The sequence below is a fragment of the Paraclostridium sp. MRS3W1 genome, assembly GCF_032465715.1.
In the GTDB taxonomy this organism is placed as follows: Bacteria; Bacillota; Clostridia; order Peptostreptococcales; family Peptostreptococcaceae; genus Paraclostridium; species Paraclostridium dentum.
Window position 1 is genome coordinate 1 of the sequence record NZ_JAWDJM010000153.1, and the last position, 53,621, is coordinate 53,621.

At 30.1% G+C, this 53,621-nt stretch carries 46 protein-coding genes, 1 other RNA gene, 2 pseudogenes and 1 other annotated feature; of the genes and pseudogenes, 5 read left to right on the forward strand and 44 right to left on the reverse strand.

The genetic code is table 11. The features are described from left to right. Positions 1 to 115 precede the first annotated feature (115 nt). From RWY47_RS12345 to smpB, 3 genes are all read right to left on the reverse strand, one after another. Positions 116 to 1,801, reverse strand: a complete 1,686-nt coding sequence (locus RWY47_RS12345; RefSeq protein WP_224170512.1) for an ORC-CDC6 family AAA ATPase — start codon at positions 1,799 to 1,801, stop codon at positions 116 to 118. A gap of 86 nt (positions 1,802 to 1,887) precedes the next feature. Beyond that, positions 1,888 to 2,239, reverse strand: a transfer-messenger RNA (tmRNA) gene (ssrA, locus tag RWY47_RS12350). A gap of 127 nt (positions 2,240 to 2,366) precedes the next feature. Beyond that, positions 2,367 to 2,822: an SsrA-binding protein SmpB gene (gene smpB, locus RWY47_RS12355; protein ID WP_021430171.1), complete on the reverse strand. Its 456-nt coding sequence runs from the start codon at positions 2,820 to 2,822 to the stop codon at positions 2,367 to 2,369. A 266-nt stretch (positions 2,823 to 3,088) separates the two neighbouring features. On the opposite strand from smpB, the gene RWY47_RS12360 reads away from it, so the two are divergent. Then, positions 3,089 to 3,415, forward strand: a complete 327-nt coding sequence (locus tag RWY47_RS12360; RefSeq protein ID WP_021430155.1) for a hypothetical protein — start codon at positions 3,089 to 3,091, stop codon at positions 3,413 to 3,415. A 515-nt stretch (positions 3,416 to 3,930) separates the two neighbouring features. Here RWY47_RS12360 and rnr read toward each other — a convergent pair. From rnr to RWY47_RS12505, 29 genes and pseudogenes are all read right to left on the reverse strand, one after another. Then, entirely contained in the window at positions 3,931 to 6,069 is a 2,139-nt protein-coding gene (rnr, locus tag RWY47_RS12365) for a ribonuclease R (RefSeq protein ID WP_224170511.1), read from the reverse strand. A gap of 210 nt (positions 6,070 to 6,279) precedes the next feature. Further along, positions 6,280 to 6,501 (reverse strand): preprotein translocase subunit SecG, encoded by a 222-nt coding sequence (secG, locus tag RWY47_RS12370; RefSeq protein ID WP_021430216.1) that lies wholly within the window; start codon positions 6,499 to 6,501, stop codon positions 6,280 to 6,282. 431 nt (positions 6,502 to 6,932) lie between these two features. Beyond that, positions 6,933 to 8,075, reverse strand: a complete 1,143-nt coding sequence (locus RWY47_RS12375) for a glycerate kinase family protein (protein WP_224170510.1) — start codon at positions 8,073 to 8,075, stop codon at positions 6,933 to 6,935. A 189-nt stretch (positions 8,076 to 8,264) separates the two neighbouring features. Then, complete coding sequence (locus RWY47_RS12380; RefSeq protein WP_224170509.1) at positions 8,265 to 9,365, reverse strand: CdaR family transcriptional regulator; 1,101 nt, start codon at positions 9,363 to 9,365, stop codon at positions 8,265 to 8,267. 398 nt (positions 9,366 to 9,763) lie between these two features. Continuing rightward, positions 9,764 to 11,056 carry a phosphopyruvate hydratase gene (eno, locus tag RWY47_RS12385; protein WP_021434089.1) on the reverse strand — a complete coding sequence of 431 codons (1,293 nt, stop codon included), beginning with the start codon at positions 11,054 to 11,056 and terminating at the stop codon, positions 9,764 to 9,766. 109 nt (positions 11,057 to 11,165) lie between these two features. Further along, on the reverse strand, positions 11,166 to 12,695 hold the full coding sequence (gpmI, locus tag RWY47_RS12390; RefSeq protein WP_224170508.1) for a 2,3-bisphosphoglycerate-independent phosphoglycerate mutase: 1,530 nt from the start codon (positions 12,693 to 12,695) through the stop codon (positions 11,166 to 11,168). 15 nt (positions 12,696 to 12,710) lie between these two features. Further along, a complete protein-coding gene (gene tpiA / locus RWY47_RS12395; RefSeq protein ID WP_021430225.1) occupies positions 12,711 to 13,457 on the reverse strand; it encodes a triose-phosphate isomerase in 747 nt (248 codons plus the stop codon). A gap of 112 nt (positions 13,458 to 13,569) precedes the next feature. After that, positions 13,570 to 14,769 carry a phosphoglycerate kinase gene (locus RWY47_RS12400; protein ID WP_224170507.1) on the reverse strand — a complete coding sequence of 400 codons (1,200 nt, stop codon included), beginning with the start codon at positions 14,767 to 14,769 and terminating at the stop codon, positions 13,570 to 13,572. A gap of 239 nt (positions 14,770 to 15,008) precedes the next feature. Beyond that, positions 15,009 to 16,016: a type I glyceraldehyde-3-phosphate dehydrogenase gene (gene gap, locus RWY47_RS12405; protein ID WP_021430348.1), complete on the reverse strand. Its 1,008-nt coding sequence runs from the start codon at positions 16,014 to 16,016 to the stop codon at positions 15,009 to 15,011. A 58-nt stretch (positions 16,017 to 16,074) separates the two neighbouring features. After that, complete coding sequence (locus RWY47_RS12410; protein WP_021430257.1) at positions 16,075 to 17,097, reverse strand: sugar-binding transcriptional regulator; 1,023 nt, start codon at positions 17,095 to 17,097, stop codon at positions 16,075 to 16,077. 144 nt (positions 17,098 to 17,241) lie between these two features. Beyond that, positions 17,242 to 18,588, reverse strand: a complete 1,347-nt coding sequence (rpoN, locus tag RWY47_RS12415; RefSeq protein ID WP_021430223.1) for an RNA polymerase factor sigma-54 — start codon at positions 18,586 to 18,588, stop codon at positions 17,242 to 17,244. Positions 18,589 to 18,696: 108 nt separating this feature from the next. After that, a complete protein-coding gene (hslO, locus tag RWY47_RS12420) occupies positions 18,697 to 19,578 on the reverse strand; it encodes an Hsp33 family molecular chaperone HslO (RefSeq protein WP_021430186.1) in 882 nt (293 codons plus the stop codon). A gap of 34 nt (positions 19,579 to 19,612) precedes the next feature. Further along, positions 19,613 to 20,359 carry a class I SAM-dependent DNA methyltransferase gene (locus tag RWY47_RS12425; RefSeq protein ID WP_021430329.1) on the reverse strand — a complete coding sequence of 249 codons (747 nt, stop codon included), beginning with the start codon at positions 20,357 to 20,359 and terminating at the stop codon, positions 19,613 to 19,615. Beyond that, positions 20,346 to 20,600: a small, acid-soluble spore protein, alpha/beta type gene (locus RWY47_RS12430; protein WP_021430255.1), complete on the reverse strand. Its 255-nt coding sequence runs from the start codon at positions 20,598 to 20,600 to the stop codon at positions 20,346 to 20,348. Before RWY47_RS12430 ends, RWY47_RS12425 begins: the two co-directional genes overlap by 14 nt. Positions 20,601 to 20,672: 72 nt before the next feature. After that, a complete protein-coding gene (locus RWY47_RS12435; protein ID WP_224170506.1) occupies positions 20,673 to 21,791 on the reverse strand; it encodes an N-acetyldiaminopimelate deacetylase in 1,119 nt (372 codons plus the stop codon). A 165-nt stretch (positions 21,792 to 21,956) separates the two neighbouring features. Then, on the reverse strand, positions 21,957 to 22,496 hold the full coding sequence (hpt, locus tag RWY47_RS12440; RefSeq protein WP_021430311.1) for a hypoxanthine phosphoribosyltransferase: 540 nt from the start codon (positions 22,494 to 22,496) through the stop codon (positions 21,957 to 21,959). 76 nt (positions 22,497 to 22,572) lie between these two features. After that, the gene (locus RWY47_RS12445) at positions 22,573 to 23,874 is read right to left on the reverse strand and encodes an L-cysteine desulfidase family protein (RefSeq protein ID WP_021430152.1); all 1,302 of its coding nucleotides are present in this window, start codon (positions 23,872 to 23,874) and stop codon (positions 22,573 to 22,575) included. 174 nt (positions 23,875 to 24,048) lie between these two features. Next, on the reverse strand, positions 24,049 to 25,824 hold the full coding sequence (locus RWY47_RS12450; protein WP_021430278.1) for a sigma-54 interaction domain-containing protein: 1,776 nt from the start codon (positions 25,822 to 25,824) through the stop codon (positions 24,049 to 24,051). A 187-nt stretch (positions 25,825 to 26,011) separates the two neighbouring features. After that, positions 26,012 to 26,575 carry a class I SAM-dependent methyltransferase gene (locus RWY47_RS12455; RefSeq protein WP_021430285.1) on the reverse strand — a complete coding sequence of 188 codons (564 nt, stop codon included), beginning with the start codon at positions 26,573 to 26,575 and terminating at the stop codon, positions 26,012 to 26,014. Between the two features lie 139 nt (positions 26,576 to 26,714). Next, positions 26,715 to 27,350, reverse strand: a complete 636-nt coding sequence (locus tag RWY47_RS12460) for a single-stranded DNA-binding protein (RefSeq protein ID WP_021430247.1) — start codon at positions 27,348 to 27,350, stop codon at positions 26,715 to 26,717. A 181-nt stretch (positions 27,351 to 27,531) separates the two neighbouring features. Next, entirely contained in the window at positions 27,532 to 28,404 is an 873-nt protein-coding gene (locus RWY47_RS12465; RefSeq protein ID WP_021430298.1) for a sulfite exporter TauE/SafE family protein, read from the reverse strand. 113 nt (positions 28,405 to 28,517) lie between these two features. Further along, on the reverse strand, positions 28,518 to 29,525 hold the full coding sequence (locus tag RWY47_RS12470; protein ID WP_021430157.1) for a proline racemase: 1,008 nt from the start codon (positions 29,523 to 29,525) through the stop codon (positions 28,518 to 28,520). A 22-nt stretch (positions 29,526 to 29,547) separates the two neighbouring features. Further along, positions 29,548 to 30,792 (reverse strand): annotated as a pseudogene (gene prdD, locus RWY47_RS12475) (proline reductase cluster protein PrdD). Positions 30,793 to 30,850: 58 nt separating this feature from the next. Further along, positions 30,851 to 31,576: a D-proline reductase (dithiol) protein PrdB gene (prdB, locus tag RWY47_RS12480; RefSeq protein ID WP_077175920.1), complete on the reverse strand. Its 726-nt coding sequence runs from the start codon at positions 31,574 to 31,576 to the stop codon at positions 30,851 to 30,853. Positions 31,577 to 31,592: 16 nt separating this feature from the next. Next, a complete protein-coding gene (locus RWY47_RS12485; protein ID WP_021430161.1) occupies positions 31,593 to 31,862 on the reverse strand; it encodes a CBO2463/CBO2479 domain-containing protein in 270 nt (89 codons plus the stop codon). A gap of 37 nt (positions 31,863 to 31,899) precedes the next feature. Beyond that, the gene (gene prdA / locus RWY47_RS12490) at positions 31,900 to 33,783 is read right to left on the reverse strand and encodes a D-proline reductase (dithiol) proprotein PrdA (RefSeq protein ID WP_035117114.1); all 1,884 of its coding nucleotides are present in this window, start codon (positions 33,781 to 33,783) and stop codon (positions 31,900 to 31,902) included. A gap of 19 nt (positions 33,784 to 33,802) precedes the next feature. After that, positions 33,803 to 35,089 (reverse strand): proline reductase-associated electron transfer protein PrdC, encoded by a 1,287-nt coding sequence (gene prdC / locus RWY47_RS12495; protein ID WP_173391677.1) that lies wholly within the window; start codon positions 35,087 to 35,089, stop codon positions 33,803 to 33,805. Between the two features lie 334 nt (positions 35,090 to 35,423). Next, the gene (gene prdR / locus RWY47_RS12500; RefSeq protein ID WP_150841556.1) at positions 35,424 to 37,193 is read right to left on the reverse strand and encodes a sigma-54 dependent transcriptional regulator PrdR; all 1,770 of its coding nucleotides are present in this window, start codon (positions 37,191 to 37,193) and stop codon (positions 35,424 to 35,426) included. 137 nt (positions 37,194 to 37,330) lie between these two features. Continuing rightward, the gene (locus RWY47_RS12505; protein ID WP_025162346.1) at positions 37,331 to 38,095 is read right to left on the reverse strand and encodes a polysaccharide deacetylase family protein; all 765 of its coding nucleotides are present in this window, start codon (positions 38,093 to 38,095) and stop codon (positions 37,331 to 37,333) included. A gap of 123 nt (positions 38,096 to 38,218) precedes the next feature. Here RWY47_RS12505 and RWY47_RS12510 point away from each other — a divergent pair, with 123 nt between their 5' ends. The 3 genes from RWY47_RS12510 (at position 38,219) to RWY47_RS12520 (ending at position 39,411) form a co-directional block, all read left to right on the forward strand. Continuing rightward, positions 38,219 to 38,383: a hypothetical protein gene (locus RWY47_RS12510; protein WP_224170505.1), complete on the forward strand. Its 165-nt coding sequence runs from the start codon at positions 38,219 to 38,221 to the stop codon at positions 38,381 to 38,383. 115 nt (positions 38,384 to 38,498) lie between these two features. Continuing rightward, positions 38,499 to 38,696 carry an alpha/beta-type small acid-soluble spore protein gene (locus RWY47_RS12515; RefSeq protein WP_021430292.1) on the forward strand — a complete coding sequence of 66 codons (198 nt, stop codon included), beginning with the start codon at positions 38,499 to 38,501 and terminating at the stop codon, positions 38,694 to 38,696. Positions 38,697 to 38,874: 178 nt separating this feature from the next. Then, complete coding sequence (locus RWY47_RS12520) at positions 38,875 to 39,411, forward strand: DUF4364 family protein (protein ID WP_021430274.1); 537 nt, start codon at positions 38,875 to 38,877, stop codon at positions 39,409 to 39,411. A 1-nt stretch (position 39,412) separates the two neighbouring features. Here RWY47_RS12520 and RWY47_RS12525 read toward each other — a convergent pair whose 3' ends face one another. After that, on the reverse strand, positions 39,413 to 40,279 hold the full coding sequence (locus tag RWY47_RS12525; RefSeq protein WP_224170504.1) for a YncE family protein: 867 nt from the start codon (positions 40,277 to 40,279) through the stop codon (positions 39,413 to 39,415). 165 nt (positions 40,280 to 40,444) lie between these two features. On the opposite strand from RWY47_RS12525, the gene RWY47_RS12530 reads away from it, so the two are divergent. Next, positions 40,445 to 40,696 carry a TIGR03905 family TSCPD domain-containing protein gene (locus RWY47_RS12530; protein ID WP_021430220.1) on the forward strand — a complete coding sequence of 84 codons (252 nt, stop codon included), beginning with the start codon at positions 40,445 to 40,447 and terminating at the stop codon, positions 40,694 to 40,696. A gap of 51 nt (positions 40,697 to 40,747) precedes the next feature. On the opposite strand, the gene RWY47_RS12535 is transcribed toward RWY47_RS12530, so the two are convergent. From RWY47_RS12535 to RWY47_RS12585, 11 genes and pseudogenes are all read right to left on the reverse strand, one after another. Continuing rightward, positions 40,748 to 42,043 carry a bifunctional folylpolyglutamate synthase/dihydrofolate synthase gene (locus tag RWY47_RS12535; RefSeq protein WP_224170503.1) on the reverse strand — a complete coding sequence of 432 codons (1,296 nt, stop codon included), beginning with the start codon at positions 42,041 to 42,043 and terminating at the stop codon, positions 40,748 to 40,750. A 308-nt stretch (positions 42,044 to 42,351) separates the two neighbouring features. Next, entirely contained in the window at positions 42,352 to 42,975 is a 624-nt protein-coding gene (locus tag RWY47_RS12540; RefSeq protein WP_021430242.1) for a PH domain-containing protein, read from the reverse strand. Positions 42,976 to 43,297: 322 nt separating this feature from the next. After that, on the reverse strand, positions 43,298 to 45,961 hold the full coding sequence (locus RWY47_RS12545; protein ID WP_168932382.1) for a valine--tRNA ligase: 2,664 nt from the start codon (positions 45,959 to 45,961) through the stop codon (positions 43,298 to 43,300). A 54-nt stretch (positions 45,962 to 46,015) separates the two neighbouring features. Continuing rightward, positions 46,016 to 46,246: a binding site (T-box leader), on the reverse strand. 67 nt (positions 46,247 to 46,313) lie between these two features. Continuing rightward, positions 46,314 to 47,126, reverse strand: a complete 813-nt coding sequence (locus RWY47_RS12550) for a polysaccharide deacetylase family protein (protein WP_142730862.1) — start codon at positions 47,124 to 47,126, stop codon at positions 46,314 to 46,316. A gap of 168 nt (positions 47,127 to 47,294) precedes the next feature. After that, positions 47,295 to 47,948, reverse strand: coding sequence for a phosphate signaling complex protein PhoU (gene phoU, locus RWY47_RS12555; RefSeq protein ID WP_025162341.1), 654 nt, complete (start codon positions 47,946 to 47,948; stop codon positions 47,295 to 47,297). Between the two features lie 37 nt (positions 47,949 to 47,985). Then, positions 47,986 to 48,741: a phosphate ABC transporter ATP-binding protein PstB gene (gene pstB / locus RWY47_RS12560; RefSeq protein WP_021430165.1), complete on the reverse strand. Its 756-nt coding sequence runs from the start codon at positions 48,739 to 48,741 to the stop codon at positions 47,986 to 47,988. Position 48,742: 1 nt separating this feature from the next. After that, complete coding sequence (gene pstA, locus RWY47_RS12565; RefSeq protein WP_224170502.1) at positions 48,743 to 49,567, reverse strand: phosphate ABC transporter permease PstA; 825 nt, start codon at positions 49,565 to 49,567, stop codon at positions 48,743 to 48,745. A gap of 1 nt (position 49,568) precedes the next feature. Further along, positions 49,569 to 50,474 (reverse strand): phosphate ABC transporter permease subunit PstC, encoded by a 906-nt coding sequence (gene pstC / locus RWY47_RS12570; RefSeq protein ID WP_085282889.1) that lies wholly within the window; start codon positions 50,472 to 50,474, stop codon positions 49,569 to 49,571. Positions 50,475 to 50,704: 230 nt separating this feature from the next. Beyond that, positions 50,705 to 52,489: an oligoendopeptidase F gene (pepF, locus tag RWY47_RS12575; protein WP_224170501.1), complete on the reverse strand. Its 1,785-nt coding sequence runs from the start codon at positions 52,487 to 52,489 to the stop codon at positions 50,705 to 50,707. A gap of 26 nt (positions 52,490 to 52,515) precedes the next feature. Then, complete coding sequence (locus RWY47_RS12580) at positions 52,516 to 53,367, reverse strand: DegV family protein (RefSeq protein ID WP_021430294.1); 852 nt, start codon at positions 53,365 to 53,367, stop codon at positions 52,516 to 52,518. Between the two features lie 47 nt (positions 53,368 to 53,414). Beyond that, positions 53,415 to 53,621, reverse strand: a pseudogene (locus RWY47_RS12585) (hypothetical protein); the annotation flags it as partial.

A 53,621-nucleotide genomic window follows, 5' to 3' on the forward strand; every position in this document is an offset into this window, starting at 1 on the left:
TCTTTGTACTTATTTAATATTATAAAACTTTATTTACTTGATTTTAAATAAGTATAAATCAATATATATTAAAATATCTATCAAAAAATTTACTCTTAATAGATATCTCTGTATGTTATTCTATTTTATCAAAACAATTATTACAAATTTTCTGCTTGATATATGCAGGATGATTTATATCAACTGTTTTTTTACAATGAGGACAATTGAAACCATCCCCTGTATCCAATAAAAATTTATCAAAAAATACATCCTCTAAAGAAACTCTTCTTATTTCTCTAAAGTTATCAATACTATCTATCTTGTTTATGAAGCTCATATCTAATTTTGATTGTGGGATATCTATGCTCGTATAACATCCATAATCTATAGAGTATACATCATATATTATACCTGTATTACCTTTATGAGAGTACCCTTTCTTACGCAAATGAATTATTCTAAAATCAATTAATTGATTTAAGTACTTGTTACTACGATATTTCTGAGGTATTAGAAAATGAGTTTTTCTCTTTTTTATTATAATCTCATTTATTATTCCTTCTAAAAGACTTTTACAATTAGATATATTTTCTATTTGTTCTTCTTTATCAGTTTTATACCAATCTACAGTTGCTAGTCTAATATGCCTTACACCTATTCTATTGTTTCTGCTACTCGTATTTATTTTAAAGTGTTCATATGCATTAATAAATATGTTTATAAAATCTCTAGGTATTCCTGCAGATGCTATTAATATTTCACCTAATGCTTGATTTGCTAAAAATAAATTTAAAAATCCACTCTTAGATACATTAGAAAAGCATTTATTGTCAAACTTTTTATCGATAGCATTTAAGTGTCTATATAGTAAATCATTAAAGAAATCTTTTGTTTGCCCACTGTTGGTTTCATATATGTATCTATTATCTAAGTTGAATGGAAATATATCTCCACCATCTTCTAACCCCATATATTTTTCGCTAACCATTTTTCCTATATTAGTTCTATTTGGTATTGCTGCTATTTTAAAAGAAAATGAACTAGTTATGAATCCCCTTTTAATTAGCTCTGCTAAATATAGTTGAGACTCTAATGGTATTTCTGACCATTCATCAAGTATGCATACTATTCTTTTTATACCAAGAACCTTTGGTATTTCTGTAATAATATTAGATAAATCAGAAAATGATATATATCTCGAATTTCTAGATTGCTGTTTTATACATGCTTGTTTTTCTTTTGATATATCTGCACCTAATTCCTTAGATACTTTTAGACTTCCGGCTATCTTATTTACTTCTTCTGAGCTTAACTCTATGTCGTCTAATTTTTTAAAATTTCTTCCCGTAAACTCATAATTACATCTTCCAAGTAAACTTATTAATTCTTCTTTTTTATTTTTTGCAGCTTTAGGCCATCTATCAAATTCATTTAATCCATATATGAAATTTATATTCTCCACTAAATTAGTTATTATTTCCTTTATTATTTGACTAAAAATCAATATAGAAAATTCTACTGTATTTGTATTATTTTCAGACATAAGCGGTAAGAAATTTCTTAAGTCTATGTATATAGGGAATCGTTTGTCATTATTAAACGTCTCTACTAACAACTCTTGATATGCTCTAAGTAAATGTGTTTTTCCTGTACCTCTTCGTCCATATATAACTTGATTTTTTATATTATTTATAGATTGAATCATTTCTTGCCCTGCATATAATTCTAAATAGTTATCATCATCTATATATTCTGCTCTAATCACATCAGATAATTTATTTATCCTGTTTTTTACTTCATCATCATTTAAATCTCTCATCTTATCTCCCTTAATAAACTTATACACTCTATTATTTCTTACTAAAAAGTCATGCTAAAATAAGCATGACTTTTCGTGGATTTCAATGGTGGAGACGAGGGGAGTCGAACCCCTGTCCGCAAGTCCTTTCCTCGCTGCGTCTACGTGCGTAGCCATCTGATTTTTAAATCTCGTCGCACACATCGCACAGTGGCAGGCTCTGTGATTGACCAGTCCCAATTAGTCCACTCTCGGTCGAGACACCCCGAAAGTAGTTCCCTGCATAAATGACGTCCAGGCCTGGCCGGCAGGAGGGCTTAGGCGGGACGAGCAGTCATTATGCTGCTAAAGCGTAATTATCGTTTGCGTTTATTTTAAGTTCCCCAGTTTTTACGTGACCCAGAGTAACACGACACGCAGCCTCAAGTGCCAAACCCACGTCGAAACCATTACGCCCCCGTGGTTGTTTTATAGTCCTGAGACTTTCTATCGCAAACTTTTTTTCACCATTAATCAATATTAAGTTGTTATATATATAATAAAACTTTTTACACTTAAAAGCAATATTATCTCATTGGAATTGTATCTAGTATCTACCAGATAACTCTCTTTCAATACGTCTATTAGCATCTTTCTTAGCTAAGTCTTGACGTTTATCATATAATTTTTTACCTTTTGCTAAAGCAAGTTCAACTTTAACTTTACCATTTTTAAGATAAACACTTAAAGGAATTAAAGCATAACCTTTTATAGTTGTAGCCCCTATAAGCTTTCTTATTTCATGTTTATGAAGTAATAATTTTCTTACTCTAAGAGGATCAACATTAAATATGTTTCCTTGTTCGTATGGACTTATATGAACTTGTTTTAAAAACACCTCTGAATTATCAACAGAAGCATATCCTTCAGCTAAGTTAAGTTTACCTTGTCTAATAGACTTAACTTCAGTACCCTTTAATTCGATACCACATTCATAAGTTTCTTCTATAAAATACTCATGTCTTGCTTTTCTATTAGTAGCTAAAACCTTAACACCTGCCATACAAATCACCTCTTATCCTTATCCTTCATTAATTACCTTAAAATATACCATATATAACCATACTAGTCAATACTCACAAATATTGAGTTAACTTAAAACTTGATGCACTAGTATTATATGTAATAACTATGCTATATATTACACATAGTATATAAAATCAATAACATTTCACTCCCAAAATTTCCAATGTTAGTCCATCCTTATATACAACTTATACCCAATTATGCTACGCTCTTACCAAAATGTTAAAAAGAGGTTAAATAATTATGGTTTCAAAACTATGTGCTTTACTGCTTATTCTTTATTGTACGAAAAATCTATATGATTTAGCTACAATGAATACATTCCAAATAGAAAAAGACATAATAGAAAAATTAAAATATGAGGATTTAGCTAAAAAAGCAGCTAAATGCTACAAATCCTTATTTGTATTAGAAGATATATCATATCTAGGAATAACAATACTATCATTAAGAGATAGTAAATTTTTTATATTAATATTTTTCATTACTTTTTTTGTATTTGCAGGACTTAAAATAATAGCAGCTAAGGTGTTTGAAACAATCTCAAAGAAAGTAGGTGAATCAAATTAGCGTATTACCACGGATACTATTTTTAATAATCATACTTAAAATCTTAAATGATACATTTAAATCAATTAAAAATAACTTTTCGAAAGAAATTAGAAGTACATCAAATTTCCCAGAAATTCTATATAGAAAAGTACTAAACGTAACAGACTTCGTAGACTTATTATTCTACATATTATTAAGTATCATCTTAATAATAAACAAACACTTGGATATATACTATTACCTAATACCGGCGTATATAATCCTAAGAGTATCACTAACGTACATAACACTATGTGCAAAAAAATCATCACAATCATAAAATGAGGGAGAGTTTGGAATTGTTATTTCTGAAATACTTAAAGACCGCGATTTTTAGATCTTTATATGAAAGAAATAATAATCCGAACTCTCTAATCTTTTCCATCATAAAACAAAAGGGAGAGTTCGAATTTGTTATTTCTGAAATACTTAAAGACCGCGATCTTTAGGTCTTTGTATGAAAGAAATAATAATTCGAACTCTCCCAGCTTTAATTAATTTTGTTCTATTTTTTCTAGAAGTTTAAAGTCTATCTCTTTAAAATCTACATTAACTTTTTCAACTTTAATCTTAACAACATCACCGATTCTATACATCTTCTTAGTTCTCTCACCTAAAATAGTGAAAGTATTCTCATCAAATATATAATAATCATCTCCCATATCTGCAAGTCTAACTAAACCTTCAACAGTATTATCTAACTCGATAAACATACCAAAAGAAGTTACACTTGAAACAATACCTACAAACTCTTCTCCAACTCTATCTTCCATATATCTAGCTTTATAAATGTCTTTAACATCTCTTTCAGCAAGTTCTGCTTCTCTTTCTCTTTCTGATGATTGAGTAGAAGCATAATCAACTATTTGAGCTAATTGATCTTGTCTCTTTTGACTTATCTTACCGTTTAAGAACTCTTTTATAATTCTATGAATTTGTAAGTCTGGATATCTTCTTATAGGTGAAGTAAAGTGAGAATAATATTGAGCAGCTAATCCAAAGTGACCTACACACTCAGGTGAATATCTAGCTTGTTTTAAAGAACGTAACATGATAGTACTTATAGCTTTTTCTTCTGTCTTACCATGTATTTGCTCTATTATACCTTGTAATGCTTTAGGATGAACACTTTCTAAGTCTCCCTTTATAACATATCCAAAAGTAGATATAAACTTATTTAAAGTTTCTATCTTCTCATGTGCAGGAGTCTCATGAACTCTGTAAACAAAAGGCATATTTAACCAGAAGAAATGTTCTGCTACAGTTTCATTTGTTATTAACATGAACTCTTCTATTATTCTGTTAGATATTCTTCTTTCATATTGTACTATATCAACAACATCGCCATCATTATTTAATATTATCTTAGCTTCAGGGAAATCAAAATCTATAGCCCCACGCTTTTCTCTTCTCTTCATTAATATTCTAGCTAGTTTTTCAGCAGTGAAGAAATCATCAGCTACCTTAGCAAATGTCTTTTTAAGTTTCTCATCATCTTTTTCAAGAATATCTGATACTTCTGTATAAGTCATTCTAGCTTTTGAATTTATTATAGTTTCTTTTATATCATGCTTAACTACTTCACCTTTATGGTTTATTTCCATAAATACTGATAATGTAAGCTTATCTTCAAACGGATTTAAACTACATACTCCATTAGATAAAGTTTTAGGTAACATAGGTATTACCTTATCAACTAAATAAACAGAAGTTGCTCTTTTTAAAGCTTCTTTATCTAACTTACTCTTCTCTTTTACATAGTGAGTAACATCAGCTATATGAACTCCTAATTTATAGTTTCCATTATCTAATACTTCTATAGATACAGCGTCATCTAAGTCTTTAGCATCTTCACCATCTATAGTGAATATATTCATATCTCTTATATCTAATCTTCTATCTATTTCTTCTTGTGGTATTTCGATAGCTACTTTTTCAGCTTCATCTAATACCTTTTTAGGGAACTCTTCAGGAAGACCATGTTCTCTTATTACAGATGCAATCTCAACATATCTGTCCCCTTTTTGCCCTAATATTTCTATTATTTTACCTTCTGGTTTTCTATCTTCTGTTGGCCATTGAGTTATTCTACAAACTACTTTGTCATTTCCTCTAGCTCCATTGAAAAACTTCTTAGGTATAAATATATCTTTATTAAACTTCTTATTGTCTGGTAAGACAAATCCAAAGTTTTTGCTTTCTTGGAAAGTTCCTACAACATCAGTTATAGCTCTTTCTACAACTTTTATAATTCTACCTTCTGCTCTTTTTTCATCAGTTGCTGGAGTTGTGATCTCAGCTATAACTCTATCATTATGCATTGCTCCATTAAGACTATCAGCAGGTATAAATAAATCTTGTGTATACTCTTCATCAGATTCTACAAATCCAAATCCTTTTTTATGAGATACTAGCTTACCTACAAAAAGTCCCATCTGGTTTGGAGATGTGTATTTCCCCTTTTTAGTAAGTATTAAATACCCTGATTCTACTAATTCATCTAAAAAGTTGTAGAACATAGGCATTTCTGTATGATGTATATCAAATATCATTGCTAATTCTTCTTTTTTTAGAGGATTGTATGCTGCTTCTGATATAAGTCCCAACAATTTTTGTTTTAATTCTTCACCCATTGTTTTCCTCCTATTAATTTAGTTATTACTTTATTCTATGCTTTTACTAAATATTTTTCCCATTTTATTTATATAAATTACAATAAGATTAATTATCCATAAATTATATCATTAAATGGTTATAATGGTAAATTCTGTTTTATATGATAATAAAAAACAATTACGTTAAATCGTAATTGTCATCTTATGTGTAAAATAAATTCAATTTTATTATTTAACTAAAAGTATTGCCATAGCATTTAAGAAAAATAATACTGCACTTATTTTAGTTACTCTTGCTAAAAATGCTTCTTTCCCTTTTGGTTTAAAGTAACTTTGAGTTCCCTCTCCACCAAATTCAGTAGGTACAGCACTCTTAGTATCTTGTGGTAATATACTTGCTACTAAAATTATAGATAGTACTACCTGTACTCCCATTAATACATTAAACATAGTTATCCTCCTACATTTATAATCACTAATATAACATAATTTTAGTGTAGCATAATAATATACTACATTCAAGTTATAAAGTCAATCTTGTTGTATTATTACCCAATCTTAACCATAATAATCCACCCTCGAAACTTTCTTTTTTTCTCATAAACATCCGAAGGGTTAGTATGTAAGTTTTAACGACCTTTAAAGCTTCTCTTCCCTCTCATAAACGTCCGAAGGGTGAATATCTTAGTTTTAGCGACTTTTAAAGCTTCTTTTCCTTCTCATAAACATCCGAAAGGTTAATGTATTAGTTTCTGCGACCTTTAAAGCTTCTCTTCCCTCTCATAAACGTCCGAAGGGTTAGTATATAAGTTTTAACGACCTTTAAAGCTTCTTTTCAGCTTTGGGAGTAAAACTTATACACTAACCCGAGGACCCCCCTCTTAGTTCTTTACTGCTTTTATAAGGTTAAATATCTGTATTGTTGTTTCAATCATGTTTTGAGTTGCATTTTCTTTTTTCATTGCTTCATCTATTGTCATCGCCTTGTTTACTATAGAGAAATAAGCATCTATACCTTCTTCATTACATTTAACTGCATCTGGTGTCGTACATCCTGCTATTGCTATTACTTTTGCTCCATGTTTTTTAGCCAGCTTAGCTACTCCTATTGGTGCCTTTCCCATAGCAGTTTGATTGTCTAATCTTCCTTCTCCTGTTATAACAATATCTGCATCCTTTACTACTTCTTCTAACTTTATTTCATCTAAAATTATTTTTATTCCTGACTCTAATTTAGAATTTAAAAATCCTAAGAATCCAAATCCTAGTCCTCCAGCTGCTCCTGCACCTTCTATGTGAGCTATATCTTTTCCTAAATCTTTTTTCACGACTTCTGCAAAGTTTTTAAGTCCTTTATCTAATTCCTTTACTATTTCTTCAGTTGCTCCTTTTTGAGGTCCATATATATAAGCTGCTCCATTTTCACCATATAAAGGATTGTTTACATCACATGCTATCTTGAAATTACACTCATCTAATTCTTTTAATTTGTTATCTGATTTTATTCTTTTTATTTGATTTAAAACTTTTCCACCTAGTCCCACTAAGTTATCGTTTTCATCATAAAACTCAAATCCTAATGCTTGAAGCATTCCTACCCCACAATCATTTGTAGCACTTCCACCTATTCCAACTATGAAGTTTCTACATCCTTTTTCTATTGCTTCTTTTATTATTTCTCCAACTCCATAAGTTGTTGTATTTAAAGGATTTCTAAGTTCTGCTGGAACTAATGGTAATCCTGACGCTTGAGCCATTTCTATTATTGCTGTATTTGTTTCCTTTAATATTCCATAAGTTGCATTTACTTTGTCATTTATAGGCCCTGTTACACTTATTACTTTTTCTTCTCCGTTCATACCTTGTACTAAGGCTTCTACAGTTCCTTCCCCTCCATCTGCAAGGGGCATTATAACTACATCTGATTTATTATCAACACTTAATATTCCTTTTTTAATTGCATTTGCTGCTTCTATCGAAGTTAAACTTCCTTTTAACGAATCTATCGAAATTACTATTTTCATTTTTGTCGCCTCCCTTTGATATTTTCATTATAACAAATTCGCTTTTCTAACCGAATGTTACGTATACTAAATAATACAACTTTATTCAATTTTATTTTGTTACTTATACTATTGAAAAGCTATTCCATTAATGCTTCAAAAAAAGTACCATATCAAAAATTGTTTTATTTCGATATGGTACTTTTTATTTTAATTAAATTTTGATAATCGTATAGCTATTGCTATATATAAAACTACAGATTCTTTAAAACATCTGGGATTTAGTCCACTTCTTTGATAAATTCTCTCTAATCTATACTGTAAAGTATTTTTATGAATATATAACTCTTCAGATGTTGCTTTTAATGACATATCGTTTTTATAATAAATTTCTAATAATTTTATATCTTCATCATCTAAGTTCTTTAAAACTTTTTCTAGATATTGATTTTTAATTTCTACATCTAGATTTTCTAATATTAACTCTAAATCTAAATCATCTATATAAGTTAATATCTTATTATTTTTTTTAGAATACTGAAGTGCTATTCTAGCTTCTTGATATGATTTGTGAGTATCATATAAATCTTTTAATCTTCCTACTCCACCGTTTAATTTATCTTTATATTTATTTAGTATATCCATATAAACAAGTTTAAGTTTTTCATACTTTTGCTCATTTACTAAAGCTATACATTCATTAGGATAAACATATATTTTAAAGATATTACCTATAGAATCAAACACCTTACTTATATCTTCTTCTATAATTTCTACTTCTCTATCATTATGATTTTTTTTGATTTTCATAAGTACAACAGCAAACTTTTGATTTACTCCTATCCCAAATTGCGCTAAAATACTTTCAATCTCATTTTTGTCTTCTATACTATCATATATAAGAGACTTAACTACATAATTTATTCGTTGCTTATCTGCCTCATATTTATAATTTAGCTCTTGCTCTTTTATAAATATTTCCGTTATCTTCGTTACTAAAAAACCATATTTACTTACTTCACTTGGTTCTCCAGTTATTCCAATAGCCCCTATTGCATCTTTATTAATTTTTATAGGGTAATTTATTCCTTTTTTACTACCTTCATACTCAGAATTATCTTCAACAGTTATATTACTAAGAGTCTTCACAGCCTTATATCCAGCCTGATGAAATGTATTTAACCTATTTTTATCAGTACTCCCAATTATAACTCCATTTTTATCAATGAAATTTATATCCTTATCTACAACTTCCTTAACTGCATTCACTATCTCTTGAGCTAAATTCTTACTAATTTTATTTATAGCCATAACATAACCTTCTTCACAAATACTTTAATATAAATAATATTCATATATAATCTTTCCCAAACCTCAAACAAACTTTCATTTTAATGGTGAATATGTTAATTCCATCACCCTTTAAAGCATCTTTTCAGCTTTTAAAATTTTAATTTCTCAAAATGTCCGCAGGATGAATATATTAGTTTCAACATCCTTTAAATCCCCTTTTCAGCTTTGAAAGCGAAACTTCCTTCATCTCACAAATGTCCGAAGGGTGCATATGTTATTTTCAGCGCCCTTTAAAGCATTTTTTCAGCTTTGGAAGCGAAACTAATATATTCACCCGAGGACCGAAAGGTTATAAAACTGAAAAGAGCCTTAGTAAACTAAGACTCTTTTTTAGCATTTATCTATATAATTTGAGGTTATTTCTTTAAGTTATAGAATGAGTTTAATCCGCAGTATCTAGCAGACTCCCCTACCATCTCTTCTATTCTTAATAATTGGTTGTATTTAGCAACTCTATCAGTTCTTGATGGAGCACCAGTTTTTATTTGACCAGCATTTACAGCTACTGCTAAGTCAGCTATAGTAGTATCTTCAGTTTCTCCAGATCTATGAGATATAACTGCAGTGTATCCAGCTCTCTTAGCCATTTCTATAGCATCTAAAGTCTCAGTTAAAGTACCTATTTGGTTAACTTTTACTAATATAGAGTTTGCTACACCAGCTTCTATTCCTCTTTCTAATCTTTCAGTATTAGTAACAAATAAGTCGTCTCCAACTAATTGTAATTTGTTTCCTAATCTGTCAGTTAATACTTTCCATCCATCCCAATCTTCTTCGTCTAATCCATCTTCTATAGTTATTATAGGGAAGTTGTTAGCCCAATCTTCATATAAATCAACCATTTCAGCAGAAGTTAATTCTTTTCCTTCTCCAGCTAAAACGTATTTTTTAGTTTCTTTGTTGTACATTTCTGTAGCAGCAACGTCAAGTCCTAACATAACGTCTTTTCCTGGCTCGTATCCAGCTTTTGATATAGCTTCAACTATTAATTCTAAAGCAGCTCTGTTTGAATCTAAGTTTGGAGCGAATCCACCCTCGTCACCAACACCACAAGCTAATCCATTTTCACCTAAAACTTTCTTTAATGAATGGAATACTTCTGCTCCCATTCTTAATCCTTCTCTGAAAGATTTAGCACCTACTGGTAATATCATGAACTCTTGAACGTCTACGTTATTATCAGCATGCTCTCCACCGTTTAGTATGTTCATCATTGGAACTGGTAATTGCTTAGCATTTACTCCACCTATGTATTGGAATAATGGTAAACCAACTTCTTCAGCAGCAGCTCTAGCTACAGCCATAGAAACACCTAATATAGCGTTTGCTCCTAATTTACCTTTGTTTGGAGTTCCATCTAATTCTATTAATAATCCATCTATTCCAGGTTGGTCTGTTGCATCCATACCTTCTAATTCAGGTGCTATTATTTCGTTAACGTTGTCAACAGCTTTCTCAACACCTTTTCCTAAGTATCTTCCTTTATCTCCATCTCTTAACTCAACTGCTTCGAAAGCTCCTGTTGATGCTCCTGATGGAACTATAGCTCTACCAGTTACTCCACTTTCTAATACTACTTCAACCTCTACAGTTGGGTTTCCTCTTGAATCTAATACTTCTCTAGCGTATACTAAATCGATTAATGACATAATTATGTCTCCTTTCAAGTTTATATATTAAAGTTTTAAATATATATCTATATTATATTATAAATATTGGTAATTAATAGTATTTAATGTAATCTTTTGTAAAATTACATTACTTTTGTATTAATGAATCTCCAGTCATTTCTTCTGGTTTTTGTAAATTCATTATGCTAAGTACAGTTGGTGCTATATCAGATAATCTTCCACCTTCTCTAAGTTTAGAAGATTTGTATTCATCACCAACAACCATAAATGGTACTGGGTTAGTTGAGTGCGCAGTTATAGTTGTTTTAGTTTCTGGATCTTGCATTAATTCTGCATTACCATGGTCAGCTGTTATTAAAGCTACTCCACCTTTTTCTAAAACTTTATTTGTAACTTGTCCAACACATTTATCAACTTCCTCTACAGCCTTAACTGCTGCTTCTATAACTCCAGTATGTCCAACCATATCTGGGTTAGCATAGTTTAGTACTATAAAGTCATATTTATCTTCATCTATAGCTTTTAACATTTTTTCTGTTAATTCATCAGCACTCATTTCAGGTTGTAAATCATATGTTGCAACCTTTGGAGATGGTACTAATAATCTATCTTCACCTTTGTTTGGTTCTTCAACTCCACCATTAAAGAAGAAAGTAACATGAGCATATTTTTCTGTTTCAGCAGCTCTTAATTGAGTCTTACCGTTTTTAGCTAAATATTCTCCTAATGTATTTTCTAAGCTTTGTGGTTTGAATGCTACGTGTACATTTTTTATAGTTATGTCATATGTAGTTAAACAAACAAAGTAAGTTTTCATACATGGTCTTTCAAATCCAACAAATTCATCGCAAACTAATGCTCTTGTTATTTGTCTTGCTCTATCTGGTCTAAAGTTACCAAATATTATAGAGTCATTTTCTTTTATAAGACCTACTGGGTTTCCGTCTTCAACTATTACAGTTGGTAGTACGAATTCATCAGTCTTATCTTCTTTATAAGCTTTCTCTACTGCTTCTTTTGCAGAAGTAGCAGTTTCGCCTTTTCCATCAACCATAGCGTCATAAGCTAGTTGTATTCTTTCCCATCTTTTATCTCTATCCATAGCATAGTATCTACCAGATACTGATGCAAATTTCCCCACTCCTACTTCTTGCATGTATTTTTCAACATCTTCGATGAATGTTAAAGCACTCTTTGGATCAGTGTCTCTACCATCTGTGAATGCATGAACATATACATTTTCAACACCATTTTCTTTAGCCATTTTTATTAAAGCTTTTAAATGGTCTATATGTGAATGAACTCCTCCATTAGATAGTAATCCCATTAAATGAAGTGAATGTTCTTTCCCATTTTTCATTGCTTCTAATAAGACATCATTTTTGAAAAGTTCTCCATCTTCTATTGCCTTACTAACTCTAGTTAAATCTTGATATACTATTCTTCCTGCTCCGATGTTAGTGTGACCAACTTCTGAGTTACCCATTTGTCCATCTGGAAGACCAACATCAAGACCACTAGCTTGTATTAAAGTATGAGGGTAGTTTTCATGTAATTTGTCTAAGTTAGGAGTTTTTGCACTTGCTACTGCATTTCCTATCTTTACTTCACTACATCCAAAACCGTCCATTATTATTAATGCTACTGGTTTTTTCATGTCTTTTTTCACTCCTTAGAAATTAACAAGTTCTGTGAAGTCAGCTGGTTGTAGACTAGCTCCACCAACTAAAGCTCCATCTATATCAGTTTGATTCATTATTTCTGATACATTAGAAGGTTTTACACTTCCTCCGTATTGTATTCTTACTTCTTCTGATATTTCTTCTCCGTATAATCCTTTAACTACTTCTCTAACATATGCTATTACATCGTTAGCTTGCTCAGCAGTTGCAGTTTTTCCAGTTCCTATAGCCCATATTGGCTCGTAAGCTATAACAACTTTTTTCATATCTTCTGCAGTTACATTTTCTAAAGCTTTTTCAGTTTGAACTTTACAAACATCTTTAGTTTTATCTGCTTCTCTTTCTTCTAAAGTTTCACCTATACATAATATTGGATCTATTCCAGCTTCTAAAGCTTTTAATACTTTCTTGTTTACTGTTTCGTTAGTTTCATTGAAGTATTGTCTTCTTTCAGAATGTCCTAATACTACATAATCTATATCTAATTCTTTTAACATAGGTGCAGATATTTCTCCTGTAAATGCTCCGTTATCTGCATAGTGCATATTTTGAGCACCTATTTTTATAGGAGTTCCTTTTGTAGCTTCCTTTAAATCTTTTAATAAAGTGAAAGGAGCACATATAACTGCCTCTACATCTGTATTATTTACTTTTCCTTTTATCTCATTAACAAACTCTACAGCTTCTGCTATAGTTTTGTGCATTTTCCAGTTTCCTGCTATTATAGGTTTTCTCATTTTTACTTCCTCCATTACTATAAATTGAATATAGTACTTTTTTGCTTACAGTAGATAAAATCAATTTTATCTACTGTAAGCTATATATATAATTATTGATAAAATTTAAGGCCTATTTATTATCTAATGCTGATATACCTGGTAAGTCTTTACCTTCTAAGAATTCTAGAGAAGCTCCTCCACCTGTAGAAACGTGAGTCATCTTATCTCCAAATCCTAATTGGTTAACAGCTGCAGCGGAGTCTCCTCCACCTATTACTGTTGTAGCATTTTCTAAAGCTGCCATAGTTTTAGCAACAGCTAATGTTCCTTGTGCAAAGTTTTCAAATTCGAAAACTCCCATAGGTCCATTCCATACTATTGTTTTAGAAGCATTTACTGTATTTACGTATTCTTCTATAGTTTTTGGTCCTATATCTAGTCCCATGAATCCTTCTGGTATGTTTGCATCTTCAGTTATAACTGGAGCAACATCTGCAAATTTATCAGCAACAGCATTATCTATTGGTAATAATAATTTAACACCTTTAGCTTTTGCTTTTTCCATCATTTCTTTAGCGTATTCTACCTTATCTTCTTCAACTAATGAAGTTCCTATTTGGTATCCTTGAGCTTTTAAGAATGTGTAAGCCATTCCTCCACCTATTATTAGGTTGTCTACTTTTTCTAATAATTCATTTATAACAGCTATCTTATCAGAAACTTTTGCTCCTCCTAATATAGCAGTGAAAGGTCTTACTGGATTAGCTACAGCTTCTCCTAAGAACTTTAATTCTTTTTGTATTAAGTATCCGCAAACTTTTTCATTTAAGAACTCTCCAGCCCCAACTGTTGAACAGTGAGCTCTATGAGCAGTTCCGAATGCATCATTTACAAATATTTCAGCTAATGAAGCTAACTCTTTAGAGAAGTTTTCTTCATTTTTAGTTTCTTCTTTTCTATATCTAGTATTTTCTAATAATACTATATCTCCGTTTTCCATTTTTTCTACAGCAGTTTTTGCATTTTCCCCTACAACGTTTTCGTCAGCTGCAAATACTACTTCTTTACCTAACATTTCAGATAATCTTTTAGCTACTGGTGCTAAAGATAATTCTGGCTTAGCTTCACCTTTTGGTTTTCCTAAGTGAGAGCATAATATAACTTTTGCTCCGTTGTCTACTAAGTATTTTATAGTAGGCATAGCTCCGTTTAATCTATTTTCATCAGTTATAACCCCATCCTTTAAAGGTACGTTGAAGTCACATCTAACTAAAACTCTTTTACCACACACATTTATATCTTCTATCGTTTTCTTATTAAGCATTGACATGGTACTATCTCCTCTCAAAAAATGTTTTCCACAAATCAGTATATCATATTTATGCTTTTTGACCAATAAAGTATGTCACATTTATAAAAAAATCTGCTTTTCTTGATATACTTATTTTTGCTGATTTATAATCAAATTTTTGTCTAGTACGATCTATAATCGTAAAAAAGTCCAGAGCCCGTAGTGTTAAACTACAAACCCGGACTTTTTTAAAGCCTGTATATTTTTATTTATACGAATTACTTAGCTAAGTTAGCGAAGTATCCTAAAGTTCTTATTAATTGAGAAGTGTAAGACATTTCATTGTCATACCAAGAAACAACTTTAACTAATTGCTCTCCGTTTACTTCCATAACTTTTGTTTGAGTTGCATCGAATAATGATCCGAACTCTATTCCTACTATGTCTGAAGATACTAATGGCTCTTCAGTGTATCCGAAAGATTCATTAGCAGCAGCTTGCATTGCAGCATTTATTTCTTCTACAGTTACATTTTTGTCTAATGTACAAACTAATTCAGTTAAAGAACCAGTTATAACTGGAACTCTTTGAGCTCCTCCGTCTAATTTACCTTTTAATTCTGGTATAACTAAACCTATAGCTTTTGCAGCTCCTGTAGTGTTAGGAACTATGTTAGAAGCAGCAGCTCTAGCTCTTCTTAAATCTCCTTTAGCATGAGGACCATCTAAAGTATTTTGGTCATTAGTGTATGCATGTATTGTAGTCATGAATCCTTTTTGTAATCCGAATTTATCATTTAAAGTTTTAGCCATTGGTGCTAAACAGTTAGTTGTACAAGAAGCCCCTGATATAACTGTTTCGCTTCCATCTAATATATCATGGTTAACGTTAAATACTACTGTTTTTAAGTCTCCTGTTGCAGGTGCTGATATAACAACTTTTTTAGCTCCAGCTTCTAAATGAAGACCAGCTTTTTCTTGAGAAGTGAAGAATCCAGTACACTCTAATACTATATCAACGTTTAATTCTTTCCAAGGTAAGTCTGCAGGGTTTCTCTCAGCAGTAACTTTTATTTCTTGTCCGTTAACTACGAAAGCTCCTTCTTTAACTTCTATTTCACCGTTGAATCTTCCTTGAGCTGAATCATATTTGAATAAGTGAGCTAATGTCTTAGCGTCTGTTAAGTCATTTATTGCTACTACTTCAAATTTATCTGTTTGCTCCATTAATCTTCTTAGAGCTAATCTACCTATTCTTCCAAATCCATTAATTGCTACTTTAACCATTATGTTTGCCTCCCTAATATAAATGTGTGTATATTTAGCTAGCTTTGCTAGTTATTAACTAATTTACTTCTAATATTTTATAAGCACTTTGTTCATCTGTAATTATGACCATATTATCATTTAACTTAGATATTGCAGTAACTGCTTCTGCTTTGCTTGATCCTGCAAATATTGCTATGTTATTTTTTACAGATTTAAATGTTTCTAATTTTATTCCTACAGTATTTAATTCATATACTATTTCACCATTTTTGTTGAAATAATATCCAAATGCTTCACCTACAGCTCCTTTAGATAAAATTTCTTCAACTTGCTCTTTTGGTAATTTTCTTCTTGTAGCCATTTCATCTGCTCTTCCAATTCCAAATACAAGTATGTCTGTGTTTAAAACAAAATTTAATGTTTTGTGTATTTCTGGTTCTAAACTAAGCGTTTTCATTGCTTCTACACCTAGTTCATCTGGTACATGAAGTAATTTGTAATGTGCTCCTAATTTTTTTCCTAATATAGCTACTATGTTATTCGATTGAGTTTCTACATCTTTTCCGACTCCTCCTCTAGCAGGAACTATAGTCGTTTGATTGTATTTTTTGTCGCTTTTTAAACTGTTGGCAAACTCTAGCATAGTACTTCCACCTGTTACTGCTACGACACTATTGTCTTTTAGTATACTTAAGAAGTATTCAGCAGCTTGTTTTGCTACATCTTTTAATAAGCTCTCATTCTTTTCAAAGTCACCAGGAACAATTATAACTTTTTTAATTCCTAATTTCTCTTTAACTCTATGTTGTAGCTGTGAAAGACCCATAACATCATTCATAATATCTTTTAGTTGATCTAAAAGTTCTAATCCTTCTTCTGTCACCGTCATTCCTGAAACGGCTACATTTATTAGATTTTGTTCTTTTAAGACTTCTGTCTCTGATCTAACTATTCTTTCGCTAATCTCTAGCATATTTGATAATGTACGTCTTCCTATTGGTTCACTTAAAGATATCTGTCTTAATATAGAATATCTTCTTTCCATGATTTCTATTACCTGTGGAATTAGTTTCTTTTGTATATTAATTAAGTCATTCATTAAAAGTTACTCCTTCAATATAATTCTTATCTCAGGGACATTTTGCGTCCCCTGTTCATATTTTAGTCCCACAAGTTAATTTTATTTTATAGGAAATCCTTATTAATTTCAATAGTTTTTAAAATTTTTTTATATTTAATTATTTTAATACTCTTTTCTTTTACTAGATGAAGGTATCTTTAACTCTTCTCTGTACTTGGCTACAGTACGTCTAGCTACTGAAATTCCGCTTTCCTTTAAAATTTTAGATAGTTGCTCATCACTTAACGGTTTCTTCTTATTTTCAGACTTTATTGTTTCCTTTATTATTTTTTTTATGCTGGTGCTAGATGCCATTTCTTCATTTTGTGTTTCGATGGCACTACTAAAGAAGTATTTAAATTCGTATACTCCAAATGGAGTTAACATATATTTTCCATTTACTCCTCTACTTACTGTAGATTCATGACAGTCAATTATGTGAGCTATATCTTTTAATTTTAGTGGTTTTATAAATTGTGGTCCTTTATTAAAAAATTCTTCTTGGCAAGAAACTATTGTTTCTGCAATTTTAAGTATTGTATGGTTTCTGCTTTGTATATTTTTTACTAAGCTAGTAGCAGAATTTAATTTTGATTTTATAAATTCTTTAGCATCATTATCTGATGATGTATTTCTAAGTACTTCTTTATAAAAATTATTAATCTTTAACATATAAGAATCTTTTTCATTTTTATAAACTATAAACTCATTATCAATTTTTTCAACTATAACATCAGGTTGCACGTATACCGTTTTCTCACTGCAGCATAATCTACCAGGTCTCGGATCCAATGACTTGATTTTATGAACTAAATTAACACATCTTTGCATCGGAATCTTATGTTTTTTGCTTATTTCCTTAACTTTATTAGAAGCTATTAAGTCCAAATCTTCTTTGATTATGTTTATTAAATCTTCATCATATTCTCCTGAATTTTCAATTTGTAAAATTAGACATTCAACTAAATCTCTAGCTCCAACTCCTATAGGATCTAGCTGCTGAACTTTTTCTAAACACTCTAAAAATGTATCTTCATCTACATTTAACTCTTTTAACTCGTTTAACATTATTTCTTCTGAAAACCTTAAATATCCATCTTCATCTAAGCTATCAATTATGTAATTACAAACTTCTTTTTCTAAGTCGCTAATTTTATATAATCCTATTTGAAGACTTAAGTGTTCGTATAAATTAACATCTTCTTTTATCATATTTTCTAAATTCAAATCATTATCTGGATTATAATTTACTTCTCTTTTATATCCGGTGTCCATATTTTTCACATAAGCTTCCCAGTCTATTTCTTCTTTTCGTTCTATATCTAATAAGGGATTTTCCTCTGATTCTTTTCTTATTTCTTCTTCTAATTCAACTTTACTCATATTGAGTATTGCTAATGACTGTTTTAGCTGTGTAGTCATCACCAGCTTTTGAGATTGAGTTAATTCTAGCCTGTTGTTAAAGTTCAAATTTTTTCACCCCGCTTTTATTTTTTCAATCCAAAAAAACCCTTCTGCATAAATATATTCTACCACTTGGTATGACTCTTATGCAAAAGGGTTTTATTTATTATTTCATTACTTGTTCATTTTATCTAATATAGCTTTTAATTCATCTTCATCAAACATGTATTTTGTGTTACAGAATTGACATCCTATTTCAGCTTTTTTATCTTCTTCTATCATTTCAGCTAATTGATGTTGTCCTATAGATATTAAAACTCCTTCAACTCTTTCTTTAGAGCATTCACACTCAAATCCAACATCACACTTATCTAGAATTTGAGGATTTAATCCATCAAGTACTATATTAAGTATATCTTCAGGAGTTTTTCCTTCTTTTAACATATTTGTTATAGAATCTAAGTTAGCAACGTTAGACTCTAATTTTGATATAGTTTCTTCAGTTGCATCTGGCATTAATTGAACTATAAATCCACCTGCATATTCAACTTCTTCTTCTTTTGTCAATACTCCTAGTGCTACTACTGATGGAGTTTGTTCTGATAGTGCGAAATAATATGTTAAATCTTGGGCTATTTCTCCGCTAACCATAGGATATGACCCATTATAAGGTTCTCTTAATCCTAAGTCTTTTGTTACTCTTACTGTTCCTTCACTTCCAACAGCAGCTGCAACATTTAACTTACCATTTTCATAATCTTCTACTACAACATTTGGGTTATCAACGTACCCTTTTACTATCCCCTTAGAGTTAGCTGTAGCTAATATACTTCCTATAGGTCCGCCACCTTTTATTATAACTGTTATTTTATCTCCATCGTTTTTCATCATAAGACCCATCATAGATGTTGCTGTTAGTGTTCTTCCTAAAGCAGCTGTAGCAACTTTACTTGTCTTATGAAGATCTCTAGCTTTTTCTACCATATTTCTAGTAGTTGCAACAAAAGCTCTTACCTGTCCATCTCCAGCTGTTGATCTTAAAACATAATCCTTCATAATATTTTCCTCCAATCACGTTAAAACTTTCTGTCTATTTTTTACAAACAAAAAATACTCTTTCCGAATCATCGCTAGGTTTATTGAATGTAAAGTCTCCATAAACTTTTACATCTTTAAAACCTGATTCTTGAAGCATTTCTACTATTTCATCTTCTGTATATGCTCTTTGCTGATGTACCTCTTCAAACTTATCATATCTTCCATCTTCACCTTTTATGAAAAATGCTAATTCCATTTCTAATAAGTTTTCTTCTGCATCAAAATAATTTTGCCATAAATAAGATACATCTTCTCTATTTTCACCATATATGTTACCACCTAATATATTGGCTAATTTATAATATGAACTTATGTCAAATATGAATATTCCATTTTCTTTTAATAACTCATGTGTTGTATCAAAAACATTTTGTAAATCATCATCATAAGTTATATAGTTGAATCCATCACAAGCACATAAAACACAATCTAAACCTGTTATATCAAAGTCAAGTTCAGCTATATCTTGTTGTAATAATACAAGCTCTATTCCTTGTTTTTCAGCTTTTTCTCTAGCTACACCTAACATTTCTGCAGATATATCAATTCCAGCTATATCGTATTCTTTTTTAGCTAAAGGAATAGTTATATTTCCTGTTCCACATGCTAATTCTAGTATATTTTTAACTTTTACATTTTCGTTGTCTATTATATCTTCTATATATTTAACCCATTTGTCATAATCAACATCATTCATAAGTTCATCATATACAAATGCAAAATCTCTATACTGATCCATCGTCTTTATTTTCTTCCTTTTCCATTTTTTTCTTTTTCTTTTTACGAGATGTCAACGTACCACCTATACGCCCTGCTTCTTTGGCTGTTAAACCTCCCCAACCAAGCTCAGAAACCTTATCCATTAGACCAAGTTCTGATGCTATCTCATATTTCATTATATCATCATCTGTCAATATTTTCTTTTTCTTCGTTGCGCTTTTCTCTCTTGGTTTATTTATATCAATATCTTTATAATTCATAAAAATCACTCCTTTATTTTATATTTTTGTCATATGAACAAAATTTATACAAAATTGAGGAGTGATTTAGTATTATAATATTGATTTTTTATATTTTAATAATTTGATATATACATCTAGTGCATTTCCTAATATATTTTCATCAAAATTAAAGTTTAAACTATGAAGTCCATTTACAAATCCTTTTTCTTCATTTCTTGCACCTAACATGAAGAATAAGCCTGGAAGAACTTGTTGATAGTAAGAAAAATCTTCTGATATCATTATAGGTTCTAGTTTGATAAGTTTATCGCTTCCTACAGCCTGTTCAAACTCTTCAAATAAAACTTCATTATTATTAACAGCTGGATAGTCATCTCTTATTTCTACTTCAATCTTACAGTTATACGCTAGTTCATATCCTTTTGCTAGTTCTCTAATTCTTTCTTTAATAGTTTCATATACCTCTGGTTTAAAAGCTCTTATAGTACCTTCTATTCTAATATTTTCAGCTATTATATTTCTTCTAGTCCCTCCATGCATCTTACCTATAGTAAGTACGGCATTATCTAGTGGACTTATATTTCTAGATACTATTGTTTGTAAACTACTAATAAAGCTAGAAGCTAAAACTATTCCATCTATTCCATTTTGAGGCATAGCTCCATGACCACTTTTAGCAATAATATCTATATCTAATTCTCCAACTTGAGCTAAGAAGTAATTTGGTCTAGTCCCTACATAACCTTCAGGTATTTCTGGATATATATGAAGCCCATATATTTCATCTATATTATATTTTTCTACTATACCTGCTTTGATTAACGGTTTTGCTCCTCCTGGACCTTCTTCTGCTGGTTGGAATATAAATACTATATTATCCATCAGATTTTCTCTATTTTCATTTAAATATGTTACTAATCCAAGTAATATACTCATATGTCCATCATGACCACATAAGTGCATAGCTTTTTCCCCTAATGTAAGAGCATCCATATCCGATCTAAAAGCTATAGTTTTTTTAGGATTTTTACCTTTTATAATTCCAACTACAGCAGTGTCTAACATTTCTTCATATTCTACACCTATATTATTTAAATAATCTTTTATATATTTACTAGTTTTAAACTCTTGATTTCCTATTTCAGCTAGTACATGTAATTCTTTTCTATTATTTTTCATGCACTCTTTTATATTACATATATTCTTCATACAAATCTCCTTTATTATCAATTTATATGTTTTTATTATACCCAATATATATGCGCTTTGTATTGCTATTAGTGCCTAACTTTTTTAAAACTATTGTTATTAATGCCTTGTTTAATATAATTTATTTAAGCATAAAAAAAGATTGGGAAAATCCCAATCTTTTTATTATCTATCTTCGTCAGTAACGTTAAATACGTAAGGTATGTTTCTGTAGTAGTCTCCGAAGTTTAATCCGTATCCTACAACAAATTTATCTTCTATTTCAAATCCACAGTAGTTAGGAACTAATTCCACTTTTCTTCTGCTTGGTTTATCTAAAAGAACACAACATTTTATACTAGCAGGGTTCTTAGTTTTTAAGTGACCCATAACAAAGTTCATTGTAAGAGCTGTATCTGTTATATCATCTACAACTAAAACATCATATCCTTCTATATCATCACTTATATCTGCTACCATGTTAACTTGACCAGTACTGCTTTCTCCATGCCCGTAGCTTGAAGTAGTCATAAATCCGATTTTAACAGGTACTGTTATGTTTCTTACTAAGTCTGCGCAGAATATGAAGCTTCCTTTTAATAGTGATATTACCATTAATTTCTTTCCTTCATAATCCTTAGATATTTGTGCTCCTAATTCTTTTAATCTTTCTTGTATTTGTTCTTCTGAACATAATACTTCCCATTTTTTAGTTTCTATATCCATGTTACAACCTCCGAAATGTTATAGTATATCTATTTTATAGGAGATTTACCAATTTTGCAACGGGGTAAATACAATATTAGTTAGCTTTGTTCATGTCGTCCATTACTCTTATTATAACCTTGTCAGTTGTAGTCATTCCTTTATCACTTACTCTTCCTAAGTTTTGTATACTTTGCTCTGCTCCAGTTCCTACTATTCCGTTCATTGGAGGTACTATACAGTCTTGTTTAGCTATTATAGCACTTTGTACTGCTGCTGATGCTGCTGATGCAAGTTTTAATGCACATCCAGCCTTAGCTCCATCACATATCATACCACTTAAGTTAGCTACCATATTTTCTATAGCACCTTCTATTTGAGTTTCATTACATCCCATTAACCAAGATAATCCTGATGTAGCTCCTATACTTGCTGCAACTCCACATCCACATACTGCAGATAATCTTCCTGTGTAGTTTTTAACGTATGCAGTTAATAAGTGAGATATTGCTAATGATCTAGCTAATTTATCTTCGCTTTGAGGGAATTTATCGTTGTATGCAACTATTGGAAGTATAGCTGTTATACCGTGGTTTCCACTTCCGTTAGAACTCATAACTGGTAATTTAACTCCAGCCATTCTTGCATCAGATGCAGCTGCTGTTATCATCATTGTGTAGTTCATTAAGTCATCACCTAATAATCCTGATTCAATAGATTTCTTTATACCGAATCCTACACCTACTCCTACTTTTTCATTTAATCCGTACTTAGCTATCTCTTCATTCATAGTTATTCCATCTAATAAGAATTTTATGTCTTCAAAATCTACAGTTTCCATAGCTTCTACTATTTCTTTTATTGTTATAGTATCTAATATATTTTCTTTAGGTTCTGCTGTAGTTGCAACTTCAACTACTTCTTCACTTACTAATACATCTTCATTTTTTCCAACAAATACTATGTTGTCATGTTTAGTTCTTATAACAACTTTAGCAGTGTTATTTTTACCTTCTAATTCAACTTCTATATAAACTTTTTCTTCTGTATCTATTGGTGATATGTTTATATCGTTGTTATCCATGAAATCTTCTGCAACTTTAACATCTTCTTTTGTTAATGTTTCTAAAACTCTTAACCCGTTTTCTGATTTTCCACCTATAAGTCCCATTGCTGCAGATATTTTTAATCCTAATCTTTCAGTTCCTGGTATACCTACACACATACCGTTTTTGTATACGTTAGGGCTAAGACCTATTGTACATTTTACTACTTCTTCACCTAAAGTTTCTTTTGCTTTAGCACAAGCTAATGCTACTGCTACTGGTTCTGTACAACCTAAAGCTGGTTTAACTTCTGCATTTAATATATTAACTAATTTTGTTTGTAAATTTTTCATTGTGTTTTCCTCCTGATAGCTATAATATTTATGTCTTATTTATAAAGCAAGAACTATGCCAACTTTTATTATTTTTTAAACCCTTGAAATCGCTTTATTTATAATTTATAAAAATAATTTTTTATCATTCTAATCTCATTTCGAAAAAAAATAGTCTCAAAATGAGATTAAGTATCATTTTGAGACTATTTTATATCTTTCTATTTTTCTATATAAGGTAGCTCTAGATATCCCTAAAGCTTTTGCCGCTAAATCCTTATCTTTTTTATAATCTTTATATTTTTCTAATGCTTTTATTATTTCTTTCTTTTCAAGCTCGTCTAAAGTTTTTATGTTTTCATTAGACTCTATAATTTGATCTTCATTTGAATTTGCACGTTTTATTCTGTTAGGTAAATTATCTAATGTTATAATCTTACCTTCGCATCTATTAACACTATATTCTATAACATTTTGTAGTTCTCTAATGTTTCCTGGCCAACTATATTCACATAAATATTCTAATGCTTGTAAATCTATATCTTGTACATTTTTATCTAGCTTATTAGAATATTCTTTCATCATATATTCAATTAGTAAGTGTATATCATTTTTTCTTTGTCTTAAAGTTGGAAGAACTACAGGTATAACATTTAGTCGATAGTATAAATCCTCTCTAAATGTGCCTTTTCTGACCATATGCTCTAAGTCTTTATTAGTAGCCGCTATTATTCTTACATCAATCGATACATTGTGTTTAGCCCCTATTTTATCAACTTCTTTTTCTTGTAATACTCTAAGTAATTTTGCTTGTAAATGTAAGCTCATATCACCTATTTCATCAAGGAAAATACTACCTTTATCAGCTAATTCAAATTTACCTAAGCTTCCACCTTTTTTAGCTCCTGTAAATGCACCTTCTTCATATCCAAATAATTCACTTTCTAGTAAGTTATCTGGAATAGCTGCACAGTTTATAGCTATAAAAGGATTTCCTGCTCTACAACTGTGATTATGTATAGCTCTTGCAAATAATTCTTTTCCTGTACCACTCTCTCCAGTTATTAAAACCGTAGAATTAGTTTTAGATGCCATCAACGCTTCTTCTTTTGATTTATTTATAGCATAGCTACTTCCTATTATATTTTCTAAATATATCTTATGATCATTACTTATCTTGTTATAGTTTTTTATAGCATCTACTTTATCTATAAAATCCAATACATATCCTTTTAATTCTTCATTTAAAATAATCGGCTTTATATTATATATCCCTTTAAATTCCTTCTTTGCTCCTCTATATGTAAAGCTACAAGATTTATCATTATTTATATTATTGAAATTATTGTCTTTCGCAAAGTTTAATACATCGCCTATAAAGCTTCCTATTATATTACCTTTAACTTCAAAAATTTCTTTGAATTTCAAATTGTACTTTTCTATATTCGCGTCTTTATCTAATGACACAACTGCTTTATCCATATTATCTAATAATGTTTTTAGCTTTTTCTTTTCTAACTCTACCTCATAAGTTTTTATTTCTGCTTTTAACTTACTTGATATTAAATCTGCCATTTTATGCAAGAAGTTCATTAAATCATCTTTTCTAAATTTAATTACATCGGCTTGCTCTTTAGTAAAAGCTATAAGTCCAATTACACCATAAGACTTATCATCATATACTATAGGACAGCATACCTCCGCAAACTCTTTACAAACTTCACGAGTATAACATTCATTACATATCTCATTACTCTTTGGATCTTCTATTATTAATTCTTTTTTAGTAGTTAAAGAATATTTAAATGCTGAGTATTCTTCTAATTGTTGTCCTATTTTATGAAAATAAGTTCCGGTACCCGCTATTCTAACTAAACTCGAATCTACTATTGTTACATCAATTTCTAAAACAGATGATATAGCTTCTGCTATGTTTTGTATATCTTTTCTTATAAAGTTTAAATTAATCATACTTCCCATCCCTTAGTTTATCTTTGTACATGAGTACTTTAATTTCATTGAGAGTTTTGTATATTTTATTTAAAGTATACTGTATTGATACTAAGATTACAAACAACATACAGATAATTATCACATTATAATGTATTTTCATAAAATTTCCTCCTACAAGAAAAGACTAGGTTTAACCCCAGTCTTTTTAATCATTCTTCATTCCTATATAAATATACTTTTCACAGTCTTTATTTTCTAATATTCCTTTAAATTTTGAATGTTCTAATGTCTTTATAAGTTCATGTGGGTAATAGTATTTTATACGTTCTCCACATACTCTATGCTTAAACTTTTTAAGTTTAACTTTAAATTTGTGTAGATTAGAGTCTTGTAATACAACCTCTCCTCTTAATTTTAACACTCTATAAATTTCTTTCAATGCTTTCTTTTGGTTATGAGTGTAATTAAATTGATTTAGTACTATTACTTTATCGAAAAATCCATCTTCAAATGGTAATAATTCTAAACAACCTTTAACAACACTGCAGTTTTCATTATGAATTAATGAATAGCAGATATCTTGGTATGCACTATCTTCAAGTATAGTTACATTGGCTCCAAGCATCCTTAACCTCTTGCCTAGGGTACCTATATTTCCTACCAATAGGATTCTTTCTCCCATTTCATATTTAACTACATTTAATATATCTTCTACGGTATCCTGTGCAAAATAATTTGCTTCATAACTCCATTGTACTACGCTTTTCACAGTGCTCCCCCTCTTTTGGATTTATTATCATTTTTTACATCATAGAATAGATTATAATAAATCCCAAGCAACTATTCAATAACCATTTTGAAGTATTTTAAAATTATTTTTTTAATAATGTTTTCCTTGACTTTGTATGCTAATTTATATTATTTTCATCCAATTTTTTTATTTTAGAAATAGAGACTTCATACGCAACTCTTTTCTCTATTTCTCCATTTTCAAGTTTCTTTTCATAGTCTCTACTTTGCACTCTACCCCACATTTGGATTCTATCTCCAACCTTTAAATTCTTTGCAAATTTAGCATTTCTACCCCATACTATAGATGGTATGTAATCAGATTTATTATATGGTCTATTTATAGCAACTAGTAAGTCTGCTATTTCTCTTCCTAATGGAGTTTTTCTGTATATTGGATCTTTACATATATATCCATCAAGGAAAATATTGTTTGGATCTTTAGCTTCTCCATCAACAACTTTTATTTCTCTTGCAAATACAGTGAGAACTAATTTATTTTTATTATCTATATTTTTATTATAAGATCTTAACTGACCAACTAGATCAACTAAGTTATTTTCATTTAAATTTACTTCTTCCAATAATCTTTCAGATATAGTTATAGGTAAAACATCATATGTATCACTTAATCTATGTATTTTTATCCTTGCACTATAGAATTTTTCCCCAAATATTTCATGGCTAAATGTCAATTCCTCTTCAAGTTCTCCTCTTAAATTTACTATGTTAGTATCTTCTTTTAAATTTATCATTTTATTCCCCCCACAATTGTTAAACCATATTTTATCTTAAAATCTATATAATAAATATATTTCTGCATGGCCATTTTTATTACACCTTTAATAAAATAAATTTGATTAAAAGCTTTAAATTTCAAAAAATAAAAAATATACCGTATTTTTAAATACGGTATAGTCTTATCTCATTAATTTATTAAGCTGTTTGCTTAGCAAATGCTTTTTTTAACATAGTTACTGAAGTATATGCTATTACAATTATTACTACCCATCTTAATATATCCATAGGCATTGAGCTAACAAAGTTAGCTGCTATAAATACCCCTATAACTCCACCTATTGTTATAAATAGAGAAGTTTTCTTAGCATAAGTTCCTTCTTTTATAAATTTAACACTTGCTGTTGGCATTAATAAAGCGCAAGATCCCATCATAATAGGGAATGCTACAGTTGGTGACATTCCTAAGAAATAAACCATTGCCATACAAGGAGAATATAGTCCAACTCCAGCAGTCATTAATGCTCCTAATATAAAGTTACCTACTACCCCTATAACAAGTTTAGCTCCAGTTAATCCTGTTGCATTTCCTCCACCAGGCATTAATCCTAATTGAGCTAATAACATTAATATAGCTGTTACAACTAGTGCGAATCCCATAACTATTTGGATTTTTCTTTCATCCATCTTAGATATAATTCCTGCACCTACATAAGATCCTACAACTGCTGCTCCTAATAAACTTATTAAAGTTATTGAATCAACCTTTATAACTGTCGTAAATATAAACGCTTCAAATACAACTGGTATTGTATGACATACGTTTAGCGTACCTGGTATTAACTTGTCAGGTATATTAATCTTTAGAGCATTCATCATTGCTACTGTTGGCGCAAATGAACCTATTCCTAAAGTATCGAAGAAGTCAGTTACAAAACCTGTTGCTAAAGGCTTCCAAGCTGGTACATCTTCAAACCCGTTAGATGCTTTAGCTTTTGATAAGTCCTTGATGAAGTTAAAACCGAATAATGAAACAAAAGCTGCTAATAATACTCTTACTAAATTTAACATCTCAAATAATTCCTCCTAATGATTTTACTAAAAAGTGTCTTACATAGAAATATGATTAAATACTACTAGTAGTATTTAATCATATTTTAATTAGAATTTATACAGTTATTTTCTTACTTTAGTATAAATCCATATTTTACTGGATCATTATCATCTATTACGAAATGGTTGAATCCTGTTATATACGCAGCTCCTGTTATTTCAGGTATTATTGCTTCATAATCAGCTACTTTATCAACACCAACTATTCTTCCTTTGAATAGAGTTCCTAATATACTTTCATATACGAATAATTCGCCTTCTTTTAATTCTCCTTTAGAGTATAAAGTTGCAAGCTTAGCACTTGTTCCTGTTCCACATGGAGATCTATCTACTTGTCCTTGTCCAAATATAACTACGTTTTTGTAAGTAGCTTCTGGATGAGTTGGATCGTCATATATTTCAACTAAGTCAACAGTTTTTATATGAGATAACTCTGGATGTTGTATTTCTATAGTTTCGTTTATTATGTCTCTCATTTTTAAACCTATTTCAGTTAGTTTTTGAGCATTCTTTGGCTCAACTTTTAATCCTAACTCACTAGCTTTAACTATAGCAAAGAAACTTCCTCCGAAAGATATATCGAAAGTTACAGTTCCTATTTCAGGCATTTCTATTTGTACATCTTTTTTGTATAAGAATGCAGGTACGTTTACTATAGAAACTTCTTGAACTCTTCCGTTTTCAACTTTAGCATCTGCTCTTACTATTCCTGCTGGAGTATCCATAACTACATGAGTTGTAGGCTCTTTCATTTCTACCATACCAGTTTCAATTGCAGCTGTTACAGCTCCTATTGAACCATGTCCACACATGTTTAGGTATCCTCCACCATCCATGAAGATTATTCCGAAATCTGCTTCATCGTTGCAAGGTTGAGTTATTATAGAACCGAACATATCATTATGTCCTCTTGGCTCTAACATTATAGCTGTTCTTAAGTGGTCTAGATTATTTTCTAAAAACGCTTTTTTCTCAGCCATAGTCTTTCCTTTTATATTAGGTATTCCACCTGTTACTATTCTTGTTGGTTCTCCCATTGTATGAGAATCTATCGCTTGTATACTTCTTGAAAATTTCATTTTACGGCCCCCTATATTATTATTATTTTTTATTATTTCTTTGCATTTTTAATTTTAATAAGGCTAATGATTTTTTTGCGTCTAACTCGCTTACAGTGTTCTCTCCGACAACTTCTGTTTCTATCCCCTTGTCTGATTTATTAAAATCTACTATTGTGTCCATATATTTATTTGTAACTACAAACTTAGCTTGTGTTCCATTAAATGTAAGTCCAACTACCGGGATCTCTCTTTTTCCTATTTCTTCAATAGTATTAGCATAATCTACGTGTGAGTTTCCCCACCCATCACATGAAATTATAACACCATCTGCTCTCATAGCTTCTAGCCATGCAGCTGTTCTTTGTCCAACAAATTCTTTTTCTTTGTTGTCCTGAGGTGTTCCTACTACTACTATCCCCAGAAGATCTATGTCTTTGTCATTACTAACTATATCAAGAAGTGGATCTCTAAAGTGATGTAATGATGTTTCTTTAGTTGATGGTCCTATACCCATTATCTCACCTCATTAAGTCATAGCTCTCAAGGCGCCATCTCTGTATTCATTAGGTGATATTATCATCGGTACATTTCCCATATCAATAATGGATGTACCTCCCTCTAAACCACTTGGTTCATGAGAAAATAATTGATTGTCATACATTGCACCCTGACCTGCTATTTGTTTTACTATTACAACTTTTTTAGCGTCAGGTCTAATTTTGTCAAAATATTCACGAATTTCTGTAGCATCTCTTCCGTCTTGCTGTTTTAAAACATTTCTTATACCTTGTATAAAAGTATCACATGCCTTAAATGTCATCATCGGAAGTTTTCTCTCATATGGCAAACCACCTTTAACTGTAACATCAAAATGAATTATGTAATCATTAGTAGATGGAGTACCATATCTACCAAACACCATTTGCTCAGAAAGTATACCTTCCGAAGATCCAAATTCATGCATTTGTCTTCCATCTTCATCAACACCAGTAAGCATAACATAAACACCTGTTAAAGTGTGTGTTATTCCTTCACCTAATCTACCTAAAACTTTAGTAGATATAGGGATTATATCCATGATAGTATTAATTTCCTTATTATAATCTCCTGGTTTGATTATATCTAATTTTATGTCCGTTATTAATTCATGTGAATTTTTAATTTCATTTATGTAGTCATTGTTTATGGATAGTGTACCTTTTTTTATTGAGAACTTTTCATTGAATTCAACATTATTTATATGAAATGGTTTAATTACCAAACGTCTAAGTATTTTCTCTTCCATTTATATCACCTTTTTATATAAGCCCTTCTCTATTGCTAGGGAAGGGCTGTGTTATCTATTATACTTGAGCTACATACTCGTATGGTAATTGAATTATCTTACCAGCAGATGGTATAGCTATTAATTGCTCTAAAGTATCTCTTAATATATGCATTTGCATTTCTTTATTGTTTGGTTCACCAGCATTAGCACCCATTGGAACTAGTGGAGCAACTGCTCTTGGAGTTCCGTTTTGTCTAACTACTGGAGGAAGAGCTGCTATTATTATAGTTGGTATACCAGCTTCTTCTATTGCTCTCTGCACGATCACGGCAGTTCTATGGCAAGTACCTCAGCCAGCTGTTAGAACTACACCGTCTACTCCCTCATCTTTTAATCTTTTAGCGATTTCAGGACCAGTTTCTTCAGTGAATTTAGTTTGGTCTCCACCACCACCCATGAATCCTATATGAACTGGAGCTACAGATTTTATAAATCCTTCTTTAGCTAATTCATGTAGTCTGTCTATAGGGAACATACAGTTTATATCTTTATTAACATCAGCGTTATCATATCCTCCGTGAGATACCATCATCTCATCAGTAGTTGCTGTGTCTGGTATTTCTCTAAATGTAAAGTCACCTGCTAGGTTGAATCTCTTATCAGCTTTTAAATGTACACCTGACGCTGTAGCTAAAGCTATAGTCATATCCTTTAGTTCTTTAGTTACAGGAGTCCAAACAGGAGGAGGTGTTATTGGTACAAATATTTCAGATTGAAGTCCTTTTATTGTTGTAAGGCTCATAGTTTTTCTCTCCCTTCTATTTCTCTAATTCTTCTTTATTTTTTTTATTTCTTTCGATTATATCTACATACTTTTGATTAGGTTCCGGACTTAGTACTTCTGGATAACTTAACATAAACCCAACCTCAAGACCAAGCTTAAGCTCATAATCAGTTATAAGCATTCTTTTCGGTATTTTAAATTGGCCTAATCTGCCTTTTAAGTCTATAGTAACTCCACCGTCAGTGATATCTACTATAACTCCTTCATACATTCTTTCAGTTGATATATATTTTAATCTATCCATAATATTTCATCCTTCCATAACCTATTAACGTCTTTTACTATTTAGCGTCTTTTTCGTATATATTCTTTCTTTTTTCACTCATTGGTAAAGTTTGCTCGTTTTCAACAAGTTCTAACTTCTTACCAGTTTCTTTTTCTATTAATTCAACGTTATTTAATTTAACGTTAGCATTCCATTTTCTTTCAGCAGCTTTAACTTCTTCTCCACCCATTACCGTCTTTAACATTGCTAAAGATCTTACAGCATCTTCTGGGCATAATGTATTGTTTGATAATACTTCATTTTCTATACCTTGTTTAGACTTGTTGTTGTCTATCATGTATTTCATGTATTCATTACCAACAACTAGAGCACCTTGAACAGCAGAGAAACTTACACCTACTACAGCTACATCTCTCTTACCTATTTGCTCTATATGAGAAGCGAAATCTATATGGTTGTTTCCGAATCCTTCAGTTGTTACTATAGCACCATCAACACCCATAGCTTCTATCATCATACCTAATCTCTTAGATACATAGAATTTCTCAGCATTTACTTGTGGAGATCCTACAAATATAACACCTACTAAATCTATTTCTTCATCATGCATAGCTTCTATTACTAATGGCTCTCTCCAGTAATGTCTAGAGTTTTCTTTAGATGCAGGTCCTATACAAGTTAATGCATGTATACCACCATCTAATACTTCAAGTGGAGATAATACTACTGGAACGTTTCCTAAGTCAACGTTTGGTTTAGCTCCTAATGTTCCAACTGGCTCAACAGGTAATATTAAGTTATCATGCATTGCCCCTTGTCCCATTATCTCTTTAACTACAACAACCTTTTTCTTACCAGGTCTTCTATATTGAGTTAATTCTTCAGTATCAACTACTAAAGACTCTTCAGCTTTCTTTAATGCTTCTCTTATTTCTTGAGTTATATAATCAGATGCACAGTGAGCAGCTAATGGTCCTGGTCTTTCCATGTTAGTACCAGCTTTAACTGTTACTTGAGTTTTGATGAATATATCACCTTTATCAGGAGCACCTGGTCTTCCCCACATTATGTTAGTTTCTAATACACCTTCTGAAGAACCGAATTCACCTATTTGAACTCCGTTTTCATCAGTACCAGTTACCATCATTATAACTCCGTCTATAACTCTTGTTACACCTTCTCCTATATCTCCTTCTTCTTTAGTAGCTATAGGTTGAACGTCCATTATAGTTTCACTGTATTTGTTGTATTCAGCTGGAGTTATTATTTCTAACTTCATATCAACAACTAATTCTTCTGAATTTACAGCTTCTTTAGTTAATTCTTCTGGAGTTCTTAAGTATAAAGTAGTTCCATCTATTTTAGTTTCTTCAGCGAAAACTACTTTTTCTATTTTAAAATGTTTTTTAGTTAAGCTTCTTATTGCTTTAGCTTCTTGAACTGGCTCAGCTTTAACTTCTACAGCTTCTGCATTTTCTGCTACAGCTACAGGAGCAACTGGTGCTACACCCATTCCTTGAGCTACATTTAAAGGTATTTCTAAGTTTATATCTCTACCTTCACCTATATGTATCTTTATAGTTTGTCCATTTACTGGAGCTATTTGAGATACTGGAGCTACTGAAGCAACTGGTGCTACTTCTTTAACTTCTTCTTTAACTTCTTCTTTAGCCTCTTCAGCTACTGCTACTACACCTTCTACACAGTCAGCAGTTATTGGAGTTAAAGCATCTAAAGTTTTTAATAATTTAGCTCCTAAAACTTGCTCTATTGTTAAACAATCATCTGCTATTGTTAATAATCCTGAATCCTCTAAGTCAGCGAATATTGCTGGATCTTCTAAATTTGATGGTTCTAGTACAGTCCCAGCTTCAAATCTACAGCAGCATACCGCTGGATCTTTAGCATGAGCTTTAGCTGTTTCTACAGTTATTGACATTTTCTAATACCTCCTAGCATTATTTTTTTCTTCTATATAATCTATGTCCCGAAGCTCTTAATACATGGTCTGTACTATGGTATACAGGCAAACCTAACCTAGGCGCCACTTGCATAACTGTGTTTGTTCAGTCCTCGCAGTTACCTATTAATACAGCTTCAGCTCCTTGACTCTTTAACTTAAGCACTTTTTCTGCTTGACCTGGGCATATACCTGGTAAATCACATCTAAATCTACCATTTACCTCAGTCATTCTCTTACATTTTTCTTCTGCTACAACTTCAGCACCCATTAAAGATGCAATTTGTTTTAGTCTATCTTCTTGTGCTCCACACTCGCAAGCTATTATTCCTAATTTCTTGCTTTCTTGTGGAAGTGGCATAGATACTAATATTCCACCTAAAGTTTTAGTAACTGGACTTTCTTCTTCACCGTGTCTTCCAGTGAAAGGACCTCCGAGTACTATTTCTCCATATGGTGCAATGAATCCTCCACATTTTTCTATATATGTTATTATAGGCATTCCTATAGGAACATCCATAAATACTTTGCCTTTGTTCTCTGCACCTTTTACTCTTCCTCCAACAGTTATGTCTTTAGTTATAAAAGGTTTTCTTTCTTCTATAGCTTCTACTATACGTTTTATAGTTTCAACATTAGAAACTACAGTTTTCGCTTCTATTGGAAGTTGTCCTGGAACAAGAGTTATTCCTAACAATTCTCTTATTATAACCCTCTCGTCACCAGCTGGGTACATATCTGGTAAATATTTTAATTCTATGTTTGCTTCATTCTTACAAGCTTTTCCTAATGCCATTATGGCTTTTTTGTACTTTGGCTTTACAGCTATATAAGCTTTATCAGCTTTAGTTATATCAAGCATGTATTTTAATCCTTTAATTATTATCTCTGGATTATTTTCCATTAACTCCACATTGTGACCAAGTACTGGCTCACATTCTGCAGCATTTGCTATGATACATCCTCCTGTAAGATCTACATTAAGTTTTACATGTGTAGGGAAACCAGCTCCTCCTGCACCAACTATACCAGCTTCTTTTATAGCGTCTAAGTTACTTTCTGTATCTTTTATTTTTACATACTCATCAGGTTGATTCTCAGAAGCCTCTATTATTATAGAACTTTCTGTAACTTCAACAACTTTACCATAAACACTTGAATGTATATTTGCTCCTAATCCTTGTGGCTCAGCTATAAGTTGTCCTTTTTTAACTTCGCTTCCAACCTCAACTATAGGTTTACATGGCGCACCTACATGCTGTCTTAATTCTATTTTAAGCATCATAGATTTCACCCCCTGACTAATTTTATTTTACACTATTCTATTATTAGCAATTACCGTGCCAATTATTTTATTTTAATTATTTTTTTAAAATTTTTGTCGTATTTGTTTATAAAATATCATTTTTCGACACGTTTTTTGTATTTCTCTTCAATATCTACATATATTTTATACCAAATTTCATCAAATTACAACGACAAATTACGTTTTCCCGAGAATAAACGTCATATTTCCGACACTTTTAAGGTTTCATTTTAATTTTTTTATAGTTATTTTTATCACATCCCCCTAACTTCCCTATTTCAAATTGAAAACGTTATAAATGTCAGTTTTTCGTCTAATGTCTATTTTTCGTCACTTCTATGTCGTACTGTTCAATCTTATAATAAAGAGTTGTTCTTGGTATATTAAGTATTTTAGCTGCTTTTGCTTTATTTCCATTAGTCATGCTTAGTGCAACCTTTATAGTTTTTACCTCTAATTTGCTTATAGCTTTATTAAGGTCTAATGGATATTCTTCATCTACGCTTATATGTTGACTAGATTCAACTATATAAACAGGTATATCATCTTTATCTATTATATCTCCAGTAGATAACACTACTATATTTTCTATTGTGTTTTTTAATTCTCTTATATTACCTTTCCACGTGTATCTTTGTAATATATCCATAGCTTCTTTACTTATTTTTAGTGGTTCTCTATTGTTTTCTTCACATATCTCTTTTATAAATTTATTAACTAAAAGTAATATATCTTCTTTTCTTTCTCTTAATGGTGGTAAATCTATTTCTACTACATTTAATCTATAATATAAATCTTCTCTAAACTTACCTTCTTCAACTAAATTTTGTAAATTTTTATTAGTTGCAGATATAATTCTAGCGTCTATTTTTATAGTTTTTTCTCCACCTATTCTTCTTACTTCTTTTTCTTGCAATACTCTTAATAGTTTCGCCTGCATGCTTAATGGTAAATCTGCTATCTCATCTAAAAATACAGTACCTTGCTTTGCTAATTCAAATATACCCATTTTACCTTTTTTATTTGCACCGGTAAACGACCCTGCTTCATATCCAAAAAATTCACTCTCAAATAATTCTGATGGTATGGCACTGCAGTTTACAGGTATAAAAGGCCCTTTTCTTTCACTATAATCATGTATAGCACGTGCAAAAACTTCTTTACCTGTTCCACTTTCTCCAAATATAAATATACTACTATTTGTATTCGAAACCCTTTTAGCCACTTCCTTAGCTCTTTCTAATTTATAACTTCTACCTAATATATTGTCAAAACTTCCTTTTGATAAGTTTTTTACTTCATCCTCTAAGTATTTTAATCTATCATTTGCCTTATCAAGCTTTCTTGAGAGCTTTTGTGCCTCTGTTATGTCTACTTCTGTACATACAACTCCTACAAATTCCGAATTTATAAATATAGGGTTTGCATCAACTACTCCATAAACATCATTTTCATTATCATTATTTTTATATATTCCACTTTCTCTTGTTTTAGTTCTTAAAACTCTAGCTGATATAGTTCCACTAAGATATTTCTCCATGGATTTTCCAACAATCTCTTCTGACTTTATTCCATATCTATTTTCCATAAATTTATTCCAAAGAACAACTTTTCCATCTGTATTTATAGCACATATTCCTTCTTTTATTTCACCTATTATATGCTTAACAGTTATTCCGTAATCTTCTAACTCCATATATAAGAAATCTCTTATATGTTTTTGATTTACGACACCTATTAACTTTTCATTTTCTAGTACTGGTAGTACCCCTATGTTATTTCTCATCATTATGTTTCTGCATTCATCTAACTTTGCATCTTTATTTATACTTATTAGATTTTTACTCATTGCATTTTTAACTAACTCATTTTTATAATCTTTACGTTTTAATGATAGATTGCATATATCCGTTAATGATACGATTCCTTTTATGCCGCCGTTTCCATTATCAACCATAACTTCTCTTTCATTTTTACTTACAATCAAATCGATAGCTTGTCCTAGTGTGATGTTTTCATCAACTAAGACAAAACTCTTTCCCATAACATCTTTTACTATTTTAGTTTCTGGTACAGAAAACATTATAACCTCCTGAGAATGAAAATTTTTATAAGTACTATTATACTATATACCTTCTACATAAAATACTTTCTATTTAAATACCTTTTAGAAAATACATAATTAGAAAAAAGTTATAGGCTTTTGCCTATAACTTTTTTCTAATTACTTTTTAATTTTTGAATTCCATTTGAATCAACTTCATAACCTTCATTATACATTAACTTTGATAATGGAACTATTTCATATTTTTCTTTTAACTTTGATATTGTTTTTTCTAAGTATTGTTCACTATTTTTTATATCTCCATGAAATAAAACTATAGATCCTGGTTTAACTCCCTTTAAAACTTTCTCTGTGACAAAATTAGGCCCTATTTCCTTCCAGTCAAACGAATCTATATCCCAATTAACTACAGTGTATCCTAAATCTTCACAAACCTTTAAACTCTTATTATCAAATTCTCCAAAAGGAGGTCTATACATAGTTGTCTTTTCTCCTGTTATAGATTCTATTTTGGATGATGTTGTATTCAATTCATTTTTTAAATCAGATTCACTTATTTCTTTCATATTAGCATGGGAATTTGAATGGTTTCCTATATCGTGCCCACGCTCACTAATTTCTTTTACTATTTTTTCATTTTCATCTACCCAATTTCCAACTAGAAAAAATGATGCTTTTACATTATATTTATCTAAAGTATCCAATATAGTTTCTATATTAGATGATCCAGATGCTATATCAAAAGTTAAAGATATTTTTCTATCATCAGTTTCCACTTTACTTATTGGCATTTTTTCATTTGACATATTTTCCCCTATGTACCTTACGCTATACACTACCCCAAATACAATTGTAAGCGTAAAAGCAAAAAACAAGAAACTAGATATCAACGATTTAATTTCAGTTATTTTCTTATTCATATCATCCCTCCAATTATAAATACTCTAGTACAAGTTTATTTTTATTTTTTTCAAAAAATTACTACTAAATTAATTTTATTAATTGGGAAAGTTAATTGTAATCTAAAAAAAGGTGGTGTATTTATGACTAATCTAAGAAGTGAGTTTGGAATTTTAAAAGGAAAAGCTGAAAACAATGAAATCAAAAGTGTTAAATTAAACAGTGCACATTTTTTAAGAGAAGCTCATGGAATTCAAGAAGGAATTAGAAAAGATAAAAAGATAAAAATAAATAGAAAATTTAAATAAAAAAAAATTTTAAAAATGTGAATATAATTTTGGGCATTGGTTAAATTAATACCAACAACAAGATTTTAGAAAAAACTTGTTGAGACATCTTATAACTTTAAGGAGGAAATTTACTATGTCAACTAAAAAAGCCGTTCCAGAAGCTAAAGCAGCATTAAATCAAATGAAGCTAGAAATAGCTAATGAGTTAGGTTTATCTAACTATGAATCAGTAGATAAAGGAAACTTAACTGCTAGACAAAATGGATATGTAGGTGGATACATGACTAAAAAGCTAGTAGAAATGGCAGAAAGACAAATGTCTGGAAAATAAGTAGTAAATTAGACACCTAGGATTCATAAGAAGGCTACCTGACAAGGTAGCCTTTTTACATAGATAAATAAAATTTTTATATAAGTGCATATATTTAAATATTAAATTCTACTTTTATTTTTATATGTTTTAGTTTAATATAGTAGTTATATAGAAACATTATACGGAGGATGATATTATGTTTGAAAACTCATCTGAAGAATTAGCTTACCATAAGTTATTAATCTTATATGTTTTAGAAAAAGCTAAGATGGATTTAACAAATTCTCAAATAACACAAGTTATTCTTGAGACGGAAGTAATGAATTATTTCTCATTACAGCAATTTCTTTCACAACTTATGGATGCCAAATTCTTAAAAATATATGAAGATTCAAATAGAGAGTATTACACTTTAACACAAAAAGGTATTGAGACTCTAAACTACTTCTTATCTAGAATTCCTTCTCAAATTACAGAGAAGCTAGATGAGTATATAAAATTAAATAAAGAAAACTTATTAGCAGATACTCAAGTAAAGTCAAGCTTTGTCAAGCAAAGTGATAATGAATATATAGTAAATCTACGAGTTATTGAAAATCAATCAAACTTAATAGATTTAAATTTAAACGTATCTTCCGAAAAACAAGCAAAATTAATATGCGACAATTGGAAAAAGAATGCATCGTATATGTATGCTGAAATAATAGAACTACTTATTACAAACAAAAAATAGCCTACACAAAAACTATAGTGGTAGGCTCTTTTCCTACCTTAATTTCATCTATAATCTCATTTTTATCCGTTCCATAAATCTTAACACTATTATTAAAAGTATCCGTTAAAAACAAAAACTTACTATCATTTGATAGTTCTAATCCTTGAGGATTCCCATTTACCTTTATACATCCAATTTCTTTGTGTGTTTTATAGTCTAATATTTTTATAGCTTTATATCCTAAGTCTGCTATATATATATGTTCTTTTTTATAATTTACACATATTTCAACTGGAATTAAAAAATTCCCTATTGTATCTAATATATTTAAGTTTTTTTTATCTAAAATAATTATCTTACCATCTAATGTAGATGTATATATAATATCCTTATGTTTATCTATTTTTATATGCCATGCTTTATAATCTAAATCGACCTTTCGTTCAACTATTTTCTTTTCTATATCTATACATAAAATAGAATCGATACAAGGCACATATAGTTTATTATCTACTTTATCATACGCAAACCCATGAGGCATATTATCAACGCTAATAACCCCTATTGGTTCCAGATTATCCTTATCCAATACATAAATACTATTCGAATCTTCATTAGCTACAAAAAGTTCATTTTTACAAAGCGAAACCTGGCTTAAATTTCCTCCTATAGATACAGAATCTATTATTTTCTCTTTTCCAATATCTAAAACATAAAGAACTCCATCAAACGAACTTGGTATATACATTATGTTTTTATCTTTTTCTATGCAAAAATGGTGAGGATATATGTCTGGCCCTAAATTTATTTCTTTTTCCAATTTAAGAGTCTGATAATCTATTACACTTAAACTCTGTGATAAATAATTAGATGTATATAGCTTCAAAACAAAACCTCCTCGCAATAAAATGTACTATCATAGTATATTGTTTAAAATGCTCGTCTTATTACTTTTTTTACTAACTAGGAAATTATACTTATTAAAAAGTTGTTGATATTCATCTATATTATTTGATATTATTTACTTATCATGTTTTTGGAGGTATTTACAATGAAAGTATCATTTAAACCATCAGGGGTTTGTTGTAAGGAAATGGTGTTCGATATTGATGAAAATAATATAGTTACAAGTGTAGACTTCGTTGGTGGATGTCCTGGTAACTTATTAGGTCTTAAACATCTTGTAGAGGGAACTCGTGCTGATGAAGTTGCAGAGAAATTAGCTGGTATAACTTGTGGCGGAAAATCTACTTCTTGTCCTGATCAATTATCTAAAGCTTTACGTGAACAATTATCAAAATAAAAAATAGAGTTTGTAATTTAAGTATTTTAACTCAAATTACAAACTCTATTTTTATTTATTTACTATTATAGTTCTTACGTTTCCTATCATATATAAAGATCCTGCACTTATTATTACATCATCTTTATTTGATATTTCTAATGCATAGTCAACAGCTTCTTTTATATTTGGTTTGCAAGTTACTTCTATATTATATCTTTCTATTTTCTCTTTAAGTTTATTAGCATCTATAGCTCTTGGATTATCAGGAGTAGTAGTTATAACCTTATTGAATTTCGGTATTAATAAATCTAGTACAGAATCTATATCCTTGTCTTCAAGCATTCCTATAACTAGAATTTTGTTTTTATTTTCAAAATATTTATCAATAGAATTTGCAAGTGATTTAGCACCTTCTTCATTATGTGCTCCATCTATTATAAACATTGGATTTTCACTTATTTTTTCTATTCTTCCTGGCCACTTAGTTTCTAATAGACCTTTTCTAATATTTTCTTCAGATATATTTGTAATTTTAATATCATTTAAGTACTCAATAACATTTAAAGCTACAATAGAATTTTTTATCTGATGATCTCCTATTAATTTAATTTCTAAATCTCTTAATTCTTTTCCATTTATATTACAATTATATATTTGCGAGTTAATATTTGATGATTTTATTTCTATATTTTTAAAATCACATTCTATGTATTTAGATTTCTTTTCAGCACATATATTTTTTATAACTTCACTTGCTTCTTCTTGCTGTGGATACACTATAGTAGGGCAATCTTCTTTTATAATTCCGCCTTTTTCAAAAGCTATTTTTGCTAATGTATCTCCAAGTATACCTGTATGATCTAAACTTATTGAAGTTATTGCACTTACTACAGGTTTATCTATAACATTAGTTGCATCGTATCTACCTCCAAGACCAACTTCTAGAGCAACAAAGTCAACTTTTTCTTGGTTGTAATAGTAAAATGCCATAGCTGTAACTATTTCAAATTCAGTAGGATAAGAATATCCTTCACTAACCATTATTTCTATTTTTTCTTTTATTAAAGATACTATTTTTCCAACTTCTTCTTCACGTATATTTTCTCCATTTACTCTTATTCTTTCTGTAAATGTCTCTAAAAATGGAGAAGTATATAATCCTACTTTATATCCACTTTCTTTTAAAATAGATGATATGAAAGAACATGTTGATCCTTTACCATTAGTACCTGCAACGTGTATTATTTTCAAATTATTTTGCGGGTCTCCTAATAGTTCTAATAATTTTTTTATATTATCTAATCCTAGTCTCATACCAAACTTATGACTTTCGTGTATAAACTGTAAAGCCTCATTATAATTCATATTGTTCCTCCATTGTATAATTAAGTGTAAATTATTTCTAGTGTTATTTAATTTCGGCAAAATACTCAATTAATCCTCTTGTTAATAACTTAAAAATTCTATGCAAATTTCTTGCCTGAAAATTTTCAAAAATAAAATTGCCAACTTATATTTTAACTTATATTTAGGTAAGTTATCTATATACTCTTTCATATTTCCATACATAAATTTAAAAGAGTCCATGTACAAGTTTTAGCGACATTTCAAAGCATCTTTATCGCTTTGTGAATCAAAACTTATACATGGACTCTACTATTATATATATTGGTTTAATTATTTATATATTTTTCAAATACTTCAGTGAAATCTTTATTGCTATAATTTAATCTTAGCGATTCCATCCAATCTAAGTTAAAGTTAGTTAACTCTTTTACAACATTTACTGCATTTCCATCTAACTTACATCTTGAAATTGCATTGTTTGCCATATCAAGCCCTTTTGTTCCATCTTGTATAGCAACTTGATTTTTACCTTGTTGTATTCCAACTTCAACTAAAGCTTTATATAAATCTTTTAATTGCTCTAATTGTTTTTTATCTACATCTATACTAAATGCTTCTTCTCCAAAACTAAATTTTATCTCTATATCTAAATCTACAGTTCCCGCAGTTTCTAGCGTTACTGAATGTACTCTTTCATAATAAAATTCATGTCTTTTAACAGTTCTTTTTTTACTAATTGCATTAGCTCCGTCTACATGTAAAAGGCCTCTATTTGTAAACACATACTCATCCGATTTTGATTTTATAACAAAGAATATTTTTTCTCCATCTTCATGCATTATATAATCATCACCATCTACTTTATCAAAATCTCTTGGCGATATTATTTTACCTATATCAGATAAACCTAAAGTATCAGCTGCCATTCTTCCAAATAAATTTCCTGCCATAAATACCCCTCCTTAAATTTTATTATTTACTATTATACCCTATAATCCATATTCTTCACATAACTCTTTACCTTTATCCTTATCTTCCCATCATAAAGAGACCATGTTTAAGTTTTAGCAATATTTCAAAGCATCTTTTCAGCTTTGTGGAGCAAAACTCATCCTTACCTTCCTCTCCACAAAATAGATATCTAAATTAAGTATAAGCATAGTAAAGAGACCCTGTATAAGTTTTAGCGACATTTCAAAGCAATCTCTACAGCTTTGTGGAGCAAAATTTATATAGGGTCTCTACATCTATACTATTATATATCTATTTTTACTACTTCATTTTAGCTTCTATATTTTCGATTCTTTCAATAACTGATTTCATCATTTCTTCAAACTTTTCTTTTTTAGCTTTTTCTTCATTAACTAAGCTTTCTGGAGCTTTAGCTAAGAATCCTTGATTAGAAAGTTTTCCGTTTACTCTCTTTATTTCACCTTCTAATTTAGCTTTTTCTTTATTTAATCTATCTAGTTCTTTAGTGAAGTCAACTAATTCATCAAGAGGTATAAATATTTTTACACCATCTATAACAACACTTACAGCGTCTTCTGGTATATTAGTTTCATCTTCAACTATTTCAACTGTAGATGCAGATGCTAATGTTACAAAGTAATCAAGTCCAGCTTCCATAGCTTCTTTCTTATCAGCTGTCGGAACTATTATCACTTTAGCTTTCTTTGATGGTGGTACGTTCATTTCAGCTCTTACGTTTCTTATGTTTCTTATACCATCCATTGTTAAGTTCATCATTTCTTCTTCTTTAGCCATATTGTCAGCTTCATCATAATGAGGGAACTGAGCTACAACTATACTTCCTTCTACAGTTGGAAGGTGAGTATATATTTCTTCAGTTATAAATGGCATGTATGGGTGAAGAAGTTTTAATATTTTTTCTAATACATATGTTAATGTATATAGTGCTGTTTGCTTAGCTTCTTTATCATCTGAGTATAATCTTGGCTTAACTATTTCTATATACCAGTCACAGTACTCTGACCAAGCAAAGTCATATATCTTTTGAGCTGCTATTCCTAAGTCAAACTTATCCATGTTATCAGTAACTTCTTTAACAACATTATTAGCTCTTGATATTATCCATTTATCAGCTAAAGTCATATTTTTTTCTACTGATTCTCTGGTAACACCATTCATTATTTCTTCATCTATGTTCATAAATACGAATCTAGATGCATTCCATAACTTATTAGCAAAGTTTCTAGATGATTCAACTCTTTCCATATAGAATCTCATATCATTTCCTGGAGAGTTTCCTGTAGCTAACATGAATCTTAAAGCATCAGCTCCATATTGATCTATTACTTCTAATGGATCTATTCCGTTTCCTAGAGATTTACTCATTTTTCTACCTTCTGAGTCTCTTACAAGTCCATGTATTAATACATGTTCAAATGGAGTTTCTCCCATACAGAACATTCCTGCAAATGCCATTCTTACAACCCAGAAGAATATTATATCGTATCCAGTTACAAGTACACTTGTTGGGTAGTAGTAGTTTAACTCTTCTGTTTTATTAGGCCATCCTAATGTTGAGAAAGGCCATAATGCAGATGAGAACCATGTATCTAATACATCTTCATCTTGCTTAAAGTGAGTATGTCCACATTTACATTGTTTTGGCATTTCTTTAGCAACTACTACCTCACCACATTCTTGACAGTAGTATGCTGGTATTTGATGTCCCCACCATAACTGTCTTGATATACACCAGTCTCTTATATTTTCTAACCATTGTAGGTAAGTTTTATCAAATTTATCTGGAACAAATTCTAAATCTTGTTTCTTTAATATGTCTATAGCAGGTTTTGCTAATTCATCCATTTTAACGAACCATTGATCTGATAATCTTGGCTCAACTACAGTTTTACATCTGTAACAAGATCCTACATTGTGATTATGATCTTTTATAGCTATTAAGTATCCAGCTTCTTCTAAATCAGCTATAAGTTGCTTTCTACACTCATATCTGTCCATACCTTCGTACTTACCAGCTAATTTATTCATAGTTCCATCTTCGTTCATTACGTTTATTTTTTCAAGGTCATGTCTTTGACCTACTTCAAAGTCATTAGGGTCATGAGCTGGAGTCATTTTAACTGCACCTGTTCCAAACTCTAAATCAACGTAATCATCTGCAACTATAATAAGTTCTCTTCCTACTAAAGGTAATATAGCATGTTTTCCTACTAAATGAGTATATCTTTCATCTTCAGGATTTATAGCTATACCAGTATCTCCTAACATTGTTTCTGGTCTAGTTGTAGCTATTTCTAAAAATTCTTCACTACCTGCTATTGGGTATTTTATATGATAGAACTTTCCATCATGCTCTTCATGTTCAACCTCAGCATCAGATAATGTAGTTTTACAATCAGGACACCAGTTTATTATTCTGTTTCCTTTGTAAATTTGACCTTTTTCATATAACTTTACAAAGAATTCTGTAACTGCTTCATTACAACCTTGGTCCATTGTAAATCTTTCTCTTTCCCAGTCACATGAATCTCCTAACTGTTTCATTTGGTCTACTATCTTTCTACCAAATTCATTTCTCCAGTCCATAGCTCTTTTTAGGAACTCTTCTCTTCCTATTTCGTACTTAGTTTTTCCTTCTTGTTCTTTTATTCTTTCAACAACTTTAACTTCTGTTGCTATAGAAGCATGGTCTGTTCCTGGTTGCCATAAAGCTTCATAACCGTCCATTCTCTTCCATCTTATAAGTATATCTTGTAATGTATGGTCAAGAGCATGCCCCATGTGTAATTGCCCCGTTATGTTTGGTGGGGGAAGCATTATAGTAAATGGCTTTTTATTTGGGTTTGGCTTAGATTTGAATAAACCTTCTTCTACCCACTTCGAATATAATCTTGATTCAAAGTCTTTTGGATTATACGTTTTTGGTAAGTTTGTATTTTCCATGTAAATTCCTCCTATTTTTTATTTTATATACATAAAAAAGAGCCCTTCATCCTATTTAAGGACGAAAAGCTCGCGTTACCACCTTAATTTTATGTAAAGCTTTTAATCAAACTCTACATAACACTTAATAAATTTAACGATTCTCACCGTCTAAGCTTACTATTATTTTCAGCTTAGAAACTCCAAAGCTACCTTCTGCAATTCATTTCTTGGAAAGTCTTTCAGCCGGTGAACTTTCCTCTCTGTAAGTTGAGTTTGCATACTCCTCTTTTTCTCAGTTTTTAAATATTCTGTTTATCTTTTAATTATATATAATCATCATTATTATTGTCAATATTTATAAATATTATATTCAGTCACGTAAATTTTGTTCCCAAAAATTTTTAGGCATATCACTTTCTTCTATTGGCATTATTGTATATCCTTTTTCTTTTAATTGATTTATTATACCTTGAAGAGCTTTAACACTTTGTTCCTTTTCATGCATTAAAAGTACAACTTCACTATGTTGATTGGAATATTTATTTACATTATTTACTATAGTTTGTGGAGTCCCCTTCCAATCTTCTGTATCCAAATTCCAATCCCAGATTTTAAATCCATCATCAACTAATGCATTGTATGATTCTTCTGGAGCATAAGGTTTACTACCATAAGGCAATCTTATTAAGTTTGAGTTTACTTTAGTAATTTTATTTAATGTGTCTTGGCACTTATCAAATTCATTAACAGTATTTTCCGGAGTTTTATATAGTACAGATATGTCGTGACTTACACTGTGAAATCCCATAGAGTGGCCCTCTTGAGCGATTCTTTTTAATTGTTCTGGATGTTGTTTCATATTACCTTCTATCATAAAGAACGTGGCTTTAACATTATTGCTATCTAAAATAGATAGTATTCCATCTGTATATTTAGATGGTCCATCATCAATTGTTATATAAGCAACTTTCTCAGGTTTTGGCTTTGGTCCTCTATTATTTACACTACTTGCTTTCATCATGAGGTCAGTTAATGTCATCGTATCACTTTCTAGCAATTTTATATCTATATTATTTTGTTCACTTGATGTAGCAATTATTTTATCAAATGTAACAAATAATAAAAACAAAAGTAATACAACTGTAGATACACTTAAAAAAATAGGTTTTATTTTTCTTTTCATCCCCACTTCCCCTTTGTTTTTTATATTTTAATAAATACTATTAGTTATTATTGACAATTATTTCAATCAATATAGCTAAATTTTATAATTAAACACTGTACTTTAATAGATATGTTTGTACTCAATAAAATATTAGCACAAAAAAAATAAAACTACATTCCTGTAGTTTTATCCTATTTCAATCATATCGCCTCTTAATGCATATATAATCTTTTCACATATATTGGTAATATGGTCTCCAATTCTTTCTAAATACCTAGCAACAAACAGCATCGTCACTCCTTGATCTATGTTTACTTCTTTTTCATGCATAACCTTAAGTGTATGTTCATGTATAACATCATACAACTTATCTACTAAGTCATCTTTTAAAGCTGTATTGTATGCAAGTTCTTCATCTCTTAGTTCTAAAGCTTTCTTTGCATCTTTTATCATGTCAATGCATATATCTTTCATTTTAGGTATGTCTATTAATTCTTTTATATATTCTTCTTTTCCTATCTTTACAACTTCAACTGATATATTTACAGAATAATCGCCTATACGCTCTAACTCTAAGCACATACTTTCTAATGCATATATAAATCTTAAATCTTTTGCCATAGGTTGTTTTAATGCCATAAGCTCAATACTTCTATCCCTTATATAGTCTCTTAAAGTGTCTATTTCATCATCTTTTTCTGAAATTCCTTTTGCTTTTTCAATATCTTTTGTTATCATGCTGTTTACTGATTCTTCTAGAATTTCTTGACTTTTATCAAACATTTTTAGTGTATAGTTTATAAGGGTATTTATATTTAACTCTAAGTTATTGTTGACCATTTTAAAACTCCTTTTTATTGATTATTTTATATTTATTTTATCCAAATCTTCCTGTTATATAATCTTCTGTACGTTTATCCCTTGGACTAGTAAATATAGTTTTTGTTTCGTCAAATTCTACAACTTCTCCTGATAGGAAAAATGCAGTTTCATCCGATACACGAGCTGCTTGTTGCATATTATGAGTTACTATTACTATAGTATATTTATCTTTTAACTCATCTATTAATTCTTCTACTTTAGATGTTGATATCGGATCTAGCGCTGAAGTTGGCTCATCCATTAATATTACTTCTGGCTTCATAGCTATTGTTCTAGCTATACAAATACGTTGTTGCTGTCCTCCTGATAATCCTAAAGCTGATTTATTTAATCTGTCTTTAACCTCTTCCCAAATAGCAGCTCCTCTTAAACTTTCTTCAACAATTTTATCTAATGTAGCTTTATCTTTTATTCCATGTATTCTAGGTCCGTAAGCAACATTATCATATATGCTCATCGGGAATGGATTTGGTTTTTGGAATACCATTCCTACTTTTGTACGTAGTTTTATAACATCATCAGATTTATATATATCTTCTCCGTCTACAGATATTTCCCCTTTTATTTTAACATTTTCAATTAAATCGTTCATTCTATTTAAAGTTCTTAAAAAAGTTGATTTTCCACATCCTGAAGGTCCTATTAATGCAGTTACTTTATTTTCTTTTATCTGCATGTCTATTCCTTTTAATGCTTTGTTATCTCCATAGAAAAGTTCTAAGTTTTTTACATTTATTTTTATATTATTCATCTTAATAGCTCTCCTTACTAAGCTTTTTAACTATAAATTTAGCTAAAGTATTTAAACATAATACTATAATTATTAAAACTACACCTACACTAGCTGCTTGTTGTATATTTCCAGTTTCTTTAGCAACTAAGTAAGATTGAACTGTAAGTGTTCTAGCACTATCAAATATGCTAGTTGGCATTTGTGCTACTGTTCCAGCTGTTAATAATATAGCTGCTGACTCACCAACCACACGACCTATCGATAGTATTATTCCTGATAAAATCCCTGGTAATGCACTTGGTACTATTACTTTGTATAGAGTTTGGAATTTTGTAGCTCCCATAGCTAAAGATGCTTCTCTATATCCTTGTGGAACTGTCTTTAATGCTTCTTCTGTTGTACGTATTATTACAGGTAAAATTATTATAGCTACTGTTAATGATCCTGCAATAATTGAATATCCCATTTGAAGTGTTATAACAAAGAATATACCTCCAAATAATCCATAAACTATAGATGGTATACCTGCTAAACTCTCTGTTGCGAATCTTACAATATTAACTATTGGTCCTTTTTTAGCATATTCTTGTAGATATACTGCCGCTAAAACACCTATTGGTGTAGCAACTATTAATGATAAAAATACTGTATATAAAGTTGTGACGATCATTGGTAGTATTCCACCATCACCACTTGCTGAATAATCACTAATTAAAAAGTTTAGGTTTATTCCCCCAATACCTTTTATAAATATAAATCTAACTATTACTAACAACATTCCTATTGTAAATATAGCTGATAGCCAAACTGCCGCCTTTAAAAAATTTTCTCTTAATTTTCTCATATTAATTGCCTGCCTTATTAGAAAGTTTACTTAATACTAGGTTAAGTACTAATATAAATATAAATAGTACAACTCCTGTCGCAAATAACATCTCTTGATGTGTTCCAAATGCGTATCCCATTTCTAATGCAATATTAGTTGTTAATGGTCTTACACTATCCATAAGTGAGTTAGGTAAAACTGGTGAGTTCCCTGCAACTAGTATTACTGCCATAGTCTCACCTAAAGCTCTTCCTGTTCCTAATACTACCGCCGCTAAAATACCTGATTTTGCAGCTGGTAAAACTACTTTAAATATTGTTTCAATTTTTGATGCGCCTAAAGCTAAAGACCCTTCTCTATAAGCATCTGGTACAGCTTTTATAGCAGTTTTTGAAACAGCTATTATTGTAGGTAACATCATTATAGAAAGAACTATTATTACAGCAAATAAACTTTGTCCCTTTGGTAAATTAAATACATCTTGAATATTTGGAACAATAACTGCTAATCCAAATAATCCATAAAGTACAGATGGTATTCCTGCTAATAAGTCAACTCCAGAACTTATTATGTTTGCTATTTTTTTAGGAGCTACTTCTGCAATAAATGCTGCAGTAAGAATTCCAATCGGAGCTCCTATTAAAAGTGCACCTATTGTTGATAAAATTGATGCTACTATCATAGGTAAAATTCCATATTGATCTGCACTTGGAACCCATGAAGTACCTGTTAAAAAGTCTATAAATGAGTATCCCTTTGATATAAATGGTGTAAGCCCTTTATAAAAAACAAAACCTATAATAAGTAATAAGCTAATTACTGCAATTAAAGCACTTATCATGAATACATTTTTTGCTATTTTTTCTATTGTATACTTTGTTTTGTTGTTATTTTTAGTTTTAATCAGTTGCTCATTAGCTAACATAAATACCTCCATTTTTTTATAACTCTTATGATTTCTAATTTATAATTTTAGTTTGTCAACTTTACTATGCTTTATTCTTTTTTAAGTTTTTCTCTACAATTCAATAATAAAGTTTAAATGTTAAGTTTAAATTAGAGTTATGTTAACTGAAAGTAAAGTATGTTAACTCGCCGTAAAATGATGTTTTTCAAACTAAATTCAATATTTTCAAAAAAAAAAGAGAATGTTGATTAACATTCTCTCTCTAATTCATTTACTAATTCTTTAAATACATTTAATGCATTTTCTATAGATTCTTTTTTCTCCATGTCTACTCCAGCAGCTCTTAATTGATTAAGTGGATATTCTGATCCTCCACTTTTTAAGAATTCTATATATTTCTCAACAGCTGCATCGCCTTCTTTTAAGATTTTTTCACTTAAAGCACTAGCTGCTGAAAATCCTGTTGCATATTTATATACATAGAAATTTGAATAAAAATGAGGTATTCTAGCCCATTCTAATCCAATCGGTTCATCTACTATACAAGATTTTCCATAGTATTTTTTATTTAAATCATAATATATTTCTGTAAATTCTTTAGCAGTTAACGGTTCTTTGTTTTCTACTTTTTCATGAGTTATCTTTTCAAATTCAGCAAACATAGTTTGTCTATATACTGTAGTTCTGAATTGTTCTAAATAATAATTTAAAAGATATATTCTTTCTTCTTTTGATTTTGAGTTTTCTAATAAATAATTTACAAGTAATAATTCATTTAAAGTCGATGCAACTTCTGCTACAAATATTTTATATGATGAATATAAATATTCTTGATTACTTCTTGAGTAGTAACTATGCATAGAATGTCCAAGTTCATGAATCAATGTAAACAATGAGTTTAAATCATCCTTATAGCTCATCAATATGTATGGAGATGAATCATAACTTCCCCATGAATAAGCTCCACCTTGTTTACCTTCATTTTCATAAACGTCTATCCATCTTTCATCAAAAGCTTTTTTAACAACACTTAAGTATTCTTCACCTAATGGTTTTAATGCTTTTAATATTATTTCTTGTGCTTCTTCATAAGTTACCTTCATATCAAAGTTTGATGTTATAGGTACATATAAATCATACATATGCATTTCATCTATGCCTAAATATTTTTTTCTTAAATCTACATATTTATTTAATGTATCTAAACTCTCATCAACTGCATCAATTAAGTTATTATATACATCTACACTTATATCATCTTGGAATAATGAACCTTCTATAGCTGATTTAAAGTTTCTCATTTTCGCATAGAAAATTTCACTTTTTATTCCACCGTATAAAGTTGATGCAAATGTATTTTTATATTCATCGTAAGTTGAATATACTGCATCAAACGCATCTTTTCTAACTCTTTTATCCTTACTCTTTAAGAACGCAGAGTAATTTCCATGAGTAATTTGTACAGTTTCTCCCTTTTCATCTTTTATTTCAGGGAATTTTAAATCTGCAAAAGAAAACATTTCATATACATTTTCAGCTATTCCACTTAAATCTGAAGCTGCTGCTAGTATTTCTTCTTCTTTTTCTGTAAGTGTATGAGGTTTATCTCTTAGTATTTCATCTAAATGTTTTTTGTAAAAGCTTAATTTTTCATCACTTAAATACTCTTGTAATTTTGATTCATCCATTGCTATTATCTCTGGAACCATATATGACGTTGCCATTGATAATTCTGTAGATAACATTTCAGTCTTAGTAGCTTTAGCTTGATTCTCATTTTTTCTAGTATCTTCATGTTGTTTCATATGAGTATATACATATAAATTTTGAAGTATTCTAGATGCTTTTTCTGAGTCAGTTAATACCTTATAAAGGTTTTCTTTGCTATCAGCAAGTTTTCCTTTATAAGTTTTAAGTTCACCTATAATTTCATCTACTTTTTTTATATCTTGGTCTATAGCTTCTTCACTTTTATACATAGTATCTATATCCCATTTAAACTTTTCTTCTATAGAAGCTCTATCTAATCCCATAATTTCACTCCTTTGTTTATAATATTTTACAGAACAGCTATTAATATTGCTCCTTCTGATGTGTAAGTTCCCATAACAGGACCTATACTTGATATTATTATGTCCTTATGTTCATAATTTTCTTCTATATGTTTAGCTATTTTTTCAGCTTTTTCTTTACAGTTTGAATGTCCTATAACTAAAGTTTTATTTTTTATATCATGAACATTGTTTTTTACCTTTTCAAATAGCTTTTTCATACTATTACCTTCGCCTCTTGCTTTATCTATAGGTTTAACTAATCCTTCTGATATTTCTATTATAACTTTAAAGTTAAGCGCATTTATTAATTTTCCAGCAATAGGATTCACTCTTCCACCTTTTATAGCGTTTTCAAGCGTATCTAACGCACCATAAAAAGCTATGTCTCCTTTTATATCTTCTAAGTATTCAACTACTTCTTTTAAACATTTTCCTTCTTCTATTAATTTGTTAGCTTTATAAACCATTAATCCAACTCCTATAGATCCACTTAATGAATCTACAACAGCTATTCTTTTTTCACTTTCAGGATTATGTTCTAAATATATATTTTTAGCTAATACAGCACTACTATAAGTACTAGATAATTTAGAAGTAAGTGTAATAATTAATATTTCCTCTTCTTCACAGTCAAACATTTCTATGAATCTCTCAGGTGATGGACTTGATGTCTTCGGTAATTCTTTGCACCCCTTCATTTTCTCATAAAACGTTTCTTCGGTAATTTCTTCTCCGCCTATATAGTTTTCCTCTCCAAATGCTATATTTATTCCTACAACTTTTACTCCCATTTCATCTAATAGTTCTTTAGGGAAATCAGTTGACCCTTCAATTATTACTCTTATGTTTGTCTTCAATTCATACACCTCGATTTTAATTATAGCTATATCTTATTTTATATATTTTAATGTAAATAATCTACACTTATTATATTTTTTAGGTCATTTAATTCTAATATTATCTTTTCTACCATAATTCGTCTATCATAAACAATGAAAAAGTTTATTATATAATCATTTTCTCCACTAACTACATCAATATTACTAACATTTATTTGAGATTTTTCAAGTTTGTTGTATATAGTAGATATAGTGTTTACATTATCTACCTT

Excerpts from the sequence above, each read along its gene's own strand:
- RWY47_RS12345 (WP_224170512.1), bottom strand. The coding sequence starts at position 1,801 with ATGAGAGATTTAAATGATGATGAAGTAAAAAACAGGATAAATAAATTA.
- smpB (WP_021430171.1), bottom strand. The coding sequence starts at position 2,822 with ATGGCAGGTGTTAAGGTTTTAGCTACTAATAGAAAAGCAAGACATGAG.
- RWY47_RS12360 (WP_021430155.1), top strand. The coding sequence starts at position 3,089 with ATGGTTTCAAAACTATGTGCTTTACTGCTTATTCTTTATTGTACGAAA.
- rnr (WP_224170511.1), bottom strand. The coding sequence starts at position 6,069 with ATGGGTGAAGAATTAAAACAAAAATTGTTGGGACTTATATCAGAAGCA.
- secG (WP_021430216.1), bottom strand. The coding sequence starts at position 6,501 with ATGTTTAATGTATTAATGGGAGTACAGGTAGTACTATCTATAATTTTA.
- RWY47_RS12375 (WP_224170510.1), bottom strand. The coding sequence starts at position 8,075 with ATGAAAATAGTAATTTCGATAGATTCGTTAAAAGGAAGTTTAACTTCG.
- RWY47_RS12380 (WP_224170509.1), bottom strand. The coding sequence starts at position 9,365 with ATGGCTATAAATAAAATTAGTAAGAATTTAGCTCAAGAGATAGTGAAT.
- eno (WP_021434089.1), bottom strand. The coding sequence starts at position 11,056 with ATGTCATTAATCGATTTAGTATACGCTAGAGAAGTATTAGATTCAAGA.
- gpmI (WP_224170508.1), bottom strand. The coding sequence starts at position 12,695 with ATGAAAAAACCAGTAGCATTAATAATAATGGACGGTTTTGGATGTAGT.
- tpiA (WP_021430225.1), bottom strand. The coding sequence starts at position 13,457 with ATGAGAAAACCTATAATAGCAGGAAACTGGAAAATGCACAAAACTATA.
- RWY47_RS12400 (WP_224170507.1), bottom strand. The coding sequence starts at position 14,769 with ATGTCAATGCTTAATAAGAAAACGATAGAAGATATAAATGTGTGTGGT.
- gap (WP_021430348.1), bottom strand. The coding sequence starts at position 16,016 with ATGGTTAAAGTAGCAATTAATGGATTTGGAAGAATAGGTAGATTAGCT.
- RWY47_RS12410 (WP_021430257.1), bottom strand. The coding sequence starts at position 17,097 with ATGAATGACTTAATTAATATACAAAAGAAACTAATTCCACAGGTAATA.
- hslO (WP_021430186.1), bottom strand. The coding sequence starts at position 19,578 with ATGAAGGATTATGTTTTAAGATCAACAGCTGGAGATGGACAGGTAAGA.
- RWY47_RS12425 (WP_021430329.1), bottom strand. The coding sequence starts at position 20,359 with ATGGATCAGTATAGAGATTTTGCATTTGTATATGATGAACTTATGAAT.
- RWY47_RS12430 (WP_021430255.1), bottom strand. The coding sequence starts at position 20,600 with ATGAATTATAAAGATATTGATATAAATAAACCAAGAGAGAAAAGCGCA.
- RWY47_RS12435 (WP_224170506.1), bottom strand. The coding sequence starts at position 21,791 with ATGAAGAATATATGTAATATAAAAGAGTGCATGAAAAATAATAGAAAA.
- hpt (WP_021430311.1), bottom strand. The coding sequence starts at position 22,496 with ATGGATATAGAAACTAAAAAATGGGAAGTATTATGTTCAGAAGAACAA.
- RWY47_RS12445 (WP_021430152.1), bottom strand. The coding sequence starts at position 23,874 with ATGAAAAATTTACAAACAAAATTAGTTAATATATTAAATGCAGAAGTT.
- RWY47_RS12450 (WP_021430278.1), bottom strand. The coding sequence starts at position 25,824 with ATGATTAATTTAAACTTTATAAGAAAAGATATACAAAACATAGCAGAA.
- RWY47_RS12460 (WP_021430247.1), bottom strand. The coding sequence starts at position 27,350 with ATGATAAATTTAAAAGAAGATACTAACATAGTAAATTTAAGAGGAGAA.
- RWY47_RS12465 (WP_021430298.1), bottom strand. The coding sequence starts at position 28,404 with ATGTTAAATTTAGTAAGAGTATTATTAGCAGCTTTTGTTTCATTATTC.
- RWY47_RS12470 (WP_021430157.1), bottom strand. The coding sequence starts at position 29,525 with ATGAAATTTTCAAGAAGTATACAAGCGATAGATTCTCATACAATGGGA.
- RWY47_RS12485 (WP_021430161.1), bottom strand. The coding sequence starts at position 31,862 with ATGGATAGATTAAAATATATATCAACTGAAAGAATGTATGAAGGAGTT.
- prdA (WP_035117114.1), bottom strand. The coding sequence starts at position 33,783 with ATGTCAATAACTGTAGAAACAGCTAAAGCTCATGCTAAAGATCCAGCG.
- prdR (WP_150841556.1), bottom strand. The coding sequence starts at position 37,193 with ATGTTTTCTGTACCAGAAACTAAAATAGTAAAAGATGTTATGGGAAAG.
- RWY47_RS12505 (WP_025162346.1), bottom strand. The coding sequence starts at position 38,095 with ATGAATAAGAAAATAACTGAAATTAAATCGTTGATATCTAGTTTCTTG.
- RWY47_RS12510 (WP_224170505.1), top strand. The coding sequence starts at position 38,219 with ATGACTAATCTAAGAAGTGAGTTTGGAATTTTAAAAGGAAAAGCTGAA.
- RWY47_RS12515 (WP_021430292.1), top strand. The coding sequence starts at position 38,499 with ATGTCAACTAAAAAAGCCGTTCCAGAAGCTAAAGCAGCATTAAATCAA.
- RWY47_RS12520 (WP_021430274.1), top strand. The coding sequence starts at position 38,875 with ATGTTTGAAAACTCATCTGAAGAATTAGCTTACCATAAGTTATTAATC.
- RWY47_RS12530 (WP_021430220.1), top strand. The coding sequence starts at position 40,445 with ATGAAAGTATCATTTAAACCATCAGGGGTTTGTTGTAAGGAAATGGTG.
- RWY47_RS12535 (WP_224170503.1), bottom strand. The coding sequence starts at position 42,043 with ATGAATTATAATGAGGCTTTACAGTTTATACACGAAAGTCATAAGTTT.
- RWY47_RS12540 (WP_021430242.1), bottom strand. The coding sequence starts at position 42,975 with ATGGCAGGAAATTTATTTGGAAGAATGGCAGCTGATACTTTAGGTTTA.
- RWY47_RS12545 (WP_168932382.1), bottom strand. The coding sequence starts at position 45,961 with ATGGAAAATACAAACTTACCAAAAACGTATAATCCAAAAGACTTTGAA.
- RWY47_RS12550 (WP_142730862.1), bottom strand. The coding sequence starts at position 47,126 with ATGAAAAGAAAAATAAAACCTATTTTTTTAAGTGTATCTACAGTTGTA.
- phoU (WP_025162341.1), bottom strand. The coding sequence starts at position 47,948 with ATGGTCAACAATAACTTAGAGTTAAATATAAATACCCTTATAAACTAT.
- pstB (WP_021430165.1), bottom strand. The coding sequence starts at position 48,741 with ATGAATAATATAAAAATAAATGTAAAAAACTTAGAACTTTTCTATGGA.
- pstA (WP_224170502.1), bottom strand. The coding sequence starts at position 49,567 with ATGAGAAAATTAAGAGAAAATTTTTTAAAGGCGGCAGTTTGGCTATCA.
- pstC (WP_085282889.1), bottom strand. The coding sequence starts at position 50,474 with ATGTTAGCTAATGAGCAACTGATTAAAACTAAAAATAACAACAAAACA.
- pepF (WP_224170501.1), bottom strand. The coding sequence starts at position 52,489 with ATGGGATTAGATAGAGCTTCTATAGAAGAAAAGTTTAAATGGGATATA.